This is a genomic window from Sphingopyxis sp. EG6 (genome assembly GCF_003609815.1).
GTDB lineage: Bacteria > Pseudomonadota > Alphaproteobacteria > Sphingomonadales > Sphingomonadaceae > Sphingopyxis.
The window spans coordinates 1,985,865-2,041,687 of the sequence record NZ_AP017603.1; the positions used below are offsets into that span (position 1 = coordinate 1,985,865).

Sequence of the window (55,823 nt, forward strand, 5' to 3'; positions counted from 1 at the left end):
GCTCCGGCTCCTCGCACCAGGCGATGTTCACGGCCCAGAACTTCGGGAAGAAATAGAGGCTCGAATAGGGCAGGTGATCGTGGATCCACCAGGCAAGCTTGCGCCAATCCCCCTCTGCCTGGAATGCGTCCCAAAATGCTGGAACGACGACGCACGCCGTGGCACCCATCCGGCCTTTGGCATCGCGTCGATCCCAAATGTGCCCGGCAAAATTGGCTTCGTTAGAAGCACAATTATACCCGCTCTTCCCTGCGGCCTGCAACTCGTTGCCCAGCCCGTTCACTTCGCACGACCGAAACGCGGAACGAATGGCGATGCGGCCAAACCTATCCTGCAACGGCTCGAGCAGTTCCTCGCAAAGCCTGCTTCCCGCGGCGATCGCCAGATCAGGGTCGTCGGGCACGTTGCTCAGGCCATGTACCGCTGCAATGTCGGAGAATAGGAAATCGCGCATGAAGAATGACTTCGACAACCGAACGCGGCCGAAATCAGCGAGCGCAGAAACAGAATCGGGCTTTCTCATGTCCCTGCCCTAACGTCGTGCTGCGTCAAAAGCGGTCGCAGGCATGCGCTGGCCGCCTCCAGTCGCTCCCGCATAACCGCTTGGAGCGCGTCGGGGCCTTCGATCACTACCTCCCCGCCCCATGTAAAAAGATGCTCGGCAATTTCTCGGAGGCCGCCAGCCCTGAACCTTACGGTTAGGCCCTCAGCCGTTTCTTCCAGTTCCTGAGCGGGATGGAAGCGCCATTGCCGTGCGCGTTCGACGGAGGATGGGAGCACGCGCAACACGACTGCGTGATCTTCCTCCCGCCAGATGCCAAAGCTTTGTGACAGCCACTGGTCGAGGTCCCAGTCGTCTGGAGGCAGTCCCGACGTGTTGGCCGCACGCACGTTTTTCATCCGATCCAGACGGAAGGGCACAGGGTCGGCATCTCGATCGGGCATTTTGCCGACCAAGTACGTGATCGGACCATGCACTAGGCCAAAAGGTATCACGCGGCGCCATCGTGAGATATCAGCCCCGTCAGCGCGATAATCGAATTCCACACATTGCCCTGCCATGATGGCGCCCTGTATAGCGGCCAGATTTTCCGGGTCGGCGACGACGGCCGGGCCGGCGGGAACCCTGCTGCGCTGAAGGCGTACCAAGGCTTCCAAGTCCGGATCGACCCTTCGCTTCTCGCGATCATCCAATGCAGCTTTTGTCTTGTCGAGCAGGCTGGAGAGCAGTGCTGCCTGAGGTGCCATCTCGCGATTGCGAGCGTCGGCTTCAGCCTGGAGTGCCGCGATCTCGGCAGCCGTGGGACGCGTGTACACCCGCCTCAGCGCGTCTCGAATGCGAAAACGTTTGGTTCGTCCATCGCTGTCCTCGACGACATCGAAATGAAGCGCGATCACGTCGCGCAGGCGCTCGGCGGTTCGCCTAGTAACCCCGAGCCCGGCAGCCATCTCGTCCAGGGTCAGGCCTTCCCCGCTGTCGCACAGCATATGAACGAGCTTCAGCGTGCGATCGAGCTTGGCCATCCTCTGGGTCATGGCGTTTCCCCTTGCAGTTCGAAGGGGCCTACCGGCAGGAATAGCAGAGGGCTGCTTTCCTCGGATCGCGAGGCTTCCAGCCAGTCACGTCCGGAGATCTCCTGCCTTGCCAATTCTTCCAGCGTCTCCACGCTGGCGGCCGCTGCGAGTTCGCGTTCGCGCGCTGATTTGACGATGGTGCGAAAGTCTTCGGTTCGCTGATCCATTCGCTCTTGCCACTGCGGCGTTGCCGCCAGGTCATTGTCTGGCGAAGCTGCGAGGACCAACCGGCCAAGGCGCACGGGCTCGCCAAGCGCCAGAAGCGTGTGGGTACGAGCCGTAGCGGCCTGACGCGCCATGTCATCCTGGCCTGCGGCCAACCTCGCGGTAATGCGCAGTCCCGAAGCCAATGCATAGGCATCCACGAAGGGTTCGCCACAAAGACGATCACTGGCATCGTCAAGGTCACGGGCACGGCGTTCGAAGCTGTCTGCGAGAAAATGGGAGTCCCGGGCAATAGCCGTCCATTCGGTGTGGGTGGCGGATGGAAGCCATGCTTCCTCGACCTGGTCGGCCAGAGTGCGAAGCCGTGTAAAATCTTCCGCAATTCGCTCGGTTCGCAGACCATCAATCCCTCGTGCAATCGCTGCTAGTCCGGGAAGAATGGCATCGACCTTCTGCTCAACGCGCGCGATCCGACGGGCAAGCAGGGCGGTTCCCGCAATCGACACCCCAATCGATATGCCGCTCAATGCAAGGTTGGCGACCTGCAGCGACTGAACCACCGCGATCGCAGCCTTGATCTGTTCGTTCTGGACGACGCTCACGGCCTCGAGCGCCAACTGGGGCAACGCCAGGGGACCGGAACTCAGCAACGAAGAGAGCGCCGAGGTCTCTTGCAAATGCCCGACGATCCTTCCCGAGGTGACGGACTGGATGATGGAGCCGGAGACGCGGTATTCGCCCGAGGCAACGCCGGCCAGAAGGTGACCGGGGATCTCGCGCAGCAGCGTGTTGGCAAGCGAGCCGATCATAGGGACTTCGCTCGCTTGGCGGCTCGGTTAAATTCGGTCGCGAGTTGCTGCAGGATTGCAGGAGACTGTTCGCTTCCGTCGATCAGCGAGGCGACGATGAACCCTCGCACCCGCTTTCGCAGACGGACCAACGTGCGATCGCGTATCTTAGCTGTGTTGAAAACGCCGGTAGCAAGACCCAATCCGGCAAGGGCACCGCCACCCAGCACCACCGGCCAACTTATAGCTGTGGTGGTCACCAACCCGAGCCAGGCCGTCGTGGTCGTTACGGCTGCGAATGGAAGGGCAGCAACGGTAGCCACCCCCGCGGCCAACGGAACCGCGGCCACCGCGACATCCCTTGCCCCCTCGAAGGCACCTTCCGGTTCCTCCGCATGCTCTGGCCCCCGCACCCAAACGGCCTGCTCCTCAACCAGTTCAAGGAGAGCCGTGTTCGCTTCGTCAAGGATATCAATGGCGACGGGTTCCGCCACGGATCGCACCATTGGCGCGATACGCTCCTGGATGAAGGTGGCCTGGCTGAACAGCCCGTCTTTCAGGCCGACTTTGGCAATCTCATCCTCGGCAGAAACGATCAGATCGGCCGCAACCTGATTGAGCGTTCTCGCAGCGACGAGGGTGTAATCGGACGCCCATTCGTCGATCTTTTGCCCGGCAAAGATCCGGTTGAACAATCCCATGAATTTCCCCCGCCGCCCTCGGCCGAATCCGGGCTTCCGGTCGGACCTTGCAGACAGTCTCCACGACAGAACCGGTCGCAGCAAGCTTGAATCCGATCAAAATGCCGTTCGGGCATCTTGCATCCGATCATCAAAAGGCTTGTATGAGCGGTACTCGTAGGGGGCTGCCAATAGTCACAAGATTCACGATCCTGTGCGCCAAGTCGGCGTAGCAAGATCATTTAGTTTACTGACTGCTTGTCAGAAGGAAATCGATTGTGAATGCTGCTTGTCGCTCAACTATTGTGTGCCACGGAAGACATGCCATGCGCTGCGAGCGGCTGCATGCTGCACGCTATCGGCATCATGGCACCCAGATCATGTCCTTCGAGCAGGCAGCGGTGCGGTTGGCCGGAGGCTTCATCAAGCCAATTGACGACGAAACGCTTCGTTCGACGTTGCAGTCAGTGCTTCCCAATACGCCACTCGGTGAGTTGGAAAACATCAAGTCACTCCCCGGTATGGTCAACGCTGCGGCCGATACTCTTCACAAGGTCTGGCGGGCTGGGATCGACCTCTCCGCACGCGCAGGAGACCATCCCAGGCTAGAGGCGCTGACCCACCTCGAAGCTGCTGTTTTGGCAGAACTTCCCGCGGGAATGCTCAGGCCGATGGATATCGTCGCCTGCGCGCGGAGCCGGATTCATCATTCTCAGAAGGTGCTCGGCTCCCTGACCGTTGAGGGACTGACCGAGCTATCGCCGTGCTGGCGCCCATTGCTGATCGAGCTCGCGACCGAGATTCCGGTGACGTGGAGTGCCGGGCCGCGCCGGATTCCGGCCTGGTTGGTGGGATCCGCGATAAAGGTAGTCGAAGCTGCGGCCCAGCATCCCGAGGTCAGCGTCGCAAGCGCCGCCTCGGGTCTCCACGAGGCTATCGAGGCGTTGCGCTGGGTACGATCCCTTCTGGCATCCGGCGATGTCGCCCCGCACGAAATCGCAATCGCAGCTGCGTCGACTGCCGAATATGACGATCATTTCCTGGCGTTACGGTCCGATGCGAACATCGACCTGCACTTTGTCCATGGCGTTCGGACAGTCACGACCCGCGATGGTCAGGCCGCTGCGGCATTGGCCGACATTCTCGTTCGCGGCCTGTCGCAGACCCGTATCCGCCGCCTCGCCGCACTCTGCTCGGATGGCCCCGCGCTTTCAGTCCTGCCTGAAGGGTGGCTGCGCGTCTTGCCAACCGATGCACCGATGGCGACGTCAGCTGCGTGGAACCGGCTGTTGTCGGGTCTCGAAGCAGAAGATTGGCCGGATGGAAGCGACCATTCACCTGCTCTGAAGTTCGCGATCGAACTGCTCGCGAAAGGACCCGACGCTGCCGATGAAATCGGCCCGGCCTTTCTTTCAGGCCGCGCGCTCGCGATTTGGCGCAAGGCACTCATGGCCGGCCCGGCCGCATCGATCGACACTTCGCTGGAAAACCTGAAGCAGGATGACGGCCTCGACTCCTGCGTCTCGGTTGCGTGGATGCCAGCAAGTGCCCTTGCCGCCTCACCGCGCCGGTTTGTCCGGCTGATTGGGCTGAATTCCTCGCGTTGGCCGCGTGGCATTTCTGAAGACCGCTTGATCCCCGATCACATCATTCCAACCCATGTGCTCGATCCACTTCCGATCAATCAGGCGGATAGGCGCGATTTCGAGACTATTATGGCGACGACATCCGGCCAGCTCGTACTTTCCCGTGCCCGCCGCGACAGCGATGGCCGGCTCCTCGGACGTAGTCCGCTGCTCGCCGGACTTGGCACCGAGATGTATCTTCGTCGCAATGCGGTTCCGCTTCATGCTTTCAGCGAGACCGATCGGTTGATGGCCAGAACGGAAGAGTTTCGCGTTTATCCCCAAGCGGTCAGCGCCTTGGCCTGCTGGCGGGATTGGAAGCGGGAGGAGATTACCGCTCACGATGGCAAGGTGAGGCCAGACCATCCCCTGATCCAGGCCGTTCTCGATCGCACGCAATCAGCCAGTTCACTGCGACGCCTGCTCCGCAACCCCCTCGGCTTTATCTGGGTTTATGGCCTCCACTGGAGCGCCCCTGACGCCGGGACCGAACCGTTGGTGCTCGATCCGCTGGATATGGGCGACCTTGTCCACATGGTGCTCGACATCGCCCTCCAGAGCATCGAGGCCGCCGGCGGGCTCGGCAGCGCAACGGCGCAAGTTGTCGACGAATTGGTCGAAAATGCCGCAGCCCGAGTGGCGGCCGATTGGGAAAGTGAACGTCCAGTGCCGCCGGCGATCATCTGGGCGCGCACGCTCTCAGACGCTCGAATGACGGCAAGCAATGCCCTGACCTATGGCAATCAGGAACTGGCGGGAGCGCAAAGCTTTGCCGAGGTGCCGTTCGGTGGATCTACGGCCAAATCGGACGGGGCCATTCCCTGGGATCCGAGCACCAGGGTCGAAATTCCCGGCGCAGGCTTTGCGATCAAGGGGTACATCGACCGCCTCGACATTCTTAACGATGGCAAGCGCGCAATTGTGCGAGACTATAAGACCGGCCGCGCACCACGGTCGGCCATTCGCCTCAACGGGGGCAAGGAGCTTCAACGCTGTCTCTATGGCTTCGCCGTGAAATCCTTGCTCGGCGAGGATGTGAGCATAACCGCGTCGCTGTTGTATCCTCGGGAGAACTTGGACCTCCAGCTCGACGATCCCGACGCCGTCTTGTCCGAGGTCACCGGCTACCTCGTTGCCGCCCGGTCGAACCTACAATCCGGATTGGCGATCCCCGGCCCCGATACCGGCGATGATTACGACGATCTCGCCTTCGCCCTGCCCGCAAACGCCGGCCCAACCTACTGCAAACGCAAGCGTCCAATCGCGGCAGCAATGCTCGGCGATGCGGCTCAGGTGTGGGAGGCGGAGTGATGACGACCATGTCTGCGCAACTGAAGGACGACGGTGCCCGCTTCGATGCAATTGGTCGGCATACCCGCTCGATCCTTGTCGAGGCCGGCGCTGGCTCGGGAAAAACTGCGGTAATGGCGGGGCGTATCGCCGTAATGCTCGCGGAGGGAACCTCTCCGCGCGCCATCGCTGCGGTGACATTTACCGAACTGGCGGCAAGCGAATTGGTGTCGCGGGTCAGGGAGTTTGTCGCCGAGTTGAGCGAAGGCCGGATCGCGCCAGAGCTGAAAGTCGCGCTTCCTGATGGCCTCAGCGATGCCCAGCGCAGCAATCTCATCACCGCGAGCGCGGCGATCGATGAAGTCACCTGCTCGACGATTCACGGCTTCTGCCAGCGCCTCATCAAGCCCTACCCGGCTGAGGCAGACATCGATCCTGGCGCGACGGTCATGGATCGGAACCTGGCTGACCTTGCGTTTCTCGAAATCGTCGATGGCTGGCTGCGAGAGCGGCTATCCGGTGAACACGGCGGCATCATTGCCGAAATGGTGCTCTACAATCCGAAGAGCACGGTCGAGCTGCTTCACAAGATCGCGGCCAATTTGCGCAGCAGGCGAACTCTCAAGGCACCTTCGCCCTCCCCGTTTGCTCCACTCATAGCCGAATTCCAACAGGCGGCCACGGCCTTGGGCGACTTCATCGAGAATGCTTCGGCCCACGAGCCCGAGACAGCCACCTATGCGGCAGGCTTCGTGCAGATGGCAGAAGCGGTAGCCGCGGTTGCCGAACCCCAATCACCCGCGGGCCTTGTTCAGTTGCTGGTTGCGCGCGCCCATCCGGACGTTTGCACCAAGACCGGTGGATTTGCCGCCTATCGCAAAAAGGGCAAGTGGGTCGAAGCGGCGAAGCAGGCCGGTTTGTCCAAAGCCGATGGTGAGCAGCTCAACATCGCCGCCGACGATCTCTACGGGAAATGCTGCGCGACGTGGGCTGCGATGCAGCAGGCGATTGCCGGCCACGTTCTGGCTGCGCTTGTCTCAGAAGCCGCTCCAATCCTCGAGCGTTACCGCGAATACAAGCGTTCCAGCGCGCAGCTCGACTTCGACGATCTGATCTATGCCGCGCGCGACCTGTTGCGCAGTCATGAGGCCGTACGCCAGGCGCTGGGCAAGCGTTTTGCCCACGTCCTCGTCGATGAGTTCCAGGACACTGATCCACTCCAGACCGAGATCTTCTGGCGGCTGTGCGGTGATCCGCAGAATGAAGGCGACGATTGGGCGGACTTCCGAATCCGTCCTGGCGCGCTGTTTCTCGTGGGCGATCCGAAGCAGGCGATCTACCGTTTTCGCGGTGCCGACGTCGGCGCCTATGTACAGGCTCGCAGCGCGTTCATCGCGCATAGTCAGGAAAGCTTGCTCTCCATCTCGACCAACTTCCGGTCGTGCGCCTCCATTTTGACCTTCGTCAACGCGCGCTTCGAAGCCGTACTCTCTGCCGATGGTCAGCCAGGCTTCACGGCCCTCGATGCCTTCCACTCCGATCCCGCCGAAGGCGTATGCGTAGCCGCCCTCGACGTCGCGGTTGCCGGCGAGGATGGCAAAGCGAATGTGGAGCAGCAACGAGACGGTGAAGCCGAAGCTGTTGCCGACCTTTGCGCTCGGCTGATCGGCGGGCACGAAATTGCCGATCGCCGGACCGGCACTCCGCGCCTCTGCCAACCGGGCGACATCGCCTTGCTCGCGCCGACAGGCGCCGAACTATGGCGATACGAAGAAGCTTTGGAACGCCGCGGCATCCCGGTTGCGACCCAAGCCGGCAAAGGGCTCTTCCGCCGTCAGGAAATCCAGGATTTGATCGCGGTCACCCGTGTCCTTGCTGATCGTCGCGACACCTTGGCACTGGGCGCCCTGCTTCGGGGGCCATTGGTCGGCCTTGCGGATGAAGAATTGCTCGATATTGTCTGGGCGCTCCCGCGCAGTGAGAGCGAACCCGACCGTATCCCGCGTCTGACCCTGTCAGTCGATGCGGACACCGTCACGCACGATCTGGCGCGCGCGGTCCTGGTGAAACTCCAGGCTCTTGCGCGGCGAGCGAACAGCACCACGCCTCATGAACTCCTGTCGCAGGCGATTGATGTCCTGCGCATCAGGCCCATTCTCGTCGAGCGCCATCGCGGTCAGGCGGAACGCGCGCTCGCCAACGTCGACCTCTACCTCAATCTCGCGACCGCATATGCGGTGCGCGGTCTGCGGTCATTTTCTGAGGCGATGACGACGGCGTGGGAGGATGAGGCCCGAGCGGTCGAAGGTCGTCCCGACGCGCAAGAGGAAGCCATCTCGCTGTTCACGATGCACGCGGCGAAGGGCCTGGAATGGCCTGTCGTCATTCCCATCAACACCATGACGGGGGTCATGGGTCCCGACAGCGCGGTAACAGATCGCCAGTCGGACACATTCTATTGCCCGATCTTCGGCGTACCCCCCGAGGGCCACGAAGCGGCGATCGAGGCTGAGAAGCTCGAGCTGGATCGGGAACGCATACGTCTGTGGTACGTGGCGGCAACGCGAGCGAGGCAATTGCTGATTCTTCCTCGCCTCGATGTCTCACCATCGAAGTCGGCATGGATAAGCCTGCTCGACCTTTCGCTTGCCGAGCTTCCAGCCATCGATCCCGGCGAACTGCCAGAGCGCTCACCATCGCCAGCAGCAGAAGTGGGCAATGCGCAGACGCGAGAGATATTTGCGGCGGAAGCTGAAAAAATCCTGCAACGACAGGTCCATCTGACCTGGCTCGCCCCGAGCCGCAGCGAAGATACCTCCGGCCCCGTCGTCGTCTCGGAGGAACCAGACCTCTGGACAGACTCCGATGACAGACAACCTCAGGAGCTCCCGCTGCAGCTCGCCATTCAAGGCAGCCGCGAGCGGGGCCTGATCCTCCACAAGCTGATGGAGGAGGTTCTGACGGGCGAAACCTTCGACGACCTTGGTTCGCTGACCGAGCGAGCGAAGGAATTGATCGTTCAATTCGGCCGGACTGCGGTCAGCGATGCCGCGAGGGGACTGTCCGCCGAGGAGTTGGCCAGTTGCGTCGAAAAGACACTCAAGCTTGATCCGATTGCAGCAGTACGCCGCGAGCTGATAGCCGAGTTCCCGGTGTTTGCGAGCCACACCGCGGATGGGCATGAATATGCGACCTCCGGAATTGCTGACGCCCTCACCCTGACCCCTGAAGGCAGGCCGGGAACGATCGTGGATTGGAAGAGCGATGTAGCGCCCGATGCCGTGTCGCTCGAGCACTACAGAGGTCAGGTGCAAGCCTATCTAGACATGACTGGCGCCGAACGCGGAATGATTGTCCTGATGACGAGGGGTGAGATTATCGAGGTCTCGCCATCCAGCGTCGGCTCGACGCCGTGATCGAACCGAGGACCTGACCTCGCTGCCCTGCCCTTCCAAGTACCTCACGAAGAAGCATTCATGTCCTATCTCGCCTGGATTGATTTTGACCCCGAAGAGCGTCGCCGCGCTCAAACACTGATCGACCTGTTCAAACAGCCCGAGGCGCGCGACGAGCTCGGCCTCGGCACCGTGCGTGACGGGCTGGCCGATCTTCTCTTTCCCGGAACCAGCACGATCCAGACGCGGCTGCGCTACATGCTTTTTATTCCGTGGATCTATCTGGAAGCGCAGGGTCGCAAGGCCACGCAGGCGGAACGCACGGTTATTGCTCGCGATCTGGAATTCCAGTTGAGCGAAGCCCTGCTGCGCGGTGGAGAGACGATCGGAGTGATCGGACGAGACGCGGGGCGGAACCTGAAGCGCCTCGCATCAAGCGTTTATTGGGCGGGTCTGAACACGCTAGGCATCCGGGCGCTACCGGGCAGCCATTCGACCTTCCTGTCCTATGGTCCCGAAAGCCTGAAGGACCACGATCTGAAACTTTGGTCGTCCAACCTTCCGAAGCCACCCGCAGATCTCCTGGACCAAGCGTCTTTCGCCCTGGCCGATGGTGAGGCTGATTTCCTGCGAGACCGCATCGAAAGCCATGCGGGCTCAAGCTTGCTGAACGAGTTGGCTCGCAAGGGCAAATCCTTCGCGGATGACTGGCCGTGGCAGATCGCCGAAGACACCATTTCAGACGCCAATCGCGCGGTCCTTCGGCATGCCGAACGATTTTCCGGCGTTATGTACGGAGCCAGCCTTCTCTATAACCTCCTGCTGGCCCTTCGTGCTGCAGACCTGCCAAACGCCAAGAAACATGCCGATGCGGACACACTGGCGGCGGACTATCGCTCGCGCATCGAAGTTTGGAGGTCGGAGCTCGATCACCTGGCGTTGAACGACTGGGATCTCGACGACCTCTTCGGCCTGATTGGCAGTACCAGCCACAACCTCACCAAGTCATCGCGGGACTTCATCCGGGGATGGATAACAATCGCCCGGGACGGCACTGGTCCCGTTGAGGCTGATCACCAGGCGATAGAACTGCTCAAGCAGCGGGAGCACGGGCTGAAAAGGATGAAGGCAAGGCTCCTTCACGATGCGCCGCTTGAACGCTGGTCAGGGGCCTCGGGGGACGCGCGACTCGATTTCAGGTGGGGCATCGCCAGCCGCTATCTCGGAGAGCTAGCCGATGCCGGTTGATCCCGCCTTCGACCCTGAAAATCGCGAACTCTACACCTCGCTCATGCGCTCGCCCGACGGCTATAGGTTCGACCACGCCATAGCCACCACCTATTCGCTCGATTTCGAGACCGCCCTCGCGATCCCGATCGCCATTGTATTTCGCGACGCGGAGAATCGCGACGAGATGCTGCGCAGCCCCTTGGCTCTGCTGCAAAGCGTCGAACGGATGGCGGGCCGGATGGCCATTTACTGCGATCGTGGCCGCATCAAGGAGGCGCGCCCGAATGCAGCGCGTCTGATGGCTCTCTATGAGAAAACCATCACCGAAGTTGCGGCGCCGGGAGGCGGAGCGTTTCATCCTAAATTGTGGTGCATTCGCTTCCAACCGGAACGCAAGGGCATGCCCATCCGCATGCGTTTGGCGATTCTTTCGCGTAACCTGACCAATGATCGATGCTGGGATTTGGCGCTTTGCCTCGATGGCACGGTCGCCGACGATGTTTGCGAAGGCAATGAGCCCGTCGTCGGGCTCTTACGCGCCCTTCCGGGACTGGCGAATGCGGCCAATCGGCCGACGGCGCCAAAGTTCCTCCCTTCGCTGCTGCGCGATCTCGCCTGCTGCTGGTGGGACGATCTTCCCGCCGGGGCAACCAAGATCCGCTTCGCCGTCAATGGCCTGGAAGCGGGAGCGTGGGCGCCGCAAAAGGGGGAGCGTCTTGCTATCCTGTCTCCCTTTGTAAGCGGGGACGCGCTCAAGCAACTGGCTGCGGGATACGATGATCCCGCATCTTGCAAACTCGTCGCGCGGGCCGAGGAACTCGACTGCATCAAACCGGCCATTCGCAGTCTGTTTGAGATCCAAACCCTCGATGACCGCGCCACCGAATACGAGGAGGAAGACCGCGAGGAGGCCTGTTCAGCCGATCTCGAGGGTCTTCACGCCAAGGCTTATGTGGTCGAGCGCGGCTCACGCCTACACGTTCATCTTGGGTCCGCCAATGCGACGACGGCTGCGCTGGTGCCGACCCACGGAGGCCGGACGCAGAACGTAGAGATCATGGCCACGCTCGATGGCCCGAAATCCCGGATGGGAACGATTGAGGATGCGGTATTATCGGAAGGATTTCGCCGCCTCCTGGCTCCTTATACGCCATCCGAGCCGCCCGAGCAGGACGCTGCGGCGGCAGCCGAAAAGGCGCTGGAGAAACTGCGCATCAAAATCGCGGCGATCGCGCTCGACCTTCATTGCACCCAATTGACGGATACCATTGCGCTCGAAGTCGAGATCGCCGGCAAAGCCCCATCCCTCGAGCTACCGGACGGCGTAAGCTGTTTCATGCGCGCAATCACCGTTGCGAACGAACGGGGATACGATGCCGAGGCGTTGCTCTCGAAAGCACAGTCTCGAATGACGCTTGGTTCGGTGCCATTGAGCGAGGTCACCCGCTGGTTGGGAATCCGCCTTCGCGACGATCAGACTGGCGTGGAAGTCGCCTTCACCCTTGGTGCGCGGCTTGTCGGGGTCCCTGATGGGCGCGACGCCGCCGTGCTGCGGGCGCACATTGCGAACGTCGAGAATTTCTTTCGATATTTGAGCTTGCTCCTCGGAAGTCTGGGCGAAGGGAGTTTCCTCGAGAGCGAGTCCGCCGGCGAAGGGCAATGGCTGCGCCGGCTCGGTCAGGGCGGAACATCGCTTCTCGAACCGATGGTTCGCGCTCTAAGCCTCGATAGCGGCGAGCTCGCCGAGATCGATCAGCTCATCAAGCGCCTCGAAGATCCGGATGGCGGCGCGAACATAGTGCCGCCAGAGTTTCTCGCGCTTTGGGCAAGTTTTGCGCCGCTCCTGGCCACCAAGGGAGCGCGGCAGTGACCTATCGGGCGAACGACCATCTGGAAATCCTGAAGCCCTTCCAGCGCGCCACGGTCGATTATGTATTCCAGCGCCTGTTCACGGATGCGTCGCCCACGCGTCAGTTCCTCGTTGCCGACGAAGTCGGCTTAGGAAAGACCATGGTTGCGCGCGGCGTTATCGCCAAGACGATCGAACAACTGACAGGAAAGGTTGACCGCATAGACGTGGTTTACATCTGCTCGAACCAGGCGATAGCCGAGCAGAATATCAAGTCACTCAATGTTATCGGATCGGCGACCAAACCGCTGAACACCCGCCTCACGCTCCTGCCGCTTGAGATCGAGCAGGAAGGAGGGATCGCATCCAGGCCCATAAATCTCATCAGCCTGACACCGGGAACGACGCTCGATCTCAAATCGTCGTTGGGCACGGCAAAAGAGCGCGCTCTCATTTATGAGATGCTGAGAAAAAGGCTCGGCATCCGACATGGTGGCGTGCAGCGCATTTTTCGCGGTGGAGTTACGCCTGAGAACTGGCCCGGCTGGACAGATTGGATGCGCAGCCAGTCGATTTCGAAGGAGATATCCGAGAAATTCAACGACGCTATCGGGGATGACTTCATCCAGCGCATTCGCGCGGCATCGGAGCTGGCACGGAACAAGAAAAGTCCTGACTACCCACCCGACCAGCGCCCGGCCTCGATAATCGGGGAACTTCGCCGCATCCTGGCACGGATATGCGTCGACGCACTTACCCCGGATCTCATCATCCTGGACGAGTTCCAGCGGTTTGCCGAATTGCTGCATGAGCACGATGAGAGTCTTGCGCCCGAAAAGGCAGCGGCCGCGGAGCTTGCCCGGGCGCTGTTTTCCTACTCCGGCCCGGACGGTTCGTCGGCACGCCTGCTGTTGCTGTCCGCTACGCCGTACCGGATGCTCACCTTGAGCAGCGACGATCCGGAAGAAGGCGATCACTACAGCGATTTTCTGCGAACCATGCGCTTCCTCTTCGGCGACGTGGACGGCGAGGCGCGTGTCAGGGAACTCGAGAATGAGCTCTCGCAATTCCGGCGTGCGTTGCAGGCAATGCCTGCGTCAAAATCAGCCGCGCGTATCCAGCGGGACCGCGTGCATCACATCCTCAGCCAGGTCATTGCCCGGACGGAGCGCGTAGACTCCACTGCGGACCGCAATTCGCTTGTGAGGGAGTTGAAGCCCCCGCTGACGATTGAAACGGACGATCTGAGGGAGGCGAAAGCGGTCTCGCAGGTGGCCGAACTCGTCAGTGCGCCCGGCATCGTCGAATATTGGAAGTCGTCGCCGTACCTTCTCAATTTCATGCGTGGCTACAAGCTGCGAGAGCGCCTGCAGGCAGTCAAATTGCGGCCGGCCAAGGAGCTGCGCACCGCCATTAGAGCCGCCGCGCCGTACTTCATCGACAAGGCACAGGTCGAAGACTTCGCAGAGATTCCACTTCGCAACGGACGAATGCGCGCGCTCGCCGACACTGCATTCCAACACGGCCTCGATCGAGCGCTGTGGATTCCGCCTTCTCGTCCTTCATTCGGAGAGCCTGTCCCGGCGACCAAGACGCTCGTCTTCTCGGACTGGTCGATGGTCCCAGACGCGATTGCAGCGCTTCTCTCGCATGAGGCAAGCCGGCGCATGAAGATGTCACCCGATCTGGTAGGGCGCACAAGCCGCCCAATCGGCGTCGAAGAAATGATGCCGATGTTGTGTCCATCTCCCACCCTTGCCGCGTGGGTGGATCCCTTGCAGCTAGAACAGCGGCATGGACGAGCGGGCACTTATGCAGAACTGCTTGTCCAGGTTCGTCAGGCTCTTGGGGAACGCCTCGATCCAGCGTGTCTTTCCCGACTGGCCGAGCGATCCGACCGCTTGATGCCCCTTACAATCGAGGCCGAACTGGGCCTGGGTGTGGACTGGGGCCGCGTCGGTGCCATCGAGCACGATGCGCATGACGAACATGGCGCGATGGCACGGACAATCGAAGCGATTAGGCAGGCATTGGATTCCGTCGACCATCACGGCGACCCCGATCCAAGAGACATACTCGACAAGCTGGCGGAATTTGCGCTTGGCTCACCTGCGACCTGCGCGCTCCGCGCCCTCGCTCGCCTTTGCCCGGAGTTGCAGATCGACGATCCGGCGCTTGTTGGCGCGGCGATGGTGGTCGCGCTCGGATTTCGCAGCCTGTACAACCAACCAGAAAGCCGCGCTCTACTGGAGGAAGCCTCGCCCCTGAACTATTGGCGCCAAGTCAACGCACACTCGGCGCAGCACGATCTTGCCGCAGTGCTGGATGAATATCTCCATCTCGTCTTGGAAAGTGAACGCGCCGAGCAAGTCGATGCGCCCGAACGAGCTCGGCTCATCGCCATGAAGGTGGTCGAGGTTGTCGCACTGCGGCCGGCTCAGATTACGCTCGATCACTGGACGGCCGGCCGCGCGCGTTTGCAGGACCAGACATTCGAAATCCGTGCGCGGTTCGCCATGCGCTTCGCGACCAAAGCCGAAGAGGAAAAGGGTGTGCGCCGAACCACTCTTGTCCAGTCTGCTTTCAAATCGCCATTTCGCCCATTCGTGTTGGCGTCTACGTCAATCGGACAAGAGGGCCTCGATTTTCATCCATATTGCGCGCGGATCGTCCACTGGAACCTTCCTCGCAATCCGGTCGAGATCGAACAGCGCGAGGGCCGTGTCCATCGATTCAAGAATCATGCGGTACGCCGCAATATCGCGGCAGATTTTGGCAATTGCGCTTCGGCGCTCGTTGGTGCCGAGGCACCATGGACCGCCATGTTCAAAGCGGCGCAGGATCAACAAACGGCCGATGGGCATCCCGGCGATATTGTGCCCTACTGGATATATCCTGGCGAGGCGAAGATCGAGCGCATGGTGCTCATGCCTCCCTTCAGCCGAGAGCACGAACGCTACGAGAACCTGAAGAAGTCGCTGGCGAGCTATCGACTGGCATTCGGGCAACCGCGGCAGGACGAGCTGGTCGAACTCTTCTCAGGGATGAGCGAAGATGTCGTGAGCGAGCTGGCCGAGTTCCAGATTTCGCTCAGACCAGGAATTTGCCTGAATGCCCAATCAGATCACTCCACGACGGGATAGTTTGGCATCGGCCATTCATGGTCTGGATTGTCCATCATCAGATCGACAAAGATCGGCAGCAGGCAACCCAGCAGCGACACCCCGTCCCTCACCTGGTCGCGGTTGACATCGCTGTTCCAAGTCGCGCCGCCGTGCACCAGTTGATTTCGCAAGACGTAGAGCCGATCGAACAGGATCGACAGTATCCTGACGGTGTCGAGCTCGCGCAATGCATGATTGATAGCGGTCCGGCTACGCTCGAGCTTGTGCTCCCAGTCGTCGTAACCTGACACACCATTCTGATGCTGCCAGAAGGGGTGGTAGACATATCGATTGTCCAGAAGGAGGCGGATTTCCTGACTGAACCGCTGCCAGACCGCGTCGTAGACGCGGTGACGCCCATCGAACTTCATCAACGTCGAGAAAAAAGTTTGGAAGAGCCCACGCTCACCTTCCGGCGCTGAGCTGTTGGCCGAGGCTTCCACGTCACCGGCGTAGGCCGCGTTGAACCCGATCCAGAGTAGGATGAAGCGAACGTCTTGGTCTTCCTGTTCTGCTTCAGCCCGACGAAGCCAGGAAAGCGCACGATGAACGCGAAGGGTCAACGGCGTTGAAAAACCGTCGCGAAGCGCACGTTGCTTCTCTTTTAGGGCTTCAGGATGGAGAGGATTGCCCGTCGGGTATCGATAAACCATGCGCGCAACTTAGCGCGATGATTTGTTTCGGGATAGTTTATGGAGCGTCTCTATGTGGCTTGTCCGCAATTGATCTGATCCACGCGTCGATTTCCGCCTCTATCCACACCGCGCATTTGGGGCCGAGCGAGCGGGACTTCGGAAAGCGGCCTTCGCTCATTCGCTGATAGATGGCCGAACGACGCAGGCCAACGCGGTCGATGACTTCGGGCAGCCGCAAAAGCCGGGCCGGCGGGGGGACTTGTGGCGACGCCGGGTCTGCGCTTGCGCCGTTATCGGTAAGCTGGGGATGTGCTTTCATGATCGTTCCAGTCGGGTCAATTTCTCGGTCCCCTCCGAGGTGAATTGGATCAGCGTGGCAGCGACATCGAAATGTCGCGGTTGGCAAAATCATCAATGTGCTTGGCAAGCATGCGGGCGACGAGCTGCGAAGTGCCGTTCGCCCACCGGGGTCGCAAATCTTCGACGCGTCGCCCAAGCGTGCGTTCAAGCTGGCCTGGCAAGGCCGTAAAGAAGTCCTCAAGGAACTCCCCCATCTCGCTGCGCATCCATTCGCAGGCGAGATCCTCCTGACCAGCCAGGGCGAGGATCATGCTGGCGCGGGGAAAGGCGCCGCAGACATCGAGAACGCGCGCGGCTTCATCAAGGCCGATCGGCCGATCGCCGCGCATCACACGAAGCAGGGTCTCGCGGTGGATCCCGACTTCTCGAGCGATCTGGTGCTTGGGCTTGTCAGACGACTCGATTGCATGGGCAAGAATGTGCGCGAGGCTGGCGTTGGCTTCGCCTCGGAATGGCGCGGGCTGGTGCATCGACAAAAACTCCAACGATGAGGAACTGAGTCGTAGCCATATCGCGCCTGATCCATGTAGGAAAATGAAAAGAACATTTACGGAACATCTCGTTTCTAGGCGAATCAGACCCTAGGCCCGAGTCGCTGACAATCACCGCCACTCTTGTCGGGATTCGTCGACGCTGATTGCGAGATAAGCCGCTGTTTCCGCGTATTATCGCCGACGCCGGCCAATCGATGCGTCCATATCCGTCCGCCGCTTAAGCCCCAGCGTCAATCCGACTTTCCTACATCGATTTCCTAGATGCATGTGGAACACACAGCGAACGAAAGAACGCTGGGTTCACCCCTCCAGATGGAGCTCCATATGCAGTCTCTCACCCTCTCCCGGCGTTCCGGCGCCATCAATCAGAACCCCTCGAAGTTCGGGCGGGCCATGACCTTTGCAGTACCGCTTGCGGTCGCAGCACTGGCGGCGAGCGCCGCCTACGCGGGCGCCGACACGACCTTCACCCCTGCCCTCACGAAATTCACTGATTTCCTCGAAGGCTCGGGCGGCAAGATCATCACGGTTCTCAGCCTTGCAGGCGGCCTCATTGGTCTCGCCTCGGGCCGGTTCTCGCTCGGACAGGTCGCCGTTCCGGTCGGTGTCGGCATCGGCGTCGGCACGGGTGTTCCGATCGTCACCTCGGTCGTCACCGCGGTCATCTGACGCATCGGACGGGAAGGCGCGTCGCCATGGCAGACCCATATATCATCCCACGTCGGCTCGACGATCCGGAGCTCATCGGCTTCTGGACCATCGACGAGTTCGGCGGGATGCTCATCCCCTTCACCTGGGGGATCCTCAGCCAGCATATCTTTACCGGCATCATCGTTGCCTTCGGCGCCTGGTTCGCGCTGCGAAAGGCAAAAGCAGGACGCGCCAGCTCCTGGGTAGCCCATGCCGCCTATTGGTATCTGCCGGCCGGATTGCTGGGCCTGAAATCGACGCCGCCTTCCCACTGCCGCCTGCTTGCCGGTTGAGGGGAGATATCCATGTTTGCCGACATTTCACACGAGCGTCAGCAGTCGCTGCTGCGCCAGCGCAACCTCTTTGCGCTCACCAGCGCCGGACTTGGCATTGCGCTCGTCGTAGCGGTCAGCCTTGCTGCCACCCGCGACCGCGAAGTCGTGCTCCTGCCAACGCTCCCCAAGCAGCTCACTGTCAGCAGCGCGGGGGTCGAGGCCGACTATCTCGAACTCGTGACCCGCGATGCCGCGCTCGTTCTCCTCAATCGCAGCCCCGAGGGTCTCGACTACTGGATGGACGAGATCCTGAAGCTCGCCGATCCGGCAAGCTACGGACGGCTAAAGGCCGATCTCGTGCGGATTGTCGAAGAGCAGCGGGGTTCGGACGTCACCCAGGCCTTCGTCATCCGCTCGATGACCGTCGACCCCAAGGGGCTGACGTCCGACGTGACGGGGACGCTCAAGACGTTTGTCGGTGCCCAGGTCATCGCGAGCGACGAGCGCCGTTTCCGCTTCAACTGGACCTACCGGGGCCTGCGTCTCGCGCTGTCAGGCTTCAGCCAGTTGCCCACCAAAGACCCAACGAAGGAGGCCCAGTGATGGCTTACCGACGCAAGACGCGCGCGTGGAGTCTGGCTCTTTGCGCCAGTACCATGCTCGCATTCTCAGGGAGCGGCGCCGAGGCCGCCGACCAGTTCAAACAGGCTGCAGACGGAGCGAGCATCGAATGCGCTGTGTCGGCCCGCGAGCTGACGCGCTTCGCGCTGGTCGATGACCAGTTTGCCAGCGTCTCGAAGATCTCGACCGGCACGCCCTACAACGATTTTGCGGTCACCAACGAACCGCTGCGCGGCGACATATACGTGTCGGTGCCCGAGACCTATGCGGCGCGGTCGATCAGCTTCTTCGCCACGACCAAGAAGGGCTTCGTCTACAAGGTTTCCTGCCAGGTCGAGCCTGTCCCGGCAGTGCAAGTCTTCATCACCAACCCGGCGATCGCGACAAACAAGGCATCTGGCTGGGAAAGCGAAACGCCGCTGGAGACAAGCGCAGTGCGGCTCATCCAGGCCATGGCCAATGACCGGACGGTCGATGGCTTCGAAGTGAGGCAATCCTCAGCCCTTCCGGCACGGGTCGGCGATCTCGAAGTCCAGCTCATTGCGGACTACCGCGGCAGCGCGCTCGCCGGAAAGGTCATCCGCCTGGCGAACCGTGGCCGCAAGCCGCTGACGCTTGCCGAAGCGGATCTCGCGTCCTCCCAGACACTCGCAATCTCGATCGCCCAGCCCACTCTCAAATCGGGAGAAAGCACGGTCGCCTTCATCGTCGGTTCGAACGGAGGGTTGGGCCATGACTGATGCTCCCTCGATCTCAACCCCGGTACAGGCCGATCCGGCATCACCGTCGCCAGTAGCCAGCCTCAACGCGAAGACCGCACGGCGGCAAAAGCTTCTGCTTGGTTCCTTGGGCGCACTCGCGCTTGTCGGCGGCAGCTGGTTCATCCTGGGCGGCGACGACAGCGCGAAGAGCGATGATCCCACCGCCGCGCAGACCATCGATACCGCAGGACTCATCAATCGCGACCTTTCGCAGCGCGAGTTCGTCGCGACTTACGGCAATCGTCTCGATGCCGTCACCCGCGAGCAGAAGGCGATGAAGGACGCGAGCCTCCCGCGGGAGGAAATCGAATCCCAGCTGGCCGCACTCAAGGCGGAAAACCAGGCCATGCGGGTCGACGGCCAGGCCGCGATCGATGCAATCTCTGCTGAGAACGCGGATCTCAAGTCGCGCCTCGCCAGCCAGGCCGCCCCGGCAACCGCAAGCCTGCCGCCACCGGCCTATGGCCCGCAGGCGGGTGGCTACGATGCGCGCGGTCGACCGGTTCAGCCTGCCCCTGCGGGTGCTGCGCTGGGCGCGAGCGAAACCGGCCTGTCCGGTCCCGGTGAAGTCAAACTCATGAGCTTCACTTCCGACAAGGCAGGAGCCAGCGGTCTCAGGACGGCTCGCCCGGAAGCGCCGCCGGTGGTGGTCGAGGATTCGCCGGACTATTTGCCGCCCAATTCCTATGCTCCTGCCAAGGTCATCGTCGGCGTCGATGCGTCGGCGGGCGTTGCGAGCCAGACCGATCCGCTTCCCGTGGTGCTGCGCATTACCGGTCCGGCGCGCTCCGTAATGCAGAACGGCAAGGTTCTGACCACCCGCCTTCAGGGCTGCATCGTCAACGGCGCAGCGCGCGGCGATCTCTCGTCCGAGAAGGTCTATGTGAAGCTGGCGCGGATGACCTGCGACCAGCCCGGCGGGCGCGTCGCTGTGAGCGAGGTCAAGGGCTTCATCAGCTTTGCTGGAAAATCGGGCGTGCGTGGCCGTGTCGTCAGCCGCGAGGGCAGCCTTGTCAGCCAGGCTCTGCTTGCCGGGATTGTCGGCGGGTTCGGGCGCGGCTTTTCGGCGAACGCCAACAGCGTCTTCTCCGGCGTCACGACCAATGCCGATGGCACCCGCTCGAAGCTCTCTGCCGGCGACATCCTCGGCGGTGGGCTCGGCCAGGGCGCTGCGGATGCCGCCGATACGGTCAGCAAATATCTGATCGAGCGCGCCGAACAATACCAACCCGTCGTCGAGATGCCGACCGGCATCGATGTCGAGATCGTCTTCCTCGACGGCGTCTACGTGAGGAACTCCCAATGACCCCCGCCACAAACGATCCAACCCCCACCAAGCCGCGGCGCTGGCTGCGACCGGTGGCGACCGTTGCTGCCGTCGTCGCCCTGTCAGCCGCAACGGGTTGGGGCGTGGCCAGCCTCGCTTCCCCGGCCCAGGCTCCCGACACGGCAAAAGTGCGCGACGCGCTCAAGCTGCGCCTCCCGAAGACGCCGATCGACGCCATCACCTGCGATGGCCTTGGCGGCCTGTGCGAAGTCGCCTCGAAATCGTCGCTGTTCTATGTCGATCGCGCAGCCAAATATCTGGTGATCGGGCGCATCTACGACATGGAGGCGCGGCAAGACCTGACGGCAGCCCGTCTCCTCGCACTCAACCCAGACTTGCTGGCTGCTGGTGCTGCACGGCGGAGCAATGCCAACGAAGAAAGCCAGCCCGCCCCGCGCGCCACCCCGCAGAAGGTATCGCTCGCCGGCCTGCCCGCGAACGGCGCGATCACCTGGGGACCAGCCAACGGCCCCAAGGTCGTCGTCTTCTCCGATTTCCACTGCGGCTACTGCAAGAAGCTCGAAGGCGAACTGAAGGCGATCGGCGCGCGCGTCGAGGAGCGGCCCATTTCGATCTTCGGGGCCGACAGCCGCCGCGATGCCGAACGGGTGCTGTGCTCGCCGCGCCCCGAGCTGTCTCTGCATATGGCCTATTCGGGCCTCGCCCTCGCCAACCCGAAGCCGTGCGACACGAGCGGGCTCGATGCCAACGAGGCCTTTGCCAAGGCCCATGGCTTCAACGGAACGCCGGTCATCGTACGCCCGTCGGACGGCGCGATCCTTGAAGGATATCGCCCGGCTTCCATGCTCCGCGAATTCCTCAAGCCCGCGAAAGCGGTTGCCCCAGTTCCGGCCAAGAAAGGATAATCGTCATGGGATTTTCCCACCGTATTCTCGCCTCTGCCTGCCTTGCCGTGCTGACCAGCGGCTGCGCCACCTTCGGCACCAATATCGAAGGCGATTTCACCTGCCGTGCCCCCAAGGGCGATTGCGCACCCAGCCAGGTGATCGATGCGCGCGCGACCAGGGATTTGTCCGCGACCGGACCGGTCCAGGACGGCCTGCGTCCGCCTGTTTCCGTCGCTTCGGGCGATCAGGGCCGCACCTCCGAGCGTACGCTCAGGATCGTCTTTCCGGCCCATATCGATGAGACCGGGACTCTGCACGACGATGCTGTAGCCTGGGCGGTGGTCGAAAATCCGCGCTGGGCCGCAGAACTGCGCCGCAAGGCAGGCGAGGATACCGCCCCGCCGCTGATGCGGCAGCTCAGGCGCCAGCTGAAGGCCGCACAGGCCAAGAGCGATCTCCTGAAGGAAACCGCCACCATTCCCGCGGCCGAACAGCCCGATGCCGAGACGTTCGATCTCGGACAGCCCTTTCAGCCTTCGTCCTCGATCGAGGACATCCCCTCTGCCTCGCCGCTGGTCCTCCCCTCCACGGCGCGCGAGGCGGTTGCCGGTGCGAGCGCACCGGCGGTCGAGGGGTTCGACATGGCGCAGCCCCCGCATGATCGAACCCCTCGGCCCTCTGCCGACAAGGCCCCGCTGATCTACCCGACCATCGAGGCGATCGAGGCCGCCAAGAACGCCGCCAAGGCACAGAAGGAGCCCAAGTGATGGCCGAGAAACTCAAGACGATTGTCGACAGGCTCCTTACCGGGCTTCTCGGCGATGCCGAGCACGCCGAGCATGACCGGCCTGCCCTGATGCTCGATCTGCTGTCGGACTGGCTCCCATACCGGGTCTACGATCCGGCGAGCCGGCTCTATTTCAACGCGCGCTCCAAAGGCTTCGTGCTCTCGGTCACTCCTTTGATCGGGGCGGACGAACGCACTGGCGAGATCCTCGGGTCATTCTTCTCCGAAGGGCTTCCGGCAGGCGCCTGTCTCCAGGTCCTGCATCTTGCCTCCCCGCGCATCAGCCGGATCGTCGCGCCCTGGTTTGCGCCGCGCTATGTCCAGGGCGGCGTCTACGAGGCGATTGCCCGTCACCGCGCACATCGGCTCTACGGTCTTGTCTGGGAATCGGGCTCGCAGGATGCGCCTTTCCACGCCCGGCACCATCAGGTCATCGTTTCGGTCGGCGTGCCTGCGGCCAAGGCGGTCAGCAACGAAGATCTCAAGCAGACCCGCGACGGCCTCATCGCCATGCTGAAGTCGCTCAATCTGGGCGTTGCCGAAGTCGAGCCGCAGCAACTGATCGCAATCATCGACGACCTGACCTCGCCGACCACCGCACCGCAGGACGATGCCGTGCCCTATAATCCGAACGACGCGATCGCGGCCCAGGCGATCCGGCACGATATCGAGCTCGTCATCCACGAAGACCGGATGCGGCTCGTCACCGAGCGGTTTCGTGCGACGGGCAAGATCGAGGACGGCGTTCCCGAGATTGGCACGGTCTACCCCGATGCCTTCGACGTGCGGCATTTTTCCTCGCGCAACATGCCCCAGCGCTGGGCGCCGTGGGAATGCGCGCGGCTCATCGGCGACATGTTCACCGACAAGCTGCGCTTCCCCTGCCCGGCGGCGACGATGCTGTGCCTCGTCTATCCCGATCAGGAAGCCGCTTCGGCCAAGGCCGGCTTCAAGTTCATGCGTACGACGAGCCTTGCCGGAACGCGCAGCGCGCGTTTTCTGCCCCGCATCGGCGAGCAGGCAGCCGAGTGGCAGCATGTGCAATCCGAGCTGCAGGAAGGCCGACGGTTGGTACGGGTCTTCTATGGTCTGACCACCTACTCCCCGCTCGGCCGCGGGGACCGCGACGAACGCGCGATCAAGTCGATCTACAAGGCGGCGGGCTGGGATCTTGCCGATGAGCGCTATCTGCAGATCCAGGGGCTGCTCGCGGCCATGCCGATGACGCTGGCCGATGGGCTTGGCGCGGACATGGAGCGCCTCAAGCGCTTCAAGACCGTGCTCTCGACGACAGCGGCCAATATCGCTCCCATGCAGGGCGAGTATCTCGGCAGCGTCCATCCTCACTTGCTGTTCGTGGGCCGGCGCGGCCAGCCTTTCTTCTGGTCGCCGTTCGAGAACGATGCTGGCAACCACAATGTCGCGATTTGCGGCAAATCCGGCTCGGGGAAGTCTGTGCTGCTGCAGGAAATGTGCGCGGCGCTGCGCGGCGCTGGCGCTCAGGTCGTGGTCATCGACGACGGGCGCAGCTTCGAGCATTCGGTGAAGCTGCAAGGCGGGCGGTTCGTCGAGTTCACGATGAAGGCGGGCTTCTGCCTCAATCCGTTCTCGATGATCGATGGCGAGCGCGCGGCCGAAGACGAGGATTACCGGCTCGACTGCTTCGGCATGGTCAAGGCGATCGTCGGCCAAATGGCGCGGCACAGCGCAAAGCTTAACGACACCGAGCGCGGCCTGATCGACCGAGCGGTCAACATGGTCTGGAGCGAACGGGGCGTCGATGCCTCGATCACCGGCGTCGGCGAAGCGCTGGCCGGTCTCGGCAATGAAGCCGCGAGCGATCTCGCCACCGCGCTTGCGCCATACATGGCCGGCGGCACCTATGGCGCCTTCTTCGAAGGCCAGGCGAGCCTCGATCTCGACACCGATTTCACCGTCTTCGAGATGTCGGACCTTGCCACCCGCGAGGAACTGCGCAGCGTCGTTCTCTCGGCGATCATGTTCATGACCAGCCAGGCCATGACCCGCAGCCCGCGCTCGGTGAGGAAGCTGCTGCTGATTGATGAGGCGTGGTCGATGCTCAAGGGCGGCTCGATGGGCGAGTTCGTCGAAACCTATGCCCGCACTTGCCGCAAATATGGCGGGGCGCTGGCAACCGCGACGCAGTCACTCAACGACTATTACAAGTCCGATGGGGCGACCGCCGCGCTCGAAAACAGCGACTGGATGCTGATCCTCCAGCAGAAGCCCGAGACGATCGCCGATTTCAAGGCGTCGAAGCGCCTCGACATGGACGACCGCACCGAGACCCTGATCCGCAGCCTGAAGCGTTCGGGCAGCGATTATTCGGAAGTCTTCATCAAGGGCCCGGAGACCGAAGCGATCGGGCGGCTCGTCCTCGACGACTATTCGGCGACGCTGTTCTCAAGCTCGCCCCAGACCTTTGCCGCCATCGATGCCGAAATCGCGCGCGGCCATCAGCTTGCCGACGCGATCGAACGGATCGCCTTTGCCAATCGAACCTTGACCGGCCCCCACCGAGTGGTCCGCTGGGATTGTTAGTGCATTGACGCGTCCATCGCCAGTGTTGGCCGCAGGTGGAGCGAAGCGGAACCGGCGGGCGACACTGGCGATGGAACGGCCTCCGGCGCCGGTGGTCGATATCCCAGCGAGCTGTGCGGCCGGACGGTGTTGTAATGCCGCCGCCAAGCCTCGATCAGGATCCGGGCCTCCGCGAGCGAGTAGAAGATCTCGCCGTTGAGCAGCTCATCGCGCAGGGATCCGTTGAAGCTTTCACAATAGCCATTCTCCCATGGCGATCCGGGCGTGATATACAGCGTCTTCACGCCGATCTGGGCGAGCCATTGCTGCACCGCCGTCGCGATAAACTCCGGGCCGTTGTCCGACCGGATATGCGCCGGCGGCCCACGCGTGACGAACAGCTCGGCCAGTGCCGCGAGCACGTCGTCGCTCTTGAGCTTACGCGCCACCGGCAACGCCAGGCACTCCCGGCTCGCCTCGTCGATGATCGACAGGATCCGGTATTTGCGACCATCGTGCGTCCGGCCCTCGACGAAGTCGTAGGACCAGACATGGCCGGGATATTCTGGCCGCAGCCGGATGCACGATCCGTCGTTCAGCCACAGACGCCCGCGCTTCGGCTGCCTTTGTGGCACCTTCAGCCCTTCGCGGCGCCAGATACGCTCAACCCGCTTGCGGTTCACATGCCACCCCGCATCGCGTAGCAACGCCGTCACCCGGCGATAGCCATAACGACCATATTGCCGGGCCAGTGCGATGATATCCTCAGTGAGGGCCGCTTCGTCATCCGCCCCGCGTGGCGCCTTGCGCTGCGTCGATCGGTGCTGCCCGAGCACGCGGCACAGCCGCCGCTCGGACACCGGCATCATCATTCTGATGTGGTCGATACAGCGCCTGCGGCGTGCGGGGCTCAGAAGTTTCCCCGGGCAGCCTCCTGCAGGATCAGCTTGTCCAGCGTCAGGTCCGAGATCGCACGACGAAGCCGCGCATTCTCCTTCTCCAGATCCTTCATCCGACGCGCCTGATCGGTCTTCAGGCCGCCATATTCCTTGCGCCACCGATAATAGGTCTGCTCGCTGATCGCGATCCGACGACACGCCTCGGCGGTCGTAGCGCCCTGCGCAAGCACAACCTCCGCCTCACGTAGCTTGCCGATAATCTCTTCCGGGCGATGCTTCTTGCTCGGCATTCTATATCTCCTTCGTCGTCCAAAATATCATCAATTTTGGACCACTCAGAAGGGGGCAGATCACAAGGACCTCAAGGCGGTTGGCTATCTCCCGGACAGAGCGAGTTACCGACGATTGCTTGCGGAATGGTATGACGCCCTGCTCGCCCGCAGCTTTCTTGACCGCAGTCCAGTCGCCGAGCTCCTGATAGAGACGCGCGATGGCAACACTCTCGTTCAGGAAGAGACCTCCCGTACCAAAAGACATCCGATATTTTGAGCTGCTCGTTTTTCGGATCATCGGTTGGCTCCCCCCGCGTTATGAGCCACCACCTGGTCCGCGTTCAAAAGAACAATTTGCTGATCTTGAGGTGGCCGAGCCGACGGGTCCGTGTCGAGCCCAAGGCGCTTTAGTGCGTAGTACAGGAGCGCGCGCTTGACCGGAATCGTCGCCCTGCCCCGATCCATGGCGTAATCGAGTTCGATTGCCTTTCGTTGACCAACGCTAAGATCGGGGTGGGGGGCGATGATAAGGTCAACGTCACAATGCCAATCGACATCTCGCGAAGCTGCGGCATCGGAAGCCTTGCTCGCCCGCGTTTCACCGATGCGGGACAGGACGAAGTCCTTGAATTCACCGCTACGGACGCAGTGGGCCCGGGCGTGCCATCTGAACCCGTCAAAGACCAAGGCATGCGGCGCGATCCAGCGCCAGGACGGATCCGGCGAGGACATCGATTGATAAAGGACTTCGAGTGCTTCCTTGCGCTTGATCGCGGTCACGACCGCCCGGAGAATGGGGGCAGACACACCGCGGGCAGGTGTTGGCGCGCAAGCAAACCCCGGAACGCTGCCGATCCAGGCATCGTCAGGAGTAATGATCCCGTCAGATATCGACCGGATCTGGGTGAGATACCGCTCGGCGTCAGGCTTATGGAAGATTGGCTTGAAGGAAGAGCTTCGCACATAGGTCCGGGCGCTCTTGTCGTAGACCATGTTGGTCTCGGCCAGGCCCAGATATCTGTTGAGATCGGCTGACGCCTGATTGATCGAAACCCCGAATGTCTCGACGATGTCGCTTCGGTTTACGTGGCCTTCCCAGAACAACCGGAATTCGATGAATTCCAGCCTGCTCTCGACCCCTCTTCGTAATCCTGATTCGACGTCCATGCCCCGTAGCCCCCACAAAAGCTGGACTGACCAGTTTCTGTATGGGCACACCTACTGGACGGATGTAATTAAAGCAATGCGAATCTAATCCGCCAACACGTCAACATGATCCGAGCGCGTGGATGCAACTCCCTCTGTAGACGCGAGAAAATTAAGGACACGTTGCGTTGTCTCGCGCCTGGGTCGACGCCCTCCGCGCAGATCCTGCACGAAACGGGGGTCCCCGACGGCCTGCCTACCAAACATGCTGGCCTTCGTACCACTTCGCGCCAAATAGCCCTCGATCTGGTCCAGGAGCTCCATCGCCTTCGACTCGCTTTCCGCTTGTGTTCTTGTTCTGTTCTTATTAGGAAGGCTTCCTAGAGTCTAGGATCGAATTTCCTAGACGGATGCGATAGGACCTGCAGCGATGGAAGATGCACGCAAAGCCCTGGACGATCTGATCCAGCAACGAGGCTGTAATTACTCCTCGATCTCCCGCCTTCTTGGACGCAACGCGGCCTACATCCAGCAATACATCCGTCGCGGCAGTCCCCGGCAACTGGACGAGCAGGACCGCTCCGTGCTCGCCCGCTTCTTCGGAGTAGACGAGAAGATCCTCGGTGCGCCCGAGCGGCGATCCGGCCCGGTCGTCGAACTGGTCCATGTCCCGGTTCTCGATGTCGAAGCCTCGGCAGGGCACGGCGCTTTGGCCGAAATGGAATCCAAATGCGCGCAGTTCGGGTTCGACGAGAAGTGGCTGCGCCGTCTGACCGCAAGCAAGGCGACGAGCCTTTCGATCATCGCCGTGCACGGGGATTCGATGGAGCCAACGCTGCATGACGGCGATGAAGTCATGGTCGATCTCAACGATGGACAGTCGCGGCTGCGCGACGGGATCTATGTGCTGCGCATGGACGACATGCTCAGCGTCAAGCGGGTCGCAATCGAGCCGCAAGGCAAGCGGGTCTCGGTGCTCAGCGACAATCCGGCCTATCCCAGTTGGCGCGGACTGGAGAAGCGGACGATCAATATTGTCGGCCGCGTGCTTTGGTTCGGCCGCGCGCTTCGCTAGGTAGCTCGCCAATGCTTGCCCTCCTCGCTGCCTCGATCGTCGCTGCCGGCCAGACCTTTACCTGCACACCCACGCATATCTGGGATGGCGACGGGCCCATATGGTGCGCCGAAGGCCCCCATGTCCGCATCGCCGGGATTGCAGCGCGCGAAATGGACGGAACATGCCGGACCAACCAGCCCTGCCCCGACGCGTCGGCTATTGAAGCGCGCGACGCGCTCGTCGATCTTCTTGGCGGCCCTCGAGGGACCATCTCGACAGGGCACGTCGTGGTTGGTGGACCGAGATTGACATGCCGGTCGGAAGGTTCGGCAGGCGGCAACCGGACGGCTGCCTGGTGCCGACTGCCGAACGGAGCCGATCTCTCCTGCTCGATGATCCAGACACGCACAGTGCTGCGTTGGGATCGCTACTGGAAAGGGCCTGCATGCCGCTAGGCCCGGAACTCTGTCTGACAGGCCGTCTTGCCGAAGGCCCCTTCGGACTTGAACTCCATTCGGGCGGCGGGGTGTGGGAGCTCGACACCGGGCGTGGAGCACGCCGGTTGCTCGGATGCGAAGTGGAAGTCTGCGGACGCCGCGCCGGGTTCAACGAGCTCATCTGCGATCAGATCTGGCCAGCAGGGCAACCCCGCCCTCCTCGCTCCAAATTCAATATCGAACTTCTCTTGGCAGGCAGTGTCGTGGGCTACGGTTTGATCGCGTTCTTCCTCGGCCTTGTTGGACGTCTCGGCTGATGCTGAGCGATTGGGAACTCTGGGCTTGTGCCAACAGGGTCCTGAAAACCCATGGTGAAAATGCACCGCTTCATGTCGCCGTGCAGATCGGCGCGCTCGCGCTGGCACAGGACGAGGCGGGCATCGCCACTTGGAAAGCCATCGCCAAACGCGTCGCAGAGCTGATGGGGAAGGATCGCCCGACGCGCCTGCAATAAGCCAGTATTACCTCAGCCACATCTCAATGCTGGTCAGCCCATCGGCGAGAGATCGCCTGGAAAGAGAGTGGACTGAGAGCTACTGCTGGCATTCCCCTCGCCTTCGATCTTCAAACCCTGCATGCGTTCGACCAGGTGGCGCGCGAGATCGACACGAGCATTGCGCTGGGTTCGCGGGTCGTCAGCACCGAGCCCGACAAGCGTTGCTTCGGACGCAACCGCAAGCGCGACCTCGATGTGCGTAAACAGGATCTCATCGGCGATTCGGGACATGGTCGCCATGAGAACAAAAACAGAACTAACAGTCAACCGGTGCCATATGAACCCATGCGGATAGACGCTGCGTCAGATCCCGATTTCGAAGGGCTTGGTGATCGAGCGATCGAGTTCGGGCGGCTCGCGAGCCGGTTCTTGCGAACGATCAGACGCCTTGCCCTTCGCCTGGCCCGTTGCGGCCGCATCGGGCAGCTGATTGACCGTTTCGAGTGCCGAGCGCTTCATTCCCGGATTGCGCTCGACAGCTGCTTCGAGCTTGCCCGCATTGTCGACAAACAGGGTCAGACCATCGCGCAGGCGGGTTATCGTCACCAGAAATGTCTGCTGGTTGGCAAGATTGCGTTCGCGGCTGTCCATGACGGCAATCCCGCGGTCAGAGGTTAGACCCTGCGCCATGTGCGCATTGAGCGCGTAGGCAAGATCAAGACGCTCGAGCATGGGGTCGCGCAGCCCCAGCCGGTGTTCGGCGCCAAGGGAGGTTTTCACCGTAACACCCTTCCCATCAACCGCCACGATGCGCGCCTGATCGGCGTTGAGCAGTCCGCGCTTGTGATCCGTCGCCGTCCAGCGGATGCGGTCGCCGTCGTGGATCTCGAGTGGGCGAACCTCAAACAGGCGTAGTGGATCCTGCTCACCCTGCGGTCGCATCTGGCCCGGCCGGAATTCAAAGCGCTTGCCCCGCTCGTTCTGCAGCATCACGCGTTCGCGGGTCGGATCGGTTTCGACCACTTCATAGCGGCCCTTCTGCAGCCCCTGCCCCCTTTGCCGGCGGTCGACTTCGAGCACCATGCCGGCCGCATAGCTGCGCGCATAGCGCATTTCCTCACGCGTCAGGTTGATGCGCGACAGGACATTAAGCCGCAAAGAACCCGGTCCCAATTCTCCATTGGCCTTGAGCCCGGTCTGAACGGCGTCATTCACCTGTCCGCGCAAATTGCGACCCGAGGCATAGATCGCGGTCACCTCGCGCTCAGCAGGCGAAAGCGATAGCCAGGCCGCCGCGGCGTCGACGGTAGCTGTATCACCTGAAGCGACGATATGCGGACCGAGATGCCGCAAGGCCTCGTCGATATGTCCGCCCTGCGCTGCGTATTGAGCATCGCGTAGCGCCTTATCGCGGGCACGGAGATTGGTGTTCATGGTGGCCGTTTCGACGCCTGCCTTCTGCATGACGTCGAAGGGTTTGCCGGCATCGACAGCGCCCAATTGCTTCCTGTCCCCAATGCTGGCGAAACGGTCGAGCTGGAGCAGATTGGCGAGACGCACGAGCCTTTCCTTGTCGGCATTGCCGACCATCGAGGCTTCGTCGAGCAGCACCGTGGTGCCGCGCAGAGACGCGCGAGCCTCGGCAAGCCTCGCCTGGTCTGCTCCTTCCAGAAGGTCCCGATGTTGGCGCAAGAAGCGCGCGACCGTCATCGACGGAATGCCGGTGTCACGTTCAAGCATCTGCACGAGCGTGTTCTGGACTGCGAGCCCGAGTACGGACCTGCCTTCCTCGCGCAAGATGTCGGCAACGGGTTTGAGGACGGTACTCTTGCCGGCGCCAGCTACGCCTTGAATAGCGACAATTCGGTTATGCGAAGCGAGAAGCAGGCGCCCTGCCCCCTCCTGGCCAGGGTTCAAGGTCAGGCCATATTTGAGCTGAGAGAGCGCCTGTAGCCGCCCTCCGGCCACATCAGCTTCGACCACCGCAGTCCCATGTCCCCGGCCACCTTCGACGGCCGCAATGATGCGCTGCTCGAGCCCGATTGCATCGCGGGTTGTAACAAGATTGCGATCTGCACCCTTGCCTTTTTGCAGGTGGCCCTGGCGAAGTAATTGGTCGACGCGGTGTTCGATATCGTCAAGAGTTGTGGGCAAGGCGAAGCCTAGCGCCGAGCGATATATCTCGGTCCGCGAGAAGGCCGCCTCGCGCTCGCCCAAGTGCCTGATCGCCGATGCGACCGCATGAACGGCCGCGATCTGCTCGGGCGTCCGGCGCCCCATGTCGCGAGGCACAAGCGGGTCGCCCTGACGTAGCCCTAGACGCTCCGCAAAGGTCGCAGCCAAAAGGCGCGCGCGCTGGCCGATCGATCGTACTGAATTTCCAATTCCGGAGACGGAGCCAATGTCGATGGCGGCCCGCGCATTGGCCTGTGAAATGACAAGTCTCGGATCAAAGCCCAACTGTGCTGCTGCCTCGCGCCATTGGTTCACGAGAGCCTGGCGGTCTGCCACCGGCCCTTTGTCCGCCCGGGTCATCAGATTGGCCGCATTGCGCGCCGCGAGGCCTTTGCCTTCCATCGTCGAAAGCTTGTCGAGGATCTCGGCACGGCGCGAACTGAAAGCATCACGAACGGGTTTGGGAACGCCCACCGCTTCGAAATTGCCATGCTTGCCGTATTCCCCAACCTGGTAGCCGAGCTTTTCTACGGCTAAGCGGAAGCGCGCCATGGTCATGGCATTGAGCAGCGTGTTGTGCTCCCAAATCTTGTCATTTCTCAGCGCTCGCCATTTGCCATCGGGCCCCTGGGTTACATTGGCAACCACGGCGTGAAAGTGCGCGTTGGGCTCCTGATTGCGGTTCGTATCGTGCTGGAAAAGCCCGATCACGAGATTGCGCGTCGCGACCACCCGTTCCTTGCCTCGGACCTCCATGCGGGTTTCGGCGAGATTCTTCTCAGCCCAGGCCAGAGTCTCGCGAACGGCAGCGCCATAGGCATCGAGGATACGCCTGTCGCCGCCGACGAGGGCAAGGATGGACCAGCTCTTGGGCATCGAGAATGTGAGGTCGGTGCCGGCGCGATGGGCCCTGTTGTCGCTCCCGACACGGCTTCCATCGGGCAGCATGCCCTTGAGCACGGCCTCGAACTGCGAGGCTTCGATAACGCCTCGCAGTCCAAGCGCCTCCGCGCCTTTGCCAAGCCATTGACCAGATCTCTCGGCATCGGCGCGGGTATAGTAATTGTCGGCGGCAAAGTAGTTGGCAGCGCCGCCGGCGGTACGGACATTGGCGACAGAGAGCATCAGGTCTCACTCCGCCAGACGGCGTCTGCCTCGTGTGTCACAGTTCGAAATCGCCGAGATCGGGCCCCTCTTGCGAAGGCTGATCCTGCTCGGGAACGCCGTCTTCGAGCATGAGCTTGCGGGCTTCTGCCTCTCGCTGGCGCTGGGCTGTCCGGTCGACGGCTTGCGGTTTATCCGAGGGCGGATTGGCACGTGGCAAGTCGCTTCGGCGTCCCTCCTTCACGCTATTCGGTGGATCCTTCTCATCGGGATGATCGCCTTTGCGGAGCGCCGCACTCGTTGGCAGCAACGGACGGGAATTGCGCGGCGTTGCCTTGTGCGCTTCGGGCGGCGATTTTCGCCGATGACCAGACTTGCCTGACGGCTTCCTGGGGTCGTCGGGAATGTCCTTTTCTGCCCGTTTCGCCGCCTGCTGGCGTGATTGCTTGGCATCCGCCTCGACTACCGGCTCTAGCGGAAGGGTACCTTGCTTTGGGACGACAGACTTGCCTGCTCCGTCGTCGTTCGACGAGGGATGTTCGCTCTGATTTGCTGGCGGATTGGCATCTGTCACGCCGCCTTTACTCTTGCCTTCGACTTGCCGGATCGGCTGTCGATCCTTGGCCCGACCGACGAAAACATGTGCAATTCTTTCCCGGTCTATCGGCTTCAGACGGACCGGCGCTGCAGGAAAGCCGTCGGGGAATTTGATGAAGCCTGACAGGCGCGGCAGGTTCATCAACTGGTCGGGCAGCAGCAAAGGCTCGATATGCTTGCGCGGCGTCAGGCTGACGGCGTCGCGAGCATTGTTGTAACCATAGGTGTAGCCCTCTTCCATGTCGCGAACCTGGCGATGACCGATGAAGTCGGAACACCAGGTAGCTGTCTCGCGGTCTGCCGTACCGAGGATCAATTTGGTCCGGGCAAGCGACGCAAGCGTCATCGCCATGTTCTCACCGTAGACCTCCTTGAGCTTGGCGTAGGCATGGATGCCGGTGACGATTGCGCCGCCGAAATTGCGCGCTGTCTGCAGGCCTTTCTCGAGAGCGGGGAGCCGGTGAAGCGCGCCCAGCTCGTCGATGAAGAACCAGCATTTGAGGTCCTTGGTGCGCGGCATCGTCATCAGCGTATTCATTGCCGTATCGAGCCACAGCGTGAGCAGCTGCGCGCACACGCTCATGTCGACGTAGCGCGCGGAGATGAAGACCATCGAGCCACTTCTTTTGGCGTTAGCGCCCTCGTTTTCATGGGCGCCCTCCTCGATCCAATCGCGGACCGAAAAGCGGCGCCCGGAAGTGGGCAGGAGCTTCAGCGCCTTGGCGTTCACATTGAACACTGCCCGGATCGATTCCGCCATGCGCGCGGCTTCAGGAGCAGTCAGGGGATCGGCGATCGTGCCTCGCATCATGGCGTGGACCCGCGAGAGATCAGCGGTCATCAGTTCGCGGGCAAGCGCAGCATTGGTGCCCCGCCCTTCGGCCATCAGCTTGAGGCAGAACTCGACGAACAAGGCACGCGCCGCGATGACCCAGAACTGCGCCTCCCCGCCCCCGTCATGGGGTACGAGGGCTTCCGCTGCCGCCCAGAATTCACCTTCGGTGCGGCATTCGTCGAAGAGGCTCCATTGCGGACAGCGCGCGTCGAGCGGGTTCAGAATGATGTCCCGGTCGGCCTGGTAGAAGTGTTCGATGAAAGCGCCGGTTAGGTCGAATACGACGCAGCGCTGTCCCTTGGCGCGGGCTTCGGCAATCATGTCCGACATGGCTACTGTCTTGCCCATGCCGGTGGTTCCGATGAGCATGGCGTGGCTCTGTTCGAGCCGCCAGGGATAGACAACCGTCGCAAGATGCGAGGGCCGGTATGGAAATGCCGCGGACAGTTCCTTGGGCGAACACAGATGCCATTTCCAACCCATGGCGCTCGAAAGCTCTCGGGCGCGCTCGCGCTGGTTGTGCCCGCGCAGCTCATCGACCAGTTCCGGTAGTGTCACGAGCATGGCCCCGCGCTCATGCTTGCGCTCTTTTGAACGGCTGCCGAAGCGCGCTGCGAACCAGTAGAACAACACGAAGGCCGGCACGAGAAGCAAGGCCGAACGCACCAGAGCATCGCCCAGCAAGTCGAGCAGATGATTCCACGCACGGATCACCGGCGGATAGGCATCGAGCATGATGATGGGGATCTGGACGGTTCCTCCGAACCCCGTTTCGAGTGCGACCTGTTTGGCCGGATCGAACTCCATGAAGCCGTAGATGGCGGCATAAATGCGCATCCAGACGAGGTAGGATTCGTGATCGCTCAGCCCTGCCGAAATGGTCCACCAGCTAGTCCAGGAAATGCCGATGGCGGCGATGATCAGCGGCCCCTTGAGGCCTGCTGCAAACATGAAGCTGAAGTGCCCAAGCAACTGACTTCCGCGCGTGAAGTTGACGAGGTTACGCTTCATCGGAACCTCCCTCGCCGGCGTTTGCGGTGAGCCCCAGTTCCTTGCATTTGCGCGCGTAGGCCTGATGGGCTCGCTCACGCAGACCGTGATCGGCATGCCCTGCGAGAAGGGCATCGACACCGACCATCGTGAACACCGCTTGACGGCTGATGCGGTCGACCGATGTTTCGAGCTTCGATGCAAGATCATCATTTTCGCATGCCTGCGAAAGCAGCGACCGGATCCATTCGCTGACGCTGATATCGCGCCGCTTGGCTGCAGCACGAACCCGCTCAGCGAGCTCGACGGTGACATGTACTTGGAGAGATTTTGGCCGTGTCATGCACGGACTCCTTGTGGTCAGGAGCCCGGAACGCACTGCGAAAGGCGTGTGTTGTCTAAATCAGAAATGAGAACATGTCAAGAACGCTCGTAATGCGCAGGAATGCGCCATTCTTGGGTGCTTTCAATCGAATCCGATTGACGAATTGGCGACTATTCATTTCTGATTGAGAAGCAGCCATTTTTGCCAAAATCAATCAACACACTGTCTTTACACTCTTTTTTACTGCCTCCCGCTTGCGATTTGTCGCGTACGGTGTGCTCTTCCGTCCCCAGCTTAGAGGGTAGGTCCCAGTGTCATCACCAGCACGGGATCGGCGGTTTTGAAATCCCAAGACCAAGGGACGAAGACGATGCCGCTCGATTGCCGATTGTGTTAAAGATCGATCGAGTCCGCCGGCAGGAAGAATGGTGTCGCGGGCATCCCACCGGGAGCATGGCTATGGCGGACGTAACACTGAGCGCGACACCCAAAGGCAATGGTTTCCAGGCAACCGTGACCTATTCGAGCGGCGTGTCGATCAGTTCGGCAGAAGCCTTTCCGACGAAGGCAGAAGCCATTTCAGCAGCGGCCATGAAGGTGCTCGACATGCCCGATCGGCTGGAGAAATTTGATGCGTCGGACGCCGAGGACTGATGTTGCACGGAATGCTCGCGCGATGCCTACGGGAGCGACAATACGGGACCCGAGCATAAAGAAAGGAGGAAGCCCTGACGGACTTCCTCCTTGTGTGTGGCATCAGAATTCATCGCTCAGCTTTCCGGGCACTGTGTCGATTACCCGGTCCAGCATGGCCTTGGGCAGTGCGCCGTAATCGCCCTCATCGACCGCGATGTAACCTGCCTCACCATCGGTCAGGACATATTGGGTGAAGTAGCTGTGAAGGGACCGGGCATGAGCCTTGTCGAGTGCGGCAACAAAAGCTGCCTGATCTGCCTGGAATGAACCCTGCGCGATATTCAGTGAAGCGTACATGATCTTTCCTCCTGATGTTCGATGCGTCGCATCAGGAGCTGCGAGGATGTGGGTGACGGGCCGGGTCAGGGACCGCGCATAGCGCGGCCGCGAAGCGGCGATGGGGGAAACGATTTTTGCCGGGCTTGCCCGGTAAAAATGGTGGGGCCCCGTCGTCCTTGACGCGGCCCCAAAGCCCGCATCACACTTGGTCTTTCTGCGAGAGAGACCTCTCCAACGTCAGCGAGAAAAGCACTGGCATCGCGGCAAAAACCGTTTTCCTACATGGCCCCATGCTGGCACTGTCGCGCGTGGAGGGGACCAACGGCCAGCGAAAGGACAATCTGATGGCCAGGTCCAAACCGAGCGCGCGCAATGCGCTCAAAAAACTGCACGAGCAGCGCGAAGAACTCGATGCACAGGAGGCCAGGCTCCGCGAGGAAGCGGCAGGCGAACTGGGCAAGGTTCTTCTCGAATGCGGAGCCGAGACTATCGAACCTGCGCAACTGAAGCAGCTCATCCGCGCATCGCTCACCATCGGGATCGACGATGCTCTCAAAAGGCTCTCCCCCGCCTGACACTTCAACCGCGGCGGGGTGTGGGCTCGATGCCCCGCCCCGCCGCTTACGTCAGAGAACACAAAAAAGGCTCCGATGGCGCGAACCATCGGAGCCTTGTCGTTTGCGGGAGGCACTCAGTCCTCATCGATGTCGGGCGCACCTTCATTGTTTGATGTCCGGCCCTTGGTGAGGAAGTCCACCTTGTCGGCGATGATCTCGCAGCCGTAGCGCTTGGTGCCGTCCTGGTCTTCCCACTGCGTATAGTGGATGCGCCCCTCGACCGTCACGAGCTGGCCCTTGGTGCAATACTTGGCGACGTTCTGGCCGAGCCCATTGAAGCAGGTCACGCGGTGGAATTCGCTGTCCTTGGCGGTGTAGCCGTTTTCGTCCTTGTAGGTCTTGCCATCCTTGCGGGCGGGACGGTCGGTGACGACCGAGATCGAGGTGATGTTGGTGCCGCCCTGGGTCGTGCGGGTTTCGGGGTCGCGGGCGATGCGGCCAACGAGGATTACGAGATTGGTCATGGTCTTTCTCCTGATCGAGCATTCCGGGTCCATCCCGGCTGCAAACCCGACTAGGAAGCGGCCACGGCGAAGCGCACCGAAGGGAAACCTCGATCTGGTTCGGGTGGTGCGGGCAGCCGGGCGCAGCCCGGCAACTCGGCCGGACCTGATCGGGGTTGCGCGTCTCGACGGGGATGCTTCAGGAAAGGTTTGCTTACAGGCCGGGTTGGTCCCGAGTGCCTTGCACAGTCCAAGCCATGACTTTTCGTACTATCGGGATGCGACGTGCCCCCTGACCTCACCTGCCTTCAAAGGCGACATCATATCTCGACTACGAAAGCTCGTCCCGAAGCCGACGAATGACCTCCTGAAAACGCACCGCCAGCACCAATCTCCACAGTGCCAAGCGGTATAGGCTCGTCCAGACGGTGCCCCCGCAACATCCAGTCTTGGGGCGTGATTAGGCGCCCCCAATCCGCAAAGGAAGGAATCGCACCCAAGTCCTCGCGGACGTGCTGCTCGCCTACAAGGCGAACAGGCACGACACGGTTGTCGGCGTTGACGATGGTAGGCCCGAACAGCGTTTCGAGCATGAAAATGCCTTCGGCATGGTGCCGAAGGGCCCGGTGCCGCGGATCAGCAAAGATCGCCTTCGACTGGTCAAACCATTGGTGGAGCGGCAGGTAGTCTTCCTCCACCCCTCCCCATTTCCGGACCGACGATAGGGCGTGATAGTAGCAATGAGCCATCGCACCTCTCCTAGAGATCAGTCGAATGGTCGTCGGTCGCCGTGTAACGCAGCTGGCAGTCCAGAACGAAACTCGGCGTAGCCACTTCGATCATCAGTTCGCCGCAGGCACCATCATTGATTTCCCATCCGGGATGATGGCGTTCGAGAGCAAGGTAAGTCAGTTGCTCGAGGGCGGAATTGAGGCTCTGGTCGTCGCCTTCTCCGGCACAGGCGATCGTCACTTCGGGACACGGAACACTTGCCCCGACGGCGTCAGAGAAGACGCATTCTTCGACCGCACCGCTGTCGCCGCACCCATCGAAACGGATTTCTACACGGGCAATTTCGGCATTGCGCAGCGGGGCAATGATAGCTGCCTTGAGCCGCTGGATTTCACTTTGTGCCTGTGCCGCGCGCTCGGCCTGGCGGACAGCAAAATTCGCCATGATCGCCTGAAAATCAGTCATCAGATTTCTCCTGAGATGTGGGGGCAAGCACCGATCGTCTTGCCCACGAGAACAGGCGAATTCTTTCCTCTGAAGGGCTGCGCCAGCGCCGATGGCGCTGGCGCGATGCCGGACGCATCAGTCGGTGTCCTGAGCCGCGCGCTTGGGAGAAGTTCCAAGCGGACCGCGGCGATCAACGACGGTAATCCGACGGGATTTGGCTTCGATGACCAAGCGCTCCAGGACCCCGTTTCCGGGAAAGGCGACGACATAACGGGGGTCGAGCGAGAGCATACGCTCGTTGCGCTTGAAGCCTGCGCGCGCGCCTAGGCGCGTGTCGAGGGAGAAGCTGATTTGCGGGATGTTGCGTCGTTCCGCCCATGAAGATGCCAGACGGTCAACGCCCTTGGTATCTCCGCCGTGGACAAGCACCATGTCAGGAACCCGGTCGTGGACCTTGTCCAGAGTAGCCCAGACATTGTTGGCAAAGGTGAGTGCGTCCTGCTCGTTTGGATGGCGTGTGCGGCCACCGGCAAAGATCACCGGCGTACCTTCTGGCATGGCGGCGCGGCGCTTGGCTTCAGACCGGGCTCGGACGAACTCGCGGCCCTCGACAAGCGCGGAAGTCAGCATGGCGCTGTGATTGAAGCGCGAACTCGACACGGGCTTCCACGAGGAGCCGAATTCGTTGAGATAGAGGGCAGCGGCCACTTCGCGCATCTCTTCGAGAGCGATCATGGCCCCTTCAGCACACTGCGCACGCTCAATCTGGGTCTCGAGTTCATGGGTATGAATTTCGGATCCATCGGCAGTAGCCAGGAGCGCTCGGACTTCATCGGTTGCGCGGTCGACTGCGGTCGATTTGCGGGTCGCGGAACGGTGAAAGATGTTGACGAACGCCCAGCCGAGGTCCTCGGCATCGGCCTCCAGCGCAGTCCCAGAGACCATCGCAAATAGATCGGACCAGACGGCTTCGAGCGTCTGGACTACCGCATCGTGGACCGGAAAATCATTGGCGGAAACCGGGGCAGGACCAATCGAAAAACCGGAAAGATCGAGGCCGGCAAGTTGGTCTGAAAATGATGAGTGCATGGGTATTGTCCTCCTGACTGGCGTGAGGCTGATGCACCCGCTCATGGCTGCGCCAGCGAGAGCCCGTCAGGGCCAGCTGGAGGCAGTCTCCGCACCCGACAGGGGAAACCTGCTTGGGCAGGCTGGCGCGGGCAGGCCAACGGCCCACAGGGCCGGGCCAACTCGGGCCTGCGCAAGCCGGGTTGCGGAAGACTGGCGGCTGGCCCAGGGCCTTTCTCGCATGGCTTCAGACCATGAGTGCAAAAGCAAGCTTCGTCAGGGAGGACAGGCAGCTCGCCACGGTCAAAGTGACTGACGCATTCAGGCCACCCGCTTTGCGTAAACACCTTCACCGTTCGACATGTGACCGAGGCAGACGTAGTCGCCGAACAACGCTTCAAAACGCGGGGCGATCTGGGACAGCCAGCGTTGTGCTCTGGGCGATCTGGCCGTGCGCCAATCGGCATCCCAATAGGCGCCATCGTCACGCTCGACGATCCATACCGCAACCAGGCCGGCGTAAACCGACACGCCGAAATCCGCATAGGCATTGCGCATGAGGATGCGGTCTTCGCGGCCTCGCCAACCGTCGTGCGCGATCAGAGAAGGGAATGCCTGCCCTGCGCGCTCACGCAGATCCTCGCGGAGCCACTCATATTCGAAGTCCCAGTCGTCGTCATTTTCGACTTCGAGCACAGTGAAGGCGACAATGGCCCCGCTGGGGTAACTGACCGATCGGCCCATGACACCCTCCTTCAGGCGGCCAACGCAGCGTCGGCAGACGCTTCGTCGGTATCATCGGCAGAGATCCGTCCTCCGAGTCTGAGCAAAAGCCTTGATGCTTCCTCAGCCTTCGCGGCAGCGGTGAGAATGGCACGGTCATCCTGCTTCAGGAGCTTGAGCCAGTGCTCGATATAGCTGGCATGGCTATCGAGGTGGGTGACTGGCAGACCGAGTTCAGCGCCAAGCATGGCGCTCGAGAGTTCGGCAATGAGTTCCTCGGCGGCGTAAGCTGCAGAACCAAATCGATTCTTGAGATTGCGGTCGAGGCGACTGGCATGGCCGGTCCAATGCGACAGTTCGTGCGCGAGCGTCGCGTAATAGTGATCGAAGCCCGAGAAGAGATGCGCGGGCGGCATTGTCACCCGGTCAGCCACTGGCTCATAATAGGCTTCGTCGCCCTGATGACGCAGGACGGCCGGAATACTGGCAAAGAATGAGTCGAGTTCAGCCTGACGGCCCTCGGGCTCCACCACCTCAAGCGTCGCGGCGGGATGGAAACGTTCCGGAAGACCTTGGACCTGATCGGCATTGAAAACCGGATAGGCCTTCAACACGCGACGACTTTCGTCGGTTTTTTCGCCGGTGTCAGGGGCTTCGACTTCCTTGGTGTAGCTCTTGTAGAAGATGGCGATGGTGGATTTTTCACCCTTGCGCACCTGTGCGCCCAATTCTTTGGCCTGATTGTAGGTCATCCAGAACGGCGAGGCGTAACCGCACATGTCGGCAACCATCCAGAGCCAGAAGACATTCATGCCGCGATAAGGGATGCCGCACGCCCGCAATGGGCGCGAGACTGGCACACCGCGCCACGGCTTGATCCACGGCTTCGTGCCGGACTCGAGGCGGGCGATGATTTCCTGGGTGATACGGGTAGCAGGCGACACTCCGCCGCTTTGTCCCTTGCGATAGGCCATGTTGGATCTCCTGAAATGGCCTGACGACAGTTCCGTCGGTCAGTGCCGGAGATCCCGGAGCCCCCTCCGCTCTCTTTCCATGAAGGAAGCGGCCCCCCGGCATGTGCCGGAGGACCGCTTCACGGTGGCGAGCAGCCGTTCCTGTCAGGAGGAGGTCAGGCGGCCAGCTCGCTCGGCGGCTGATTGTCGTCGTTGGCGACGAAATCCGCGTCGGGACTTTGCGCTTCGTTATCGGCAGGAATTTCCGGCTGGTCGGCAAAGCGCATGACTTCGGGCACCCAGGCGAGCGCCCTCTCCCGAACTTCGACCTCGGTAATGTAGGTCCCCGCGAAGACGCGCTCGGCGCTCATCGCGAGATCGCCCTTTTTCACCGATGCGAAGCGCGAGGACAGTTCCAGGCCGCCGACATCGGTGAGCGCATCGAGAATGACCTGCTTCGAGACACGGTCGAAGTAGTTCGCCGCAGTCGGACGCCACCATTGCGCCATGTCGATGCCGATCGTGCTGCCCAGATGATCCTGGAACGCGATCTGACGTTCGCCTGCCATGTTGAGGCTCGCCTCGAGCGTGCGAGCGACGACGAAGCCGAGCCATGCTGCGCGACTTTCATCAGCGAGTGCCCGAAACATCTTGAAGCGCGACGAAGCGTCTTCGCCAGATCGCCAACTCTCATCGAGACCCGAGCGCAGGTCCGCAAGGGACGCGCTTGCCGGCGCATCCTTCGCTTCGAACCCGACAATCGGACCCGCGGGGACGCCGCCACGCAGGGTCGTGGCCGCGCGTGACCGCCAGTCGTGGGTGTCGGCATCCGCGAGGGTGAAGACCATGATGTCGAGCGAAAGGCCGGGATCCGATGCCACGTGGAGCGCGAGCACGTCACGACGTTGCATCGCAAGTTCGTCGACCAGACGCTTGGAAAGCGCTGCACGGCGTTTGCCATCACTGCCGGCACTCGCAACAACTTCGACGACATCTTCGTCACCAACGACTTCGATGTCGCGTTCGCCGTAGAACACCGGCTGGAGAACCGGTGTGCCGTCGCGCGAGAGAACGAGGATCATTCCGGCATCGGCCTTCAGTTCGGGTGCCAGCTCCGGGGGCTTTGCCCGAATGTCCTGGCATTCGCGCTCGATTGCTTCGATCGTCGCCTCGGCCGCAGCAATTGCTTCTTCGGCGCTGTCTTCGTCCTCAAGAATGGCCGCATGCTCATCGTACGAGGCATCGAGCTCGTCAAGGCGGGCCAATTCGGCGTCAGTCAACGGAGCCGGCTCGGCCGGAAGGCGAATAAGACCTTCGACGAGATCGTGACTGGCATAGGCGTCAAGCGTCGGCTTGACCCAGGCAAGGCCCTGCTCTGCTGCGAGCGACTGGGCGCGTTTCTCCATCTCCTCCGAGGCGAGGGTTTCCAGAAGCGCGACATCAACCCAGGACTCGCTGTCATCGTCGTCGAAGAGTTCGCGTTCGATCCGGCCACCTGCAGCGATATAGGCGTCGCGACCGACAAGACGGGCTCGAGCATCGCTGCCGCGAACCGTGCCGGACAGCACCATGCGCCGGATACTGTCGGCGCTGGGCGCATAATAGCCCGAAGACGCCTGCTCATAGACGCGAGCCTGAATTTCCTGGTCGGAGGTCGCGCCGAACGCTTTCGCAAGATCGAGAGTGATTTCACCGGATGCCAGAGCATCGAAGACGACAGGCGCGAGGGTCGCGAGACGCAAACGGCCTTCGACGAAGCGGACCGTCAGCCCGAAGCGGCGCGCGACATCGTCCGTCGAGGCACCAGCATCAACAAGGGCAGCGAACGCCTGCGCTTCATCGGCTGGGTTCATCGCAAGGCGATGGAAGTTTTCGGCCAGACTCGTTTCGACGGCTATTTCCGCATCGTCCTCAAGCACAAGGCAGGTAACCTCGTAGCCCTTTGGCAGGACTTTCTCTTCGGCAAGCGCCAGCAAGGCGCAACGACGGCGCTCTCCGGCTTCGACCTCGAATTTGCCACGAGCCGCAGGCCGAACGATGAGGTTCTGCAACAACCCATGGGCTGCAATGCTCGCTTTCAGTTCGGAATCCGCGGCTGGGTCACCGTGACGGCGCACATTGCGAGGGGACTGGATCAGCTTGGTTAGCGGGATCGACTTGATCATAGGACATACTCCTGATTGCGAGCCCAAGCACCGACTTTCGACGCTCATTCGGCTCAATCAGAAGCAAGCCCCCTTCCCTCTCTTATGACTCTGGTCGGACCATTCCTTATTCAGCAACATCAAGTCAGGACGAGTTGTGCCTTGGTTGCCGGTACATTCCCTATCGCCGCCCAGCACATGCAATCCACGACTTTTCGACGGGAGTTACGACTGGTTCATTGCTCTCTTTGTGTTCAGAATAGCGGACGATAAACTGATTTGCATCTGGGCGTAGGCGAACCTAGCAACGCACCAGTTCTTTCATAAGATCGACGATCCAGTCGTAATAGCTGGATGGCTTCATCGAATTCCTCACAAGCCTTGCAACGCTCGCGCGGTTGGGGATGGTGGACCGGCGCTGAGATCCAAGACGGGATAAACTCGCGCTTGTCGTGAGCGCTGTATAAGAAGGGTTTGGCAAAAAAATACATCATCACGAGCGACCCTGGCCTCACTCGACGGTTGATTTGGGCTGCCGCGCCCGTAAGTTTCCTCCATGGATAGATCCCCTAACCTCAAGGTATCGAAGTCAAAAACCTACTTCGAACTCCTTATCATCATGAACGTCCTTCTTCTTGCCGCTTCAGCAGCCCTCTTGATCAACCAGTCCGCTCCGGTCGCCGAACCACGCGTCGTCACTGCGCGAGGCGATCTTGGCGCAGATGAACGTGCGACAATCGACCTGTTCCGGAACGCACGCGAGTCCGTCGTCTTCATATCGACGCGGCAGCGTGTGGCCGATTTCTGGACACGCAATGTCTATAGCGTGCCGCGCGGTTCCGGCTCGGGTCTCGTATGGGACGAGGCCGGCCATATTGTCACAAATTTCCATGTCATCGAGGGCGCCTCCGAAGCGCAAATCCAGCTTGCTGACGGTCGCCAGTTTTCCGCCACGCTGGTCGGTGTTAGCCCACAACACGATCTTGCTGTCCTGAAAATAGGCGGTGCGGGCTTCACTGCGCCCGCGCGGGTGCCAATCGGGACAAGCAGCGACCTGCAGGTCGGACAGAATGTTTTCGCAATCGGAAACCCGTTCGGACTGGACTGGACCCTGACCAAGGGCATCGTTTCGGCGCTGGATCGTTCGCTGCCGAATGAGAATGGTCCCGACATCCGGCACCTCATCCAGACCGATGCCGCCATAAATCCCGGTAATTCGGGTGGTCCGCTGCTCGATTCCGCGGGCCGACTGATCGGGATCAATACAGCGATCTATAGTCCTTCCGGGGCATCGGCCGGGATCGGCTTTGCCGTGCCGGTCGATACGGTCATGCGCGTTGTGCCGCAGCTCATTTCCGAGGGGCGCTATACGCGGCCCAGCCTTGGCGTTGAAAGCGATGACGATATAAACGACCGGCTCAAGCGCGCCTCGGGGATCGAAGGGGTTTTCGTCCTGCGGGTGGATCCCGGGTCCTCGGCGGATCGCGCCGGTCTGGTTGCTGCGCAGCGTACGAGGCGCGGTGTCGCTCCTGGAGACATCGTTACCGCTCTGAACGGCAAACCCGTTTCCAGAGTCGGCGATCTGCTCGCCCGGCTAGACGATTTTCGGGTCGGACAAAGCGTCGAACTTACGCTGATGCGCGGCGGCGAAGAGCGAATGGTCAGGCTCGAACTCGAACCGGGAAGCTGATGCACGAAGAAGGGCCGGTCCCATCGGTGAGACCAGCCCTCCTGTCTGCCATTAACCGGCGTTGATCGGGATCGTCTTGCGTCCATGTGCCGCTTCTGCGGTACGCGGAACCGTAACGGTCAGAACACCATTGCGGAAGGCCGCCTCGACCTTGTCCTCATCGATCTGCGAAGGCAGGCCGATGCGACGCTCGAAGCGGCCATAGCTGCGTTCGGAATAGCCGCGTTCCTCGTCGCTGGTTTCGGACTTCTTTTCGCCCCGGATCACCAGTTGGTGATTGTCCAGGCTGATTTCGATGTCCTTTTCCTCCATGCCCGGCAGCTCGGCCGTGACATGGATTTCCTTGTCGTTCTCCGACAGCTCGACCCGCGGCAAGCCAAGGCTGCGCCCGATGGACGGCAGCGAGGGCATGGAAAACCCGCGAAACATGTCGTCGAACAAGCGATTGATATCCCGATGAAGCGACATCACCGGATGATCGACCCGCTCCTCCTGCCGGGGAGCGATGTCCTGGCCCTGGCTTTTCCAGGGAATGAGATCGCGAATAGCCATCTCGACATTCCTCCTATTTTCCGACTGGTTCAGGCAAAGCTTCGTCAAGCGGGGCAGGTGCGGTGGCACCCACCCCGCCGAGGATTTGCCCGATGATTTGGACTTAGGCCGCCTTGTCTTCGGGCAGCTGCGGCGTGTCGTCATTGACATGCTCGCGGCTTCCGATGGCGATTTTGCGCCGCTTGAGCGATTCCGGGACGATCCGCTGGAGCGAAATCGTCAACATGCCGTGCTCGTAATCCGCATCGCGCACTTCGACATAATCGGCCAGCTGGAACCGGCGCTCGAACGCGCGGGCAGCGATACCGCGGTGAGCGAATTCAACACCGTCTTCGTCCTTCTCGATCTTCTGACCGGAGATGACGAGCTGGTTCTGCTGTGAAGTGATGTCGATTTCGTCCGGACGGAAGCCGGCAACCGCCAGAGAGATCCGGTAGCTGTCCTCGCCGGTGCGAACGATGTCGAAGGGTGGGTAGCCATCCTGCGTCTCGGCGCGGAAGCTGTTCTCGAGCGCATCGAAGAGCCGGTCGAAACCGACCGTCGAGCGGCGATAGGGGGTCAAATCAAATGCAGTTCTCATTTCCAAATCCTCCTTGTTGAGCAATCTGGGCATGAGAGGCGCCGGGAACCAAGAGCCGACGCCCTCTGTCCAACCGGCATACCAATGAATTTCGTCGTAGGGGCTGCAACATGTCTTGCCATCTGGTGGTCCTACCTTTGAAAAGTGTCAGGAGAATTCTTGAGGTCCCCGCTAACGTTGAATGTACACATAATCAGAGCGCATTGAGCGGTAGCTTGAGGAAGCGTATTCCTTTTGACGTGATGGCGTGGACGCGTGAAGCGATCTGCAGTACCCATTTTTGCGTACATTGATTCGCAAAACACGATTGGGGAATGCTTTTCATGCAAGCAAGAGCCCTGGAAGCATTCCCCCGCCGGTTGCTCCTTGCAGGCGATCGCGCCAGACAACAGCGTGCACAACACCTCATCGCAGGATAAGAGCGCATGGCAATCTTCATCAGCCTGTCAGTCACAGACAAAACTACATCGAAACAGGATGCGGCAACCGTGCGCACGGCGTTGCTGGAGGAAGCTGTCGGGGCCCTTCAACCAATTTTCGGTGCACGAGGAGCATCTGCTACCCGTATTCAGGCTGTTCTTGGTCGCTCGCCGGACAAAGATGCGACATTCAGCCTGTCGGTGCATTTGCATTTGCCGGGCCAGAGGATCGTGGCCGTTCACAGTAAGGGAGACGATCTGCGTTCATTGGCCAGGGACGTCATCGACAAGCTAACATCTGCTACTCGCAGGCATTTGGAAAGACTGGCCCATGGTACCGAATTCGCCCGCAAAAGGCGGCGCGAGCGTCTCTACGAGATCACAACCGGGGCCGATCAGCGTCCTGAAAGGGAGCGCAGCCTGGTAGAGGCGAGACTGGCCGAAATCCGGCCCAAGTTGGAAACAGCTGCCAGGCGTGAATTGGCCTATCTGCGTGCCGTGAGCAAACTTCCAACCGGCTATCCCGAAGTCGCCGATATCGTTGACGAAGCCATCATGCGCGTCATTGCGAGCGATCATGGGGTCGTGGATGCCGGGGAATTACAGATTGCCGCCTTGCGCGAACTCTTCGCGGTGATCGACGCGGAAATCGCCGCTCAGCAGATTTCGATGTCGGCTATACCGCTAGACAGCGAAGTGCCTCAAGATGCAGAAGATGAAGCGGAGGCTATGGTCGAAGAGGAATTTTACGAATTCTATCAGCCCGACGACCATGTCACTTTGGCCGATGTCCTGCCAGTTGAGCTCTCGCAGACCAAAGTCGCGCTCGATGAGGTGCACGTTGCAGGCGTGGTCGCGGCTCTGCGCGACCTGCCGAATCTCTGGCGCAGGGTGTTCGTCTTGCGCCAGCAAGATCTCTTCGCACCGAAGCAGGTTTCGGAAGTGGTCGACCGCGCGCTCGATGAGATTGAAGATATTTTCGAAAAGGTATCCGCCTTTCTGGATGCGCGCCTCGCCGAGTGGGGTGCCGACTCGTGGGAAGAAATTTTCCGAAGCAAAGGTTGACGCTGCTGCCGTCAGGCACCGATGCGCACCGGGGTATGAACATTCCTGAAACTACGTCGTTTAGCTGGATGATATTTTCAATCGCGGTGATCGCTGCGATTGCCACGGCCAGCCACGCGATCATCCACAAGCGCGACCCGCGATCGGCGACCATCTGGCTGCTAGCGGTTGCTCTTGTCCCTCTAGGCGGCTCACTTTGCTACCTTTTATTTGGGATAAATCGGGTTAACCGCAAAGCAATGCGGCTACGCACGGCTCGCCCAGCGAAAAGCGAACTTTCCAATCTAGGTTCGGCGGCCAAGGATTTGCCGCCTCATCTGGCCAGTCTTGCGCGTCTCGGGGGAACCGTGTCAGGCAAAGAACTGTTGCCCGGAAATCGTTGCACCCCCCTTTTTGGGGGCACAGAGGCCTACCCGCAAATGCTTCAGGCGATTTGCGAAGCGAAGCATTCTATCGCCCTTGCCTCGTACATTTTCGAGGGCAAGGGGATCGGGGCGCTTTTTGTCGATACCCTCGCGCAAGCGCGGTCGCGCGGAGTGAGCGTCAAGGTCCTGATCGATGATGCTTATGCCAGGTTATCCAACTCGGACGCCTTCGGAGCGTTGCGGCTTCACGGTATTGATGTCGCCCTTTTCAATCCCCCTGTGATACCGGCACGTCTGCACGGGTTGCATCTGCGCAACCATCGCAAACTGCTCATCGTTGACGGGTACCGGGGCTTTACCGGCGGCATGAACATCCATAGGCCCTATTGGTGTCCCAAGGCCCCGGAAAGCGCTTTCCGCGATCTGCACCTTGAGGTTTCGGGTCCGGTCGTCGGGCAAATGCGGGAGACCTTCGAGCGGGACTGGTACGACAGCAAGGAAGTAGAGCTGGACGAAGGCTTCTGGGCTGGCAAATCTGGCAGTCCGATCACCGACGGAGTTAGCCTTGCGCGCGGGGTAGAATCCGGGCCTGACGAAACGCTGGACCGGATGCGATGGATTTTTATAGGCGCAATCAATGCCGCTCAGAAAAAGATTTCCATTCGCACCCCTTATCTCCTGCCTGATCAGCCTACTATTGCCGCGCTGGGCGCAGCCGCTTTGCGAGGGGTTCGGGTCGAGATCGTGGTCCCGCAAAACAGCGACCATCTGTTCGTGCAATGGGCATCTAAGGCGCATTACTGGCAGATAATCGAACACGGTGTCTGCATTTATGAGCGCCCCGGCCCGTTCGATCATGGCAAGCTGATGATAATTGACGATGCCTGGGTGTGTGTCGGCTCCGCCAACTGGGATGCGCGTAGCCTGCGCCTGAACTTCGAATTCAACCTGGAAATTTACGATCGCAGGCTGGCACTGGAGCTTGGTGACGATTTCGCCCGAATCAGGTCTGCGTCGAAGAAAGTGAGGCCGACCGACCTGTCTGACATGCCGTATTTCGTGAAACTGCGAAATGGCTTTGCGCGGCTGTTTTCGCCGATCCTTTGAAACTGGCGGAACGCGATAATGGAAGAACTCTTTTTTTCTGTGTTCATTCTCTTTGTTTCCATCCTGGTGGCCGGCTTGCTGTTTCATCTCATGAAGGCTCCAACGATCCTTGGCTATATTGCTGTCGGTATTCTTCTGGGGTCCTCAGTCACCGGATTGTTTCCCGATGGTCCGGCGCTGGACTTCATGGCCGAGGCAGGCATTATCCTCCTGCTGTTCATGGTAGGCTTGGAATTTTCGCTTACCGAATTCTGGAGCGACAAGGGCAAAATACTGAAGGCTGGCGCGCTGCAGGGGTTTCTTGTGGGGCTGCCCGTGGGAAGCCTCGTTTGGTGCCTGGGGTGGGGAATCGCGCCCGCGATCTTGCTGGGCGCATCGGTCGCAATGTCCTCGACCGCATTGTCGGCAAAGCAGTTGGCAGACCAGGGGGAATTGACCACCCGGCACGGGCGTGTGGCCATTTCGGTGCTGGTCTTTCAAGACTTGGCGGCCATTCCACTACTTGCCATGCTCGCGATCTGGCAGTCTGGTGGACAGCCCGGTCTGGTCGAGATATCGCTCGAAGTCCTCAAGGTCCTGGCAATCTTCACCGTCGCGCTGGCTTTGGCGAGGCCTGTGCTCCACTGGCTGCTGATGGCAATCTATCGGCGCGGCAATTCCGAGCTGCTGGTCCTTGCCGCTCTCGCGATTATTGCCATGGCAGCGGAATCCGCCCATCTCGCCGGAGCTTCCGCTGCTCTGGGTGCATTCCTGGCGGGACTTATTTTGGGTGAAAGCGATGTCCGGCACCGGATCGAGGAAGACTTGCGGCCTTTTCGGGACGTTTTCGCTAGTATTTTCTTCGTCTCGATCGGCTTGCAGCTGGACCTGAGCCAGCTTGGGAGCAGTCCGCTGGCGGTCCTTGCCTGGCTATTGGTTCTCCTTCCTGCAAAAGCATCGCTGAATTTTATCGCACTGAAGATATCCGGATCCTCTGCGCGTGATGCGCTGCAGACGGCTGTAATTCTGGCGCATGGTGGGGAATTCGGACTTTTGCTCCTTTCCGGAGCTCTTACCGCTTCGCTGATATCGACCGAATTGGGCCAGCCACTGCTGCTAGCGCTTGTCGTTTCGATGGGCCTTGGGCCAATTCTTTTCCGATCTTCGGAAACCATCGCGCGGAACCTCTGCGGCGGGAAATCCAGAATGACCAATCTACCGCAAACCGAGGAGGTGGAAGTCGCTCGCGAAGTCAGGGCTTGCATCAATCACATCGTTTTCTGCGGCGCGGACAACCTTGCGCGATCAGCGGCGAGAGCGGTGAGACTGGCAGAACTCGACTTTGTGATGATCGAACCAGATTTGAGACTTTATTTGACCGCGCGCGAAGAAGGGCTGCCAGTCATTCTCGGCGACCCGGGTCGCACCGCTACGCTCGAGGCGGCGCGCGCAAACGTCGCGGCGGCAATCGTGATAACGAAACCGTCTTCGCAAAGGCAAAACCGGATTGTAGACTGGTTTCTCGAAGGAAACGCTCACGGGAAAATCGTCTTGCTCGGCACATCTCAGGATAGGGATGAGACGATGCACACCGACCAGCGGATCCTGCAGTTAGACCCGGAGCTATATCTGGGAATGGATTTGGCACGTCTGGTACTGTCTGCTGTCGATCTTCCTAAAAATGAGATCGAGAAAATTTCCTGCACCTTGACTTCCGATGCTGCAGACCATGCTTGATGTCTGCCCTGCGCGCGAATTTACAATGAGCGGCAAGGCCTTATCTGTCGTGCCAGTCGTCGGCTAGCCATGGATCGGGCTGTACGTTTGCAAGCGGGAGGTCGCTCAATTCCTTGCGTAATGTGATGGTATGAGCATGGACATTATGCGCACCATTGCGCCTCATGATGTTGATTGCGCGTTGCTCCTCATCCGCATTATCCACCCTGACAAAAACTGCAATGCCGCCGCGATTTATATCATGCTCGATTGCATCGGCATCATCCCGCGTCAGCAAATTCTTGCGAACAAGTTTGGCCAACATCGCTCCTATTCCGCCGCCAGCAGTACATGCCGCAAGTGCAAGCGGAATTGCACCTCCTGAAGCTATGATGGGTACTCCGGCTGCTAAGGCACCGGTCGCAATCAAGGTTCCAAAAACGGTTCCGGTGACCGTGGCATGTTCATCCCTGGTCGTTAGGCGCCGCCTCGGAGTCTCGGGGTTATCGACGACCGCGCCCGGATCGGGATAGGTCAGGCCGAGTTTTTCGATGACCGTATTCCAATCGGCCATGAGGGATATGTCATTGCGGTCCACCCCTGCGGCAACCAGTTGTGTTGCCATTTCTTCAAGAGCGTTGTGATTGTAAACAATTCCAACCACTTCCCGGATTTCAACCGTGTCGACTGTTTGATCATCCTCCCGATCGGACATATTCTGCGTGCTTTCTCATCGTTGGAAGCGCAAAAGCAAGTCTTTCACGCAAATCATATTACGAGACCAGATTTGAAGCGCTTGTGCTTAGCCGGTGGTCGGTATTTCCGGGCGGTCTGGGCCCGCCCCGACAAGGGGTTATGCCTTGTTGACCGAAATCTTCTTCATCAAGGATCGTGCTTCGGCCGACTGCGGTATTGAAATGGTCAATACGCCGTTTTTCAGATCGGCCTTGGCGTCATCGGTGTCGAGACCCGGGGGCAGGGGAATGGCGCGATAGATTTGCCCGTAGGCCCGCTCGGAGAGGAAGTATCCTTGCTTTTCCTCCTGCCGCTCGACCTTCTTTTCTCCTTTCACCACCAGCATGTCGCCCGAAATTGAAAGATCGATGTCAGCCAAATCCATGCCGGGCAACTCGATCGAAATTTCGACTGCATCGCCTGCCTGGACTACATCCGATTTGGCTTCATTATCCTGCCACGGCAAATCGAGGTTGCCGATCTTCTCGACAAACTTATCGACAAGCGCGTTGATGTCACGTTTGAGAGAGTGATGCGCATCTTCCTGCTCAGCATTCGATACGGGCTGGCGCGGGTTCTCCGAGCGCGTCCATGGCACAAGATCCTTGATCTTCATCATCGTTCCTCCTTCTTATCCTGCCTTTACCGAAATCTTCCGGGGCGCCAGTTTCTCAGAGCGATGAAGGCGTAAGGTAAGTACGCCGTCGCGCATCGACGCATCGGTTTTATCGGGATCGAAATCTTTCGAGACCTGGAAAGAGCGCTCATAAGCCGTTGAAACAAATTCGATGTGCTGCAATTCGCCCTCTTGGGGCATCGAAACCGAAGGCCTTGCCGCGACTGTCAATACGCCGTTCGCAAGCTCGATGTCCAGATCGTCTGAGCTGCATCCGGGCAGTTCGATGAGGAGAATTGCTCCGTCAGAGGTTTCGACGATGTCGGTCAAGGGCATCTGGACTGGCTGTGCTTGCTCCGCCTGCTGCGCCAATTTCTCATTGGTCGTCGTTTCCATGTCGTTACTCATGTTCAGTTCCTAACCTGCCTTGATCGCGATCTTGCGCGGCTTGTCGGCGTCGGACAGGCCAGCAGCGATAAAAAGGATGCCGTTCGAATAGCGCGCTTTGACGTTTTCCGGATCGATCCGGAAAGGCAGCGTCACGGCTCGAGTGAACTGGCCGTAACTCCTTTCACGCCTCATCCAACGCGCATCATTGCCGCAATCGGGCTGTGCGCGTTCGCCTGAAATCGAAAGCAAATTCTCCTTGACGGTGATGTCGACCTTTTGGGGATTAATGCCAGGCATTTCGGCGACGATTGCCGCACCTTGCCCTGTCCGCCAGATGTTCAGCTTGGGAAAGGCGGCGGCACTACTTACCCTTGCGGTTGGCAATCCCGACAACCCCTTTCTCAATATTTCGAAAGGATCGGCCCTATAGATTCTTGCTGGATAAACCATCATTCTTCTCCTCTTGGACAACGACTGTCAGCGCGAACGCGTCTGTCTGGTAGATGCTCCGCGTACCTGGCGGAGGAGTTCTGCAAATTCGCGTTCTGCTTTGCCGCCAGCAATGGTTGCCAATTCGATCGTGCGAATCTGGTTTCAAAACCGCGCCCCGTGGCGGGCGACAGTACCCTAAAACCGCCGCGCGCTGAAGAGACATGCGAGATGCCTCCAGTGCGATAGCCAGAGCGGCGCGACCCTCGTCGGACTTGCGCGCTTTCGCTGCCAGTTCTTCCGCAGCGCGAGTGGGACCACGGCATTGATCACCGGATACGGAAAGACCGTCTCGGTGACAACGACAGTACTCAAGGTTTGCTCTAGATCGGTCTTTGCTTCATCGAGCTGACCCGCTTCGATCAGCGCGGCTGCCCGCCTGATCGCGGTCGGATAAGTCGCCATAGGCAGATTTCCCATCCGGACTGCGGTCTGGTCAGCGAAATTGGAGAGCAGAGTGCGGGCAGTCTGCGTGTCTCCGTCAATCAAGGCCAGCGTCGTACTTCGCTGTGCTGCACGCAGGCTGTCAACATCCGCGATCATGGCAATCTCGTTCACGCCGTGATCCATGCCGCCGACATCCAGGACCGCGATGGCGCGCCGTTGGTACTCGCCGAAATCATCAAACGCTTCCCCTGGCTGCGCCATGTGTTCGCCGATGGCGGCTATGCCGGGGACAAGTTCAAGCAAGCCCTGCGCCGCTTCGGCAAGTGGACCATCGAAATCATCAAGAGGTCCGATGCGGTGAAATGCTTCGAGGTGCTCCCGCGGCGCTGGGTGGTTGAGCGAACGCTCGCATGGCTGAACAGGAACCGACGCCTCGCCAAGGACTTCGAGCAGACCATCGCCTCCGCAACCGCATGGATCTTCATCGCCTCGATCCAGATCTTTACCCGCCGCAGCGCAAGATCATGAAATCTCAACCGATAATTTCGAATCAGACACTGAGTGGATGGGCACTCCGGTATCGCCTGACAACCTGCGGCGAGCGACAGATTGTCGAAGTCCTGCTTCCTGGGAGCATAATCGGATTGCAAAGCTTACTGCTCGGACTGCAAAACGAAGGCGTTTCCAGCCTGACCCGCGTTTCGCTGTGTGTTCTTGGCGGTGTCGCAGTCGGCGAACTCTTCGCCCACCAGCCAGGTCTCGCACGAGGACTGGTCAATTCCCTTTTGCAGGATCAAAATCGCGCCGATCGCCAGATGACGCTCGATGCGAAGACCTCCTCGGCAAGCCGCCTTGGTCATTTTTTGCTGGAAATATTTGATCGGGCTGGCGCACTGGGTGGGCAGAACCAGCGGTGGTGTCACTTCCCTCTTCAACGCGGCGACCTCTCCGACAATCTCGGGATTTCGCCTACGCATGTCAGTAGGTCGACAAGTGAACTGAGCAAACTCGGCTTGGCAACAATACCGGGAAACACGCTGGAGATCATAGACCGGCAAGCCTTAGTGCGGTTTTCCGGCTACCAGAGAAAGCACGCGGAGGTTGAGCGACTGCTTCTGTGACTGCGAAAGCATCGGACCTCCTCATCCATCGCCAATCTGAAATCGGCGAGTCGGCTTGCTGGAGGAGAAATAATATTGCCATCATCCCCGCCGTCCCTGATATATCTCAGTGCGGCTTGCATATGAGTGAGGCTAACAGGAAAACCAGACCCGGATCTTGAGCAGCGGTCGGCCAGGGTCGTCAAGTGGGTGATGTGCCGGTCGGGACAACCGAGGCTCAAGGTCTTTGGAACGGCCATTCGGGCGCTCGTCCAAACGAGCTGGTGAGGGTGAAGTAATGTCAATGAGGTATGTTATGGATTCCAATCTCGATGATCCCAAAAGGATTGTGGTCGTTGATGGCCTGAAAAAATTTCTGGCAGATACTTACACGCTATATCTTACAACCCACAATTTTCACTGGAACGTGACGGGTCCACACTTTAATAGTTTGCATCAAATGTTTATGGTGCAGTATAATGAACTTTGGCTTGCAGTGGATCTGATTGCCGAGAGGCTCCTTACTCTCGGTTCTTTCGCCCCCGGTTCGTATAAACAGTTTGCGCAACTGACATCATTGCCGGATGTGCCCGATTCACCACCTGAAGCGATGGAAATGGTGTCCCTGCTAATGAAAGGCAATCAGTTGGCGGCCCGCACTGCGAGATGCGTTGTTCCTGATGCCGAGGAAATCGGGGATCAGGCGACTTCAGATCTGCTGGTCTCACGAATTGCGGTCCATGAAAAGGTTGCATGGATGCTGCGAGCAACTTTGGCGGGTTGATCTGGGCAATTACATCTGCGCTCACCGGGCTTGCCGGCTGCGCCACGATAAGGCCGAAGAGACTCAGGCAATTCGATCAGGCTGTTTCTTAGGTCGAGTAGATCTGCGCAGCAAGCATTTCGAGTTTGTCGAGTTCTAAGAAAGTAATTTGCTTTCCATCGACCAAAATCATGCCTTCGCCCTGCAGGAACGTCAGCGTACGGGTAACCGTTTCACTCGTGAGACCAAGATGGGCACCTCCAAAGACCCCTCGCAAATCCAGACCTAATCTGATTCACTCTTGCCTGAAGGGATCGGGCGATGCGGCAGGCGGG

The 55,823-nt window shown here is 60.6% G+C and carries 55 protein-coding genes and 1 pseudogene (1 of these 56 only partly in view); 26 read left to right on the top strand and 30 right to left on the bottom strand.

The annotated features are described in order from the left end of the window. The 4 genes in view from SPYCW_RS09740 to SPYCW_RS09755 are tightly spaced (each overlapping or abutting the next) and all read right to left on the bottom strand, a layout consistent with a single transcriptional unit that may run on beyond the window. A protein-coding gene (locus SPYCW_RS09740; RefSeq protein ID WP_015459207.1) for a hypothetical protein crosses the window boundary here: on the bottom strand, positions 1-523 show its 5' portion. It extends 125 nt beyond the left edge of the window; 523 of the gene's 648 nt are visible here — the first part of the coding sequence; the start codon lies at positions 521-523; the stop codon falls past the left edge of the window. Next, positions 520-1,536, bottom strand: a complete 1,017-nt coding sequence (locus tag SPYCW_RS09745; RefSeq protein ID WP_015459206.1) for a helix-turn-helix transcriptional regulator — start codon at positions 1,534-1,536, stop codon at positions 520-522. Before SPYCW_RS09745 ends, SPYCW_RS09740 begins: the two co-directional genes overlap by 4 nt. Beyond that, entirely contained in the window at positions 1,533-2,549 is a 1,017-nt protein-coding gene (locus SPYCW_RS09750) for a hypothetical protein (protein ID WP_015459205.1), read from the bottom strand. The genes SPYCW_RS09745 and SPYCW_RS09750 overlap by 4 nt, the downstream gene beginning before the upstream one ends. After that, the gene (locus SPYCW_RS09755) at positions 2,546-3,229 is read right to left on the bottom strand and encodes a hypothetical protein (protein WP_120216620.1); all 684 of its coding nucleotides are present in this window, start codon (positions 3,227-3,229) and stop codon (positions 2,546-2,548) included. Before SPYCW_RS09755 ends, SPYCW_RS09750 begins: the two co-directional genes overlap by 4 nt. Positions 3,230-3,534: 305 nt before the next feature. Between SPYCW_RS09755 and SPYCW_RS09760 the strand changes: the two genes are divergently transcribed. The 5 genes from SPYCW_RS09760 to SPYCW_RS09780 are packed head-to-tail and all read left to right on the top strand — an operon-like array spanning position 3,535 to position 15,740. Beyond that, positions 3,535-6,144, top strand: coding sequence for a PD-(D/E)XK nuclease family protein (locus tag SPYCW_RS09760; RefSeq protein ID WP_120216621.1), 2,610 nt, complete (start codon positions 3,535-3,537; stop codon positions 6,142-6,144). Beyond that, the gene (locus SPYCW_RS09765; protein ID WP_120216622.1) at positions 6,144-9,539 is read left to right on the top strand and encodes a UvrD-helicase domain-containing protein; all 3,396 of its coding nucleotides are present in this window, start codon (positions 6,144-6,146) and stop codon (positions 9,537-9,539) included. Before SPYCW_RS09760 ends, SPYCW_RS09765 begins: the two co-directional genes overlap by 1 nt. 60 nt (positions 9,540-9,599) lie before the next feature. After that, on the top strand, positions 9,600-10,766 hold the full coding sequence (locus tag SPYCW_RS09770) for a DUF6361 family protein (RefSeq protein WP_015459201.1): 1,167 nt from the start codon (positions 9,600-9,602) through the stop codon (positions 10,764-10,766). Continuing rightward, on the top strand, positions 10,756-12,618 hold the full coding sequence (locus SPYCW_RS09775; protein ID WP_120216623.1) for a phospholipase D family protein: 1,863 nt from the start codon (positions 10,756-10,758) through the stop codon (positions 12,616-12,618). The genes SPYCW_RS09770 and SPYCW_RS09775 overlap by 11 nt, the downstream gene beginning before the upstream one ends. After that, on the top strand, positions 12,615-15,740 hold the full coding sequence (locus SPYCW_RS09780; RefSeq protein ID WP_120216624.1) for a helicase-related protein: 3,126 nt from the start codon (positions 12,615-12,617) through the stop codon (positions 15,738-15,740). The genes SPYCW_RS09775 and SPYCW_RS09780 overlap by 4 nt, the downstream gene beginning before the upstream one ends. Here SPYCW_RS09780 and SPYCW_RS09785 read toward each other — a convergent pair. Genes SPYCW_RS09785 through SPYCW_RS09795 form a run of 3 tightly spaced genes read right to left on the bottom strand, consistent with a single transcriptional unit; the run spans position 15,722 to position 17,226 of the window. Then, the gene (locus tag SPYCW_RS09785) at positions 15,722-16,414 is read right to left on the bottom strand and encodes a HEPN domain-containing protein (protein WP_120216625.1); all 693 of its coding nucleotides are present in this window, start codon (positions 16,412-16,414) and stop codon (positions 15,722-15,724) included. The two genes, SPYCW_RS09780 and SPYCW_RS09785, sit on opposite strands and share 19 nt — an antisense overlap. Positions 16,415-16,451: 37 nt before the next feature. Continuing rightward, the gene (locus SPYCW_RS09790) at positions 16,452-16,808 is read right to left on the bottom strand and encodes an AlpA family transcriptional regulator (protein WP_443029432.1); all 357 of its coding nucleotides are present in this window, start codon (positions 16,806-16,808) and stop codon (positions 16,452-16,454) included. Further along, complete coding sequence (locus tag SPYCW_RS09795; protein ID WP_120218231.1) at positions 16,765-17,226, bottom strand: transcriptional regulator; 462 nt, start codon at positions 17,224-17,226, stop codon at positions 16,765-16,767. The genes SPYCW_RS09790 and SPYCW_RS09795 overlap by 44 nt, the downstream gene beginning before the upstream one ends. A 348-nt stretch (positions 17,227-17,574) precedes the next feature. Here SPYCW_RS09795 and SPYCW_RS09800 point away from each other — a divergent pair, with 348 nt between their 5' ends. From SPYCW_RS09800 to traC, 8 genes are read left to right on the top strand one after another with little or no spacing between them, the layout of a single operon-like run. Then, positions 17,575-17,919, top strand: a complete 345-nt coding sequence (locus SPYCW_RS09800) for a TrbC/VirB2 family protein (RefSeq protein WP_120218232.1) — start codon at positions 17,575-17,577, stop codon at positions 17,917-17,919. A 26-nt stretch (positions 17,920-17,945) separates the two neighbouring features. Further along, positions 17,946-18,233, top strand: a complete 288-nt coding sequence (gene traL / locus SPYCW_RS09805; RefSeq protein ID WP_120216627.1) for a type IV conjugative transfer system protein TraL — start codon at positions 17,946-17,948, stop codon at positions 18,231-18,233. Positions 18,234-18,245: 12 nt separating this feature from the next. After that, positions 18,246-18,818 (top strand): type IV conjugative transfer system protein TraE, encoded by a 573-nt coding sequence (locus tag SPYCW_RS09810; protein WP_067105289.1) that lies wholly within the window; start codon positions 18,246-18,248, stop codon positions 18,816-18,818. After that, the gene (locus SPYCW_RS09815; protein ID WP_120216628.1) at positions 18,818-19,576 is read left to right on the top strand and encodes a type-F conjugative transfer system secretin TraK; all 759 of its coding nucleotides are present in this window, start codon (positions 18,818-18,820) and stop codon (positions 19,574-19,576) included. The genes SPYCW_RS09810 and SPYCW_RS09815 overlap by 1 nt, the downstream gene beginning before the upstream one ends. Further along, entirely contained in the window at positions 19,569-20,903 is a 1,335-nt protein-coding gene (locus SPYCW_RS09820; protein ID WP_120216629.1) for a TrbI/VirB10 family protein, read from the top strand. Before SPYCW_RS09815 ends, SPYCW_RS09820 begins: the two co-directional genes overlap by 8 nt. Further along, positions 20,900-21,790, top strand: a complete 891-nt coding sequence (locus tag SPYCW_RS09825; protein ID WP_120216630.1) for a DsbC family protein — start codon at positions 20,900-20,902, stop codon at positions 21,788-21,790. The genes SPYCW_RS09820 and SPYCW_RS09825 overlap by 4 nt, the downstream gene beginning before the upstream one ends. 47 nt (positions 21,791-21,837) lie before the next feature. Next, positions 21,838-22,539, top strand: coding sequence for a conjugal transfer protein TraV (locus tag SPYCW_RS09830; protein WP_232014660.1), 702 nt, complete (start codon positions 21,838-21,840; stop codon positions 22,537-22,539). Further along, on the top strand, positions 22,539-25,121 hold the full coding sequence (traC, locus tag SPYCW_RS09835; protein ID WP_120216632.1) for a type IV secretion system protein TraC: 2,583 nt from the start codon (positions 22,539-22,541) through the stop codon (positions 25,119-25,121). Before SPYCW_RS09830 ends, traC begins: the two co-directional genes overlap by 1 nt. On the opposite strand, the gene SPYCW_RS09840 is transcribed toward traC, so the two are convergent. The 3 genes from SPYCW_RS09840 to SPYCW_RS09850 all read right to left on the bottom strand — a co-directional run bounded on the left by SPYCW_RS09840 (position 25,118) and on the right by SPYCW_RS09850 (position 27,438). Next, positions 25,118-26,289, bottom strand: a protein-coding gene (locus SPYCW_RS09840; RefSeq protein ID WP_095387322.1) for an IS3 family transposase whose coding sequence is annotated in 2 segments (ribosomal slippage) — positions 25,118-26,025 and positions 26,025-26,289 — 1,173 coding nt in all. Because the reading frame shifts where the segments join, the coding sequence is not laid out codon by codon here. The genes traC and SPYCW_RS09840 overlap by 4 nt on opposite strands. 1 nt (position 26,290) lies before the next feature. Further along, on the bottom strand, positions 26,291-26,569 hold the full coding sequence (locus SPYCW_RS09845) for a BrxA family protein (RefSeq protein ID WP_232014661.1): 279 nt from the start codon (positions 26,567-26,569) through the stop codon (positions 26,291-26,293). After that, on the bottom strand, positions 26,566-27,438 hold the full coding sequence (locus SPYCW_RS09850; RefSeq protein WP_120216633.1) for a WYL domain-containing protein: 873 nt from the start codon (positions 27,436-27,438) through the stop codon (positions 26,566-26,568). The genes SPYCW_RS09845 and SPYCW_RS09850 overlap by 4 nt, the downstream gene beginning before the upstream one ends. 409 nt (positions 27,439-27,847) lie before the next feature. On the opposite strand from SPYCW_RS09850, the gene SPYCW_RS09860 reads away from it, so the two are divergent. From SPYCW_RS09860 to SPYCW_RS09875, 4 genes are read left to right on the top strand one after another with little or no spacing between them, the layout of a single operon-like run. Continuing rightward, positions 27,848-28,492 (top strand): S24 family peptidase, encoded by a 645-nt coding sequence (locus SPYCW_RS09860; RefSeq protein ID WP_007011047.1) that lies wholly within the window; start codon positions 27,848-27,850, stop codon positions 28,490-28,492. Between the two features lie 11 nt (positions 28,493-28,503). Further along, positions 28,504-28,929 (top strand): thermonuclease family protein, encoded by a 426-nt coding sequence (locus SPYCW_RS19290; protein ID WP_120216635.1) that lies wholly within the window; start codon positions 28,504-28,506, stop codon positions 28,927-28,929. After that, the gene (locus SPYCW_RS19155) at positions 28,920-29,228 is read left to right on the top strand and encodes a DUF5818 domain-containing protein (RefSeq protein WP_197715688.1); all 309 of its coding nucleotides are present in this window, start codon (positions 28,920-28,922) and stop codon (positions 29,226-29,228) included. The genes SPYCW_RS19290 and SPYCW_RS19155 overlap by 10 nt, the downstream gene beginning before the upstream one ends. Then, positions 29,228-29,425, top strand: a complete 198-nt coding sequence (locus SPYCW_RS09875; RefSeq protein WP_120216636.1) for a DUF6961 family protein — start codon at positions 29,228-29,230, stop codon at positions 29,423-29,425. Before SPYCW_RS19155 ends, SPYCW_RS09875 begins: the two co-directional genes overlap by 1 nt. Positions 29,426-29,458: 33 nt before the next feature. Here the strand turns inward: SPYCW_RS09875 and SPYCW_RS09880 are convergent, their stop codons facing one another. The 4 genes from SPYCW_RS09880 to SPYCW_RS09895 form a co-directional block, all read right to left on the bottom strand. Further along, the gene (locus SPYCW_RS09880) at positions 29,459-29,698 is read right to left on the bottom strand and encodes a hypothetical protein (protein ID WP_120218233.1); all 240 of its coding nucleotides are present in this window, start codon (positions 29,696-29,698) and stop codon (positions 29,459-29,461) included. 72 nt (positions 29,699-29,770) lie between these two features. Beyond that, positions 29,771-32,707 carry a MobF family relaxase gene (mobF, locus tag SPYCW_RS09885; RefSeq protein WP_120216637.1) on the bottom strand — a complete coding sequence of 979 codons (2,937 nt, stop codon included), beginning with the start codon at positions 32,705-32,707 and terminating at the stop codon, positions 29,771-29,773. Between the two features lie 37 nt (positions 32,708-32,744). Then, entirely contained in the window at positions 32,745-35,129 is a 2,385-nt protein-coding gene (locus tag SPYCW_RS09890) for a type IV secretion system DNA-binding domain-containing protein (RefSeq protein WP_120216638.1), read from the bottom strand. Then, the gene (locus SPYCW_RS09895) at positions 35,119-35,451 is read right to left on the bottom strand and encodes a ribbon-helix-helix protein, CopG family (RefSeq protein ID WP_120216639.1); all 333 of its coding nucleotides are present in this window, start codon (positions 35,449-35,451) and stop codon (positions 35,119-35,121) included. The genes SPYCW_RS09890 and SPYCW_RS09895 overlap by 11 nt, the downstream gene beginning before the upstream one ends. A 441-nt stretch (positions 35,452-35,892) precedes the next feature. Here SPYCW_RS09895 and SPYCW_RS09900 point away from each other — a divergent pair, with 441 nt between their 5' ends. Beyond that, positions 35,893-36,087 carry a hypothetical protein gene (locus SPYCW_RS09900; RefSeq protein ID WP_120216640.1) on the top strand — a complete coding sequence of 65 codons (195 nt, stop codon included), beginning with the start codon at positions 35,893-35,895 and terminating at the stop codon, positions 36,085-36,087. Positions 36,088-36,189: 102 nt separating this feature from the next. Here the strand turns inward: SPYCW_RS09900 and SPYCW_RS09905 are convergent, their stop codons facing one another. Then, on the bottom strand, positions 36,190-36,426 hold the full coding sequence (locus tag SPYCW_RS09905) for a hypothetical protein (protein WP_013832744.1): 237 nt from the start codon (positions 36,424-36,426) through the stop codon (positions 36,190-36,192). Between the two features lie 272 nt (positions 36,427-36,698). Here SPYCW_RS09905 and SPYCW_RS09910 point away from each other — a divergent pair, with 272 nt between their 5' ends. Then, on the top strand, positions 36,699-36,983 hold the full coding sequence (locus SPYCW_RS09910; RefSeq protein WP_232014662.1) for a DUF6437 family protein: 285 nt from the start codon (positions 36,699-36,701) through the stop codon (positions 36,981-36,983). A 116-nt stretch (positions 36,984-37,099) separates the two neighbouring features. On the opposite strand, the gene SPYCW_RS09915 is transcribed toward SPYCW_RS09910, so the two are convergent. The 7 genes from SPYCW_RS09915 to SPYCW_RS09945 form a co-directional block, all read right to left on the bottom strand. Then, a complete protein-coding gene (locus SPYCW_RS09915) occupies positions 37,100-37,489 on the bottom strand; it encodes a single-stranded DNA-binding protein (protein ID WP_041558850.1) in 390 nt (129 codons plus the stop codon). A gap of 299 nt (positions 37,490-37,788) precedes the next feature. Beyond that, positions 37,789-38,217, bottom strand: coding sequence for a DUF6915 family protein (locus tag SPYCW_RS09920; protein ID WP_120216641.1), 429 nt, complete (start codon positions 38,215-38,217; stop codon positions 37,789-37,791). A 10-nt stretch (positions 38,218-38,227) separates the two neighbouring features. Next, positions 38,228-38,665 carry a DUF6878 family protein gene (locus tag SPYCW_RS09925; RefSeq protein ID WP_120216642.1) on the bottom strand — a complete coding sequence of 146 codons (438 nt, stop codon included), beginning with the start codon at positions 38,663-38,665 and terminating at the stop codon, positions 38,228-38,230. Between the two features lie 117 nt (positions 38,666-38,782). Then, a complete protein-coding gene (locus SPYCW_RS09930; protein WP_015459197.1) occupies positions 38,783-39,736 on the bottom strand; it encodes a DUF2493 domain-containing protein in 954 nt (317 codons plus the stop codon). Positions 39,737-40,036: 300 nt separating this feature from the next. After that, positions 40,037-40,459 carry a hypothetical protein gene (locus SPYCW_RS09935; RefSeq protein ID WP_015459196.1) on the bottom strand — a complete coding sequence of 141 codons (423 nt, stop codon included), beginning with the start codon at positions 40,457-40,459 and terminating at the stop codon, positions 40,037-40,039. A gap of 11 nt (positions 40,460-40,470) precedes the next feature. Beyond that, complete coding sequence (locus tag SPYCW_RS09940) at positions 40,471-41,412, bottom strand: ArdC family protein (protein WP_120216643.1); 942 nt, start codon at positions 41,410-41,412, stop codon at positions 40,471-40,473. Between the two features lie 155 nt (positions 41,413-41,567). Beyond that, positions 41,568-43,556: a ParB/RepB/Spo0J family partition protein gene (locus SPYCW_RS09945; protein WP_120216644.1), complete on the bottom strand. Its 1,989-nt coding sequence runs from the start codon at positions 43,554-43,556 to the stop codon at positions 41,568-41,570. Positions 43,557-44,091: 535 nt separating this feature from the next. Here SPYCW_RS09945 and SPYCW_RS09950 point away from each other — a divergent pair. Continuing rightward, positions 44,092-45,225: a S1C family serine protease gene (locus SPYCW_RS09950; protein ID WP_120216645.1), complete on the top strand. Its 1,134-nt coding sequence runs from the start codon at positions 44,092-44,094 to the stop codon at positions 45,223-45,225. Between the two features lie 51 nt (positions 45,226-45,276). On the opposite strand, the gene SPYCW_RS09955 is transcribed toward SPYCW_RS09950, so the two are convergent. Then, complete coding sequence (locus SPYCW_RS09955) at positions 45,277-45,777, bottom strand: Hsp20/alpha crystallin family protein (protein ID WP_120216646.1); 501 nt, start codon at positions 45,775-45,777, stop codon at positions 45,277-45,279. Between the two features lie 103 nt (positions 45,778-45,880). Continuing rightward, entirely contained in the window at positions 45,881-46,390 is a 510-nt protein-coding gene (locus tag SPYCW_RS09960) for an Hsp20 family protein (protein WP_172595468.1), read from the bottom strand. Positions 46,391-46,782: 392 nt separating this feature from the next. Between SPYCW_RS09960 and SPYCW_RS18820 the strand changes: the two genes are divergently transcribed. From SPYCW_RS18820 to SPYCW_RS09975, 3 genes are read left to right on the top strand one after another with little or no spacing between them, the layout of a single operon-like run. Next, positions 46,783-47,841 carry a hypothetical protein gene (locus tag SPYCW_RS18820; RefSeq protein ID WP_145985972.1) on the top strand — a complete coding sequence of 353 codons (1,059 nt, stop codon included), beginning with the start codon at positions 46,783-46,785 and terminating at the stop codon, positions 47,839-47,841. Continuing rightward, positions 47,838-49,313, top strand: a complete 1,476-nt coding sequence (locus SPYCW_RS09970; protein WP_232014663.1) for a phospholipase D-like domain-containing protein — start codon at positions 47,838-47,840, stop codon at positions 49,311-49,313. Before SPYCW_RS18820 ends, SPYCW_RS09970 begins: the two co-directional genes overlap by 4 nt. An 18-nt stretch (positions 49,314-49,331) precedes the next feature. Next, positions 49,332-51,029 (top strand): cation:proton antiporter domain-containing protein, encoded by a 1,698-nt coding sequence (locus SPYCW_RS09975; protein ID WP_120106747.1) that lies wholly within the window; start codon positions 49,332-49,334, stop codon positions 51,027-51,029. A gap of 40 nt (positions 51,030-51,069) precedes the next feature. Here SPYCW_RS09975 and SPYCW_RS09980 read toward each other — a convergent pair whose 3' ends face one another. The 5 genes from SPYCW_RS09980 to SPYCW_RS10000 all read right to left on the bottom strand — a co-directional run bounded on the left by SPYCW_RS09980 (position 51,070) and on the right by SPYCW_RS10000 (position 53,796). Beyond that, complete coding sequence (locus tag SPYCW_RS09980) at positions 51,070-51,723, bottom strand: hypothetical protein (protein WP_120216649.1); 654 nt, start codon at positions 51,721-51,723, stop codon at positions 51,070-51,072. 138 nt (positions 51,724-51,861) lie between these two features. Next, positions 51,862-52,362 (bottom strand): Hsp20/alpha crystallin family protein, encoded by a 501-nt coding sequence (locus SPYCW_RS09985; protein WP_232014664.1) that lies wholly within the window; start codon positions 52,360-52,362, stop codon positions 51,862-51,864. Positions 52,363-52,374: 12 nt separating this feature from the next. Further along, on the bottom strand, positions 52,375-52,767 hold the full coding sequence (locus tag SPYCW_RS09990) for an Hsp20/alpha crystallin family protein (RefSeq protein WP_120106752.1): 393 nt from the start codon (positions 52,765-52,767) through the stop codon (positions 52,375-52,377). A gap of 9 nt (positions 52,768-52,776) precedes the next feature. After that, positions 52,777-53,202: an Hsp20/alpha crystallin family protein gene (locus SPYCW_RS09995; RefSeq protein ID WP_120216650.1), complete on the bottom strand. Its 426-nt coding sequence runs from the start codon at positions 53,200-53,202 to the stop codon at positions 52,777-52,779. Positions 53,203-53,376: 174 nt separating this feature from the next. Then, positions 53,377-53,796, bottom strand: a complete 420-nt coding sequence (locus SPYCW_RS10000) for a YfdX family protein (RefSeq protein WP_172595469.1) — start codon at positions 53,794-53,796, stop codon at positions 53,377-53,379. A 6-nt stretch (positions 53,797-53,802) separates the two neighbouring features. On the opposite strand from SPYCW_RS10000, the pseudogene SPYCW_RS10005 reads away from it, so the two are divergent. The 3 genes and pseudogenes from SPYCW_RS10005 to SPYCW_RS10015 form a co-directional block, all read left to right on the top strand. Then, positions 53,803-54,153, top strand: a pseudogene (locus tag SPYCW_RS10005) (transposase); the annotation flags it as partial. Then, on the top strand, positions 54,150-54,746 hold the full coding sequence (locus SPYCW_RS10010) for a Crp/Fnr family transcriptional regulator (protein WP_172595470.1): 597 nt from the start codon (positions 54,150-54,152) through the stop codon (positions 54,744-54,746). The pseudogene SPYCW_RS10005 and the gene SPYCW_RS10010, both read left to right, overlap by 4 nt. Positions 54,747-55,041: 295 nt before the next feature. After that, positions 55,042-55,509 (top strand): Dps family protein, encoded by a 468-nt coding sequence (locus SPYCW_RS10015; RefSeq protein ID WP_120106760.1) that lies wholly within the window; start codon positions 55,042-55,044, stop codon positions 55,507-55,509. An 88-nt stretch (positions 55,510-55,597) separates the two neighbouring features. Here SPYCW_RS10015 and SPYCW_RS19535 read toward each other — a convergent pair whose 3' ends face one another. Further along, positions 55,598-55,765: a helix-turn-helix domain-containing protein gene (locus tag SPYCW_RS19535; RefSeq protein WP_165859607.1), complete on the bottom strand. Its 168-nt coding sequence runs from the start codon at positions 55,763-55,765 to the stop codon at positions 55,598-55,600. Positions 55,766-55,823: the final 58 nt, after the last annotated feature.

Coding starts and splice junctions, on each gene's coding strand:
- SPYCW_RS09955 (WP_120216646.1), bottom strand. CDS start 45,777: ATGGCTATTCGCGATCTCATTCCCTGGAAAAGCCAGGGCCAGGACATC.
- SPYCW_RS09930 (WP_015459197.1), bottom strand. CDS start 39,736: ATGCACTCATCATTTTCAGACCAACTTGCCGGCCTCGATCTTTCCGGT.
- traC (WP_120216632.1), top strand. CDS start 22,539: ATGGCCGAGAAACTCAAGACGATTGTCGACAGGCTCCTTACCGGGCTT.
- SPYCW_RS09915 (WP_041558850.1), bottom strand. CDS start 37,489: ATGACCAATCTCGTAATCCTCGTTGGCCGCATCGCCCGCGACCCCGAA.
- SPYCW_RS09910 (WP_232014662.1), top strand. CDS start 36,699: ATGCTGGCACTGTCGCGCGTGGAGGGGACCAACGGCCAGCGAAAGGAC.
- SPYCW_RS09925 (WP_120216642.1), bottom strand. CDS start 38,665: ATGACTGATTTTCAGGCGATCATGGCGAATTTTGCTGTCCGCCAGGCC.
- traL (WP_120216627.1), top strand. CDS start 17,946: ATGGCAGACCCATATATCATCCCACGTCGGCTCGACGATCCGGAGCTC.
- SPYCW_RS09810 (WP_067105289.1), top strand. CDS start 18,246: ATGTTTGCCGACATTTCACACGAGCGTCAGCAGTCGCTGCTGCGCCAG.
- SPYCW_RS09850 (WP_120216633.1), bottom strand. CDS start 27,438: ATGGACGTCGAATCAGGATTACGAAGAGGGGTCGAGAGCAGGCTGGAA.
- SPYCW_RS09985 (WP_232014664.1), bottom strand. CDS start 52,362: ATGATGAAGATCAAGGATCTTGTGCCATGGACGCGCTCGGAGAACCCG.
- SPYCW_RS09890 (WP_120216638.1), bottom strand. CDS start 35,129: ATGAAGCGTAACCTCGTCAACTTCACGCGCGGAAGTCAGTTGCTTGGG.
- SPYCW_RS18820 (WP_145985972.1), top strand. CDS start 46,783: ATGGCAATCTTCATCAGCCTGTCAGTCACAGACAAAACTACATCGAAA.
- SPYCW_RS09815 (WP_120216628.1), top strand. CDS start 18,818: ATGGCTTACCGACGCAAGACGCGCGCGTGGAGTCTGGCTCTTTGCGCC.
- SPYCW_RS09990 (WP_120106752.1), bottom strand. CDS start 52,767: ATGAGTAACGACATGGAAACGACGACCAATGAGAAATTGGCGCAGCAG.
- SPYCW_RS10010 (WP_172595470.1), top strand. CDS start 54,150: ATGAAATCTCAACCGATAATTTCGAATCAGACACTGAGTGGATGGGCA.
- SPYCW_RS09785 (WP_120216625.1), bottom strand. CDS start 16,414: ATGGTTTATCGATACCCGACGGGCAATCCTCTCCATCCTGAAGCCCTA.
- SPYCW_RS09760 (WP_120216621.1), top strand. CDS start 3,535: ATGCGCTGCGAGCGGCTGCATGCTGCACGCTATCGGCATCATGGCACC.
- SPYCW_RS09905 (WP_013832744.1), bottom strand. CDS start 36,426: ATGTACGCTTCACTGAATATCGCGCAGGGTTCATTCCAGGCAGATCAG.
- SPYCW_RS09960 (WP_172595468.1), bottom strand. CDS start 46,390: ATGCCCAGATTGCTCAACAAGGAGGATTTGGAAATGAGAACTGCATTT.
- SPYCW_RS09935 (WP_015459196.1), bottom strand. CDS start 40,459: ATGGGCCGATCGGTCAGTTACCCCAGCGGGGCCATTGTCGCCTTCACT.
- SPYCW_RS09845 (WP_232014661.1), bottom strand. CDS start 26,569: ATGATCCGAAAAACGAGCAGCTCAAAATATCGGATGTCTTTTGGTACG.
- SPYCW_RS09875 (WP_120216636.1), top strand. CDS start 29,228: ATGCTGAGCGATTGGGAACTCTGGGCTTGTGCCAACAGGGTCCTGAAA.
- SPYCW_RS09750 (WP_015459205.1), bottom strand. CDS start 2,549: ATGATCGGCTCGCTTGCCAACACGCTGCTGCGCGAGATCCCCGGTCAC.
- SPYCW_RS09765 (WP_120216622.1), top strand. CDS start 6,144: ATGACGACCATGTCTGCGCAACTGAAGGACGACGGTGCCCGCTTCGAT.
- SPYCW_RS09770 (WP_015459201.1), top strand. CDS start 9,600: ATGTCCTATCTCGCCTGGATTGATTTTGACCCCGAAGAGCGTCGCCGC.
- SPYCW_RS09825 (WP_120216630.1), top strand. CDS start 20,900: ATGACCCCCGCCACAAACGATCCAACCCCCACCAAGCCGCGGCGCTGG.
- SPYCW_RS09820 (WP_120216629.1), top strand. CDS start 19,569: ATGACTGATGCTCCCTCGATCTCAACCCCGGTACAGGCCGATCCGGCA.
- SPYCW_RS09880 (WP_120218233.1), bottom strand. CDS start 29,698: ATGTCCCGAATCGCCGATGAGATCCTGTTTACGCACATCGAGGTCGCG.
- SPYCW_RS09900 (WP_120216640.1), top strand. CDS start 35,893: ATGGCGGACGTAACACTGAGCGCGACACCCAAAGGCAATGGTTTCCAG.
- SPYCW_RS09755 (WP_120216620.1), bottom strand. CDS start 3,229: ATGGGATTGTTCAACCGGATCTTTGCCGGGCAAAAGATCGACGAATGG.
- SPYCW_RS09920 (WP_120216641.1), bottom strand. CDS start 38,217: ATGGCTCATTGCTACTATCACGCCCTATCGTCGGTCCGGAAATGGGGA.
- SPYCW_RS09800 (WP_120218232.1), top strand. CDS start 17,575: ATGCAGTCTCTCACCCTCTCCCGGCGTTCCGGCGCCATCAATCAGAAC.
- SPYCW_RS09860 (WP_007011047.1), top strand. CDS start 27,848: ATGGAAGATGCACGCAAAGCCCTGGACGATCTGATCCAGCAACGAGGC.
- SPYCW_RS09775 (WP_120216623.1), top strand. CDS start 10,756: ATGCCGGTTGATCCCGCCTTCGACCCTGAAAATCGCGAACTCTACACC.
- SPYCW_RS09940 (WP_120216643.1), bottom strand. CDS start 41,412: ATGGCCTATCGCAAGGGACAAAGCGGCGGAGTGTCGCCTGCTACCCGT.
- SPYCW_RS19155 (WP_197715688.1), top strand. CDS start 28,920: ATGCCGCTAGGCCCGGAACTCTGTCTGACAGGCCGTCTTGCCGAAGGC.
- SPYCW_RS09975 (WP_120106747.1), top strand. CDS start 49,332: ATGGAAGAACTCTTTTTTTCTGTGTTCATTCTCTTTGTTTCCATCCTG.
- mobF (WP_120216637.1), bottom strand. CDS start 32,707: ATGCTCTCTGTCGCCAATGTCCGTACCGCCGGCGGCGCTGCCAACTAC.
- SPYCW_RS09895 (WP_120216639.1), bottom strand. CDS start 35,451: ATGACACGGCCAAAATCTCTCCAAGTACATGTCACCGTCGAGCTCGCT.
- SPYCW_RS19290 (WP_120216635.1), top strand. CDS start 28,504: ATGCTTGCCCTCCTCGCTGCCTCGATCGTCGCTGCCGGCCAGACCTTT.
- SPYCW_RS09795 (WP_120218231.1), bottom strand. CDS start 17,226: ATGCACCAGCCCGCGCCATTCCGAGGCGAAGCCAACGCCAGCCTCGCG.
- SPYCW_RS09790 (WP_443029432.1), bottom strand. CDS start 16,808: ATGATTTTGCCAACCGCGACATTTCGATGTCGCTGCCACGCTGATCCA.
- SPYCW_RS09950 (WP_120216645.1), top strand. CDS start 44,092: ATGGATAGATCCCCTAACCTCAAGGTATCGAAGTCAAAAACCTACTTC.
- SPYCW_RS09945 (WP_120216644.1), bottom strand. CDS start 43,556: ATGATCAAGTCGATCCCGCTAACCAAGCTGATCCAGTCCCCTCGCAAT.
- SPYCW_RS09995 (WP_120216650.1), bottom strand. CDS start 53,202: ATGATGGTTTATCCAGCAAGAATCTATAGGGCCGATCCTTTCGAAATA.
- SPYCW_RS10015 (WP_120106760.1), top strand. CDS start 55,042: ATGGATTCCAATCTCGATGATCCCAAAAGGATTGTGGTCGTTGATGGC.
- SPYCW_RS09980 (WP_120216649.1), bottom strand. CDS start 51,723: ATGTCCGATCGGGAGGATGATCAAACAGTCGACACGGTTGAAATCCGG.
- SPYCW_RS09745 (WP_015459206.1), bottom strand. CDS start 1,536: ATGACCCAGAGGATGGCCAAGCTCGATCGCACGCTGAAGCTCGTTCAT.